The following is a 56,934-nucleotide window of genomic DNA, read 5'->3' on the forward strand; positions in this document are numbered from 1 at the left end:
CCAGCTGTTGGACAGCAGCGCGGTGTGCAGGCCGGCGGCGCGGGCCTTGCGGACGAGCTCGACCATCGCCGGATCCGGGGTGGCGCCGCCGAACATGCGCTTGAGCAGCCCGTTCTCGTCGATGCCCGCGCCGCTGGTGGTGATCAGCTCGGCCGCGAGCAGCCGTTCGAACTCGGGCACCGTGAGCTCGCCGGTCTCCAGGCGGTACACGGGGTTGCCCGGGAGCGCGTCGCGGCCCAGCCAGTCGCGCATGATGCGACCGTAGACGTCGCGGTCGATGGCCTCGGCGTGCAGCCAGGCGCCGACGAACTCGGGCACGGAGACGGTCAGGACGCCGCCCCAGTCGAAGATCAGCGCGTCGACCTCGGGCCGCTTCACGCCGGGGAGGTCATTGCCTGTTGTGTCACCCACGACTCGGAGGGTACCGACCGGTCGGTATGTCGGCAACAGGTGATCCCGCCCTCCGCCTTTCGATGACCCGACATGTGGTCTTTGTGCGGTTCCCGTGCCTGCCGGACCTCGATACGTTCGAGCCCGAAGGGGGTTCTGATGGCAAAGATCGCAACGGTGGCACTGGCCGCCGCGATGACGCTCACCGTCATCCAGACGCCTGCGGCCACGGCCGGAAGCGACGCTCAGGTGGTCCGCACCGACAAGGGCACCGTGCGCGGAACGGTGACCGAGCAGGTGCGGACGTTCGGGAGCATTCCGTTCGCCGCCGCCCCGGTGGGGCAGAACCGGTGGCGCGACCCGCAGCCGGTGACGCCGTGGCAGGGCGTGCGGGACGCGACGACACCCGCGCCCATGTGCGCGCAGGGCGCCGGACTGGGCTCCCCGCCGTCCCAGACCGAGGACTGCCTCTACCTCAACGTCACCACGCCGACCGGCAAGACGCACCAGCCGCGGCCGGTGATGGTGTGGATCCACGGCGGTTCGTTCACCAGCGGTGGCGCGTCGATGTACGACGCGCGGTGGCTGGCGTCGCGCAACGACGCCGTGATCGTCACGGTGAACTACCGGCTGGGCGTGTTCGGGTTCTTCGGCCACCCCGGCCTGCCCGGATCGGGCACGTTCGGGCTCGCCGACCAGCAGGCGGCCCTGCGGTGGGTACAGCGCAACGCGCGCGCCTTCGGCGGCGACGCCCGCAACGTCACGGTGTTCGGCGAGTCGGCGGGCGGGCTGAGCATCTGCGCCCAGCTCGCCTCACCGCGCGCCGCGGGGTTGTTCGCCAAGGCGATCATCCAGTCCGGGCCGTGCGGGGTCGACTCGCCCTCCTCCACCCGGCCCGGCACGTTCGAGCACCTGTGGAAGCCGCGCACCGAGGTGGAACGGCTCGGGGCGGGCACGGCCGGCTGCGCCGATCTCGCGTGCCTGCGGGCACAGCCCGTGGAGAAGCTGCTGACGGTGCACGACACGTTCTCCTCCCCCGCCTACGACACGGCACTGCTGCCGGTGGACCCGGTCGTGGCCCAGCGCACCGGCCGCATGCACCGGGTACCGACGATGGTGGGCACGACACACGACGAGATGACGTTGTTCGCACCACTGGCCTTCCCACAGCCCATCCCCGAGCAGGCGTACGCCGCGACGCTCACGTCCTTGTTCGGCGCGAACGCGGACAAGGTCGCGGCGCGGTACCCGGTCAACGGCAACGGCGACGCCCGTGACGAGATCGCCCGGCTGCTGACCGACAAGTCGTGGTCGTGCACCTCGCAGGTGACACGGAGGGAGCTGGGCAGGCACGCGCGGGTGTCGGGGTACGAGTTCGCCGACCGTGACGTGCCGATGTTCCTTCCCGGCATGCCGCCGTTCCCCGGCGGATACGGCGCGTTCCACGCCTCGGAGCTGCCGCTGCTGTTCGACTTCGGCGTGCCGCTCACAGCGGGGCAGCGGGAGCTGTCGGACTACATGATCACGGCGTGGGGCCGCTTCGCCCGCACCGGGCAGCCGGGATGGCGGGCCGGCGTGCAGTCACTCGCGGCAGGCAAGATCGGCCCCGCCGATTTCTCCCGCGATCACCAGTGCGGGTTCTGGTCGTCCATCCTGTAGCGCATGCCCGGCTACCGCGACCTCGCCCGCGATCGCGAGTTCCGCGCCCTGCTCGTGGCGCACGTGGTGTCGGTGGCCGGAGACCAGTTCGCCAGGGTCGCGCTGACGGTGCACGTCTACGACCGCACCGCCAGCGCCGGCCTCACCGCGATGACCTACGCGCTGACGTTCCTGCCCGACCTGCTCGGCGGGCCCCTGCTCTCGGGGCTCGCCGACCGGTTCGCCCGCAAACGGGTCATGGTCGCCGCCGACCTCATCCGGGCCGCGCTGCTGCTGGTCATGGCCGTGCCGGGACTGCCCCTGTGGGCACTGGCGGCACTGGTGGTGCTCGTGCAGTTCGCCGGGGCACCGCACGGAGCGGCACGGGCGGCGCTGCTGCCGCACATCCTGCCCGACGAGCGCTACCCGATGGGGCAGGCCGTGCTCAGCACCCTCACCCAGGCCGCGCAGGTCGCCGGATTCCTCACCGGCGGCGCGCTGGTCGCCTGGCTCGGACCCGGCCCGGTGCTCGTCGCCGACGCCCTGACCTTCGCCATCTCCGCCCTGCTGGCAGGGACGTACCTGCTCGGCCGGCCCGCACCGGCACGGGCACACGTGCGGGCGTGGCCGACGGACCTCGTCGGCGGCACGAGGCTGGTGTGGGGTGACCGGCGGCTGCGCGCACTGGTCGCGCTCGCCTGCGTCTCGGGCTTCTACATCGTCGGCGAGGCCCTCGCGGTGCCCTACGCCGCGTCGCTGGGCGCCGGGCCGGCCGGGGTCGGCCTGCTCTTCGGCGCCTACGCCGCGGGCGCGGCCGCGGGCATGCTCGTCGTAGCGCACCTCAACGATCGGCTACAGCTGCGGGTGATGCCGTGGCTGGCCATCGCCGCGTGCGCGGTACTTGTCCCGGCCGCACTGCGGCCGGGCCTGGTCGTCAGCGTGGGAATGTTCGCGCTGTCCGGCGCGGCCAGCGCCTACCACCTGGTGGCGAACACGCGGTTCGTGCGCGCCGTACCGGACTCGTCACGAGGACAGGCGTTCGGCCTGGCCGTCACCGCGCTGCGCGTGTCCCAGGGACTGGGGGTGGCACTGGCGGGGCTGGCGGCCGAGACCGTCGCTGCCCATCTGGTCGTCGCCGCCGCCGGAGCACTCGGAGTGCTCGCGGCGTGCGGTGCGGCGACCCTGTGGCGGCTCAGCGACGCCAGTCGGTCGGACGGGTCCAGTCCGTCGGCCGGGTCCAGTCGGTCGGACGAACGGGACGGCCGGCGGCGGAGACACGGTTGATCATGACTGCTCCTATGGGTGTTCGTTGTGCGTGAACTGCGAAGGGTGTGAGGGCAAGAACTGTGAGGACTACTCACGGTGAGGTCCCCCACATGGAGCCACGACTTTGCGTGACCCGGTAGCTACAGTGGTTGGTTCCTGGACGGTGGTGTGGGGGTGGCAGCGTGCCTTGGCTCGACCCGCGCCGGTGGAAGTTATGGTCGCTTCCTCCTGTGGTGCTGGCCTATGTCGCGACGGTGGTTGTTTCGGCGACCCTCGTCACGCTCGCCACCGCATGGCGTACCCCTGCCGAGGCCTTGAACCCGACCTGGTTCCTGCTGCTCGCCGGCGGTGCGGTACTGCACCTGGAAGCGGCACGGGGAATCGAACGGATCCGCGAAATCGGCGCCGAAGGATCACCACACGCCCACATGCAGTCCGTGTGGCTGTTCGCGGGCGTGCTCGTACTACCGATGCCACTGCTCGTGGCGCTGATCGTCGTCAGCTACACGCACTCGTGGTTCCGGGTCTACAAGCGGCGGGCCGTCCTGTTCCGCAAGGTCTTCTCCGCGGCCACTGTCGTCCTGGGCAGTGCCGCGGCGCAACTCGTTCTCGGATGGTTCCCCGACCGCGCCGTCGACGTCGACGGCCCGCTCGGCCTGCTTGCACTGGTTACGGCTGGATTCCTGTACTGGTTCATCAACTACGCGCTGGTCGTCACCGCGATCTACTTCACGAACCGGCAGAACCCCGTCCGCACCGCCCTGGGCAACGCCTCCGACGTGCTCATCGTGCTCGCCTCCGTCGGCCTCGGCTCCGGCGTCGCCATCATCCTCAACTGGCGGCCCTGGCTCACCCCGATGCTGCTGCTCACGGTCCTGGCCCTGCACATGGGCCTGCTGCTGCCCCAGTTCCGCGTCGCCGCCCGCACCGACTCCAAGACCGGCCTGGTCGACGCCACGTTCTGGCACGACGTCGCCGAACGCGAACTGCAACGCGCCCGCCGCCTGACCTCCACTGTCGGCGTCCTGATCATCGACCTCGACCACTTCAAGCTCATCAACGACACCTACGGCCACCTCGCCGGCGACCGCGTGCTGCGCGCCGTCGCCGACGCGCTGAAACACTCCGTGCGCTCCTACGACCTCGTCGGCCGATTCGGCGGCGAGGAGTTCGCCGTCCTGCTGCCCGGCGTCAGCAACGGCGAGGTCCGCGCCGCCGCCGAACGCATCCGCTTCGAGATCGCGAGCCTGCACATCGTCGTGCTCGACCGCCTCGGCGAGAGCCAGGTCGTCGCCGGCCTGACCGCCTCGGTGGGCGCCGCCGTGTACCCCGACACCGCGACCGAGCTCAGCCCCCTGCTGCTCGCCGCCGACGAAGCGCTCTACCAGGCCAAGAGCAACGGCCGCGACCGAGTCGCCACCGCCCAGGTCTTCTAAGCCCCGCCCAGGAACGCCGCGATCCGCGCCGACACCCGCTCCGGGTCCTCCACCCACGGGTAGTGCCCCACACCCTCGTGCACGTACAACGTCACGTCCGGGAACAACTCCGCCAGCTGCACACACCGCCGCACCGGCGAGATCGGGTCCTCCGAGCACGCGTACACCAGCACCGGATGGTCGAAGTCCACCAGCGCCCGCCGCAACACCCCCGGCACGAACGCACCCTCGGCGTTGTAGCCCAGCGCCACCTCGTACTTCCACTGCCCCAGCTCGGCGTTCGCGTGCGCCCGCGCCCGCTCGTCCCACCGCGCGTACAGCAACGGCGACACCGCCACCCGGTTCTCCACCGAGTCGTCCCCCGCCGCGTTGCGCCGAAGCGCCGCCGTCGCCGCCTCGAACCACGGCTGATCCGCCCGCGCCGCCAGGAACACGTCCCAGTCGCTCTGCTCCGGCGACAACCCCACACTGCGCAACGCCGGCGTCAGCAGCACCAGCTTCCCGACACGGTCGGGGAAGTCCGCGGCATACCCCATCGCGATCCCCGCACCGGCGGAATGCCCCAGCACGTCCACCACGTCCAAACCCAGATGCCGGCGCAGCACCTCCACGTCCCGCACCAGCATGTCCCGCCGGTACGTGAACGGATCCGCCGGCTCGTCCGACGCCCCCGTCCCCCGGTTGTCCAGCACCACCAGCCGCCGCGACGCGTCCAGACCGCCCAGCGTCTCCAGGTACTCCGAAGCCCTGCCCGGACCACCCGCCAGGACCACGAGCGGAACCCCCTCACCCATTTCCCGATAGGCGAGTTCGGTGCCGTCGAACGAGGTGAAGCGTGCCATGCTGCACATCATGCCGAAGATCGCCACGGCCGACCTCGTCGACCGGCCGCAGCTGCTCGAGTTCCTCTCCACCCGCCACCACGGCGTCCTCATCACCCGCCGCTCGTCCACCGACGGCGTGCAGGTCTCCCCCGTCGCCTGCGGCGTCGACACCGAGGGCCGCATCGTCATCGCGACCTACCCCCAGCGCGCCAAGGTCCGCAACGCCCGCCGCAACCCCTCCGTCACGATCTGCGTGCTCTCCGACGACTGGAACGACGCCTACGTCCAGATCGACGGCACCGCCGAAGTCCTCGACCTCCCCGACGCACTGGACGACTTCGTCGAGTACTACCGCTGCATCGCAGGCGAACACCCCGACTGGGACGAGTACCGCGCCGCCATGCTCCGCCAGGGCAAGTCCCTCATCCGGATCACCATCGACAGCTGGGGCCCCATCGCCACCGGCGGCTTCCCGCCCGAACTGGACCAGTGACCGCCGCCCAGTGGCGTGACACAGAACGTTGGCGGCGTATCCGCGCTCAGCAGGATCCGTCGCGGCACCTCCCCCACGCCCCCGTACAACCAGTACGAGAGCGTGGGGGAGGCACCACGATACACCCGTCTGACCACGAATACACCGGCAACGTTCTGAGCCGCGCCACTAGGCAGACCACGCCCCGCCCCACCCCGCCGGCTTCTCCAGCAACACGCACGAGCCGCCGCGCGGGCCCTCGATCGACGCGATCAACCCGGTCGGCACGGTCGTGGGCTCCACCAGCACACGACCGTCCAACCCGGACACCCGCGCACACGCCGCCGCGACGTCGTCCACGGCGAAATACGTCTGCCAGCCCTCCGCACGAGACGTCGTCAGACGCCCCGCCACCGCACGCGGCTCACCATGCCGCGCGGACGTGAACAACACGAAGTCCTCAACCCCGGACCTGCTCTCCCAGCCGAGTTCCGAAAGCCAGTACCCGTCCTCGGGTGACCCGGTCATCAACTCCACCCAGCACGGCTCACCATGCCTCGGCGGCGGCGCCCACGGACCGTGCAGCACCCGGCCACCGTCCACAGAGGAACCCGCCCTCAGCTCCCGCGGCTCGTCACCACCGAAGAACACGTGCCAGCCACGTTCTCCCGCAACGACCTGAGCCGCCAGCCGATCACCCACCCAGCCCGAGAACGACCCACCCGGTTCCGCGATCACCGTCCACCCGAGCACACCGGCGAAGAAATCCACCGACAACTCAGGCTCGGCAACACTCAACTCAAGACGACGAAGACCACAAGACGACACGGGCATCCCATCGGGCGGGAATCAGGAGCGGGCACCATCCTCTGCTCCGACCACCTGAGACGACAATGCGCCATTCGGCGGCATGCGCTCCGCACTCACCACGTCACGCAACGGCACCGGCCTGCCCAGGTGGAAACCCTGCCCCACCCGCACCCCGAGCTTGCGCAGAGCGTCCACCTGCGACGGACGCTCCACCCACTCCGCCACCGACGACAACCCCAGCCCGTTCGCGATCTGCACGATCCCTGACACCAGCACCGCGTCCGCGTCGTTGGTCTCGATGCCCTTCACGAACTCACCATCGATCTTGATACCCGTGATCGGCAGATGCTTCAGGTGCACGAACGACCCGAAACCCGAACCGAAGTCGTCCAGCGTGATCCGGCACCCGAAACTGCGCAGCTGCGTCGCCAGCGTCACTGCGGCGTCCAGGTTCGTCACCGCCGCCGTCTCCGTGATCTCCAACCCCAACCGGCCAGGAGCCACCCCCGCCGACCCCAGCTTGTCCAGCACGAAGTTCCCGAAATCCGGGTCCTCCAATGTCCGCCCCGACACGTTCACGTTGAACCGCAACTCCGGATCCGGCTGCGCCACCAACGCGTCGATCGCCGTCGTCAGCACCCACCGGTCCACCTCCAGGATCAGGTTCGACCGCTCCGCCACCGGCAAGAAGTCCGCCGGACCCAGATACGGCTCCTGCCCGTCCTCCAGACGCAGCAACAACTCGTGCCCCAGCGTCCGCCCCGTCGCCAGCTCCACCATCGGCATGCCGTACAACGCCAGACCGCCACCCACCAGCGCCGCCCGCAACCGGTCCAGCACACTGACCCGCTTCACCGTGTCCGCGTAGTGGTTCGGCTCGTACACCGTCACCCGGTCCCGGCCCGCCGCCTTCGACGCGTACAACGCCAGATCCGCGTTCGCCAGCACCAGCTCCCACGAGTCACCCGGCCCGAACTCCGCCAGCCCCGTGCTCACCGTGATCCGCGCCGGCGTCCCGATCCCCGCCAGAGGAAAACCCGCCACCGCGTCCCGCAACCCGTCGGCCACCTCCGACGCGTCCTTCGGCGACGCCCCCGGCAACACCACCGCGAACTCATCACCACCCAGACGAGCGATCAACCTGTCACCCAAACGGGACTGCAACGCACTCGCCAGCATCCGCATCACCCGGTCACCCACCGCATGACCACGCAGATCGTTGACGTCCTTGAAGTTGTCCAGATCCAGCACCAGCAACGCACCAGAACCGTTGTTCGCCAGCTCCTGCTCCAGCGCACGCGTCAACGCCCGGCGATTCGGCAAACCGGTCAACGGATCCTGCTCGGCCATCCGCACGAGCTCGTCATGCACCCGCGACGACTGGGTCACGTCGTGCGCCGTCCCCAACGCCCGCAACGGAGTGCCGTCATCCCCCACGACGACCTCACCGAAGCACTCGAACACCCGCTCCTTGCCGTCCGGCCGCAACATCCGATGCGTGTACGTGAACACCGAACCCGTCTTCAGCGCCGCGTCCAGCGTCTCCTCGATCATCGGCAGATCGTCCGGGTGCACCAGCCGCGAGTACATCTCGAAGTCGAACGCCGTCCCCGCCGCGAACCCGAACATCTCCAGCAACGTGTCCGACCACGTCACCCGGTCCTCGCGGATCGACCACTCCCACGTCCCCATCCGCCCCAGCGCCTGAGCCCGGCGCAACGCGTCCGCCTCCTGCGTCACCGTCAACTCACGATCACGCCACGCCGACACGTCCACGACCTCGTACATCAGGTCGTCACCCAGCCTCGAGCACCGCACCTCGAGCCACTTCGGCCCCGGCACCAGCACTTCCCGCACCGGAGCAGGCACCTCGGGCACCCCCGGCAGCAGCGCCGGCAACGATCGCCCGTACGCCTGCTCGACCGGAACCCCCAGCACAGCGCCCAAGGCGCGGTTGCACCACAACAGGTTCCCGCGCGAATCCGTCACGGCATAGCCGACACCCGCTCGGTCCAGCACCGTGCGGCAGTAGGAGGTCACGCGCGTCATGATCGTCCGATCACCGGACGTAAGCAACCCGCTACGCCGGTCAGTTCGCTGATGTGCGAACGGCTATCTCAGCCGCTCCAAACCCTTCGCCGACTCCACCAGCTCCGCGGCCAGCTTCCTCAGCTCGTCGTTCTCCGCCCCGTCCTGTGCCGCCGTCACCACATCTTCCGCGGCACACCGCAGCTGGAACAACCTGTCCTGCAGATCCGCCAGCTCGGCCGTGCTCAGCACCACCGCGTCCTCCGGCAACCCACCACGCTGCAACGCCGCCCTGCGCTCGTACGCGCGCTGACGACACGGCTGTGCGCAGTACCGCCGCGGCCGGCCGATCCGCCCGCTCCCGGGCAACCGCCTCCCGCACCACGCACAGTGCCTGGGCTCATCCGCCTCCATGGAGCGCTCCATGGCGCGCGACGGTAGCGAATGGTGGTGGGTGGTCTCCAGCGACGCGCCAGAAAGCCCGACCTTCGTAGGGAACCGGACGGTACCCGCAGGGCCGTTCGTGTCGCTTTCGGGTGGGGTTTGATCAACTTCCGTTGTTTTCGCCCGGTCTTCTGCGGGTTTTGATCAGTGGTCTGCGGTGGAACCGGGGGACCGACAGGTCTGACTTCAGGCAACACTGAAACAATAGAGATAAAGAAGAAAGTGTGTCGCCACCCACCGTCCACCCCGAAGCCACCGCCGGAAGGCACACTCCAGCACGTGACACATCCCTACCTCACAGGCCCGCGCCCCCGCGCCTTCGCCCACCGCGGCTGGCACGTCGACGATCTCACCGGCATGGAGAACTCGCTGAGCTCCTTCCGCCGGGCCGTGCAGGAGGGCTACCGCTACATCGAGACCGACGTCCACGCCACCAGCGACGGACAGGTCGTCGTCCACCACGACCACACCCTCGACCGCACCACCGACGCCCAGGGCATCGTCTCCGAACTCCCCTGGACCGAGGTCCAGCACGCCCGCGTCGGCGGCCGCGAACCCATCGCCCGCCTCGCCGACGTCCTCGAAGAACTCCCCGACACGTTCTTCAACATCGACGTCAAGTCCGAGAACGCCGTCGAACCCATCATCAACCTGCTGCGCAAAGCCAAGTCACTGCACCGCGTCTGCCTCGCCAGCTTCTCCGACAACCGCCTCGCCCGCCTGCGCAGGATCGCCGGACCCGAACTGCTCACCTCCATGGGCCCCCGCTCCGCCGGCGCGCTCTGGGCCGCCGGACGCATCCCCCTCGCCGGACTCGCCGTCCGCGGCCAGGTCGCCCAGGTCCCCGTCAGCCAGGGACGCCTGCAGATCGTCGACCGCCGCTTCGTCCAGGCCGCCCACCGCAGGTCGCTCGAGGTCCACGTCTGGACCGTCGACGACGAAGCCGACATGCGCGCCCTGCTCGACCTCGGCGTCGACGGACTCGTCACCGACAGGCCGGACGTCCTGCGCGAAGTTCTCCAGTCGCGCAACAGCTGGTAACAGCTTGGACAGTCGATCATTGGACGTGTCGGCGGACAAGTACAGTCCGCCGACATGAAGGTCAAGGGCGACGACGCCGCCGACGCCAACAACGCCGGGCGCCGCAAGAAAGAACAACGCGGCTGGGTCTGGTACGACGTGGCGAACTCCGTGTTCCCCACGTCCGTGATCACCGTCTTCCTCTCGCTCTACCTCACGAGCATCGCGACCAACGCGGCCAAGGCCGACAGCGCGCTCAACGGGGCCAACCCGTGCGCCAACGACAACGCCTTCGACCGCTGCGACGTCACGATCCTCGGCCTGCAGTTCCCCTCCGGCTCGCTGTGGGGCTACCTGCTCTCCATCGCGACCGTCGTCCAGGTCATCGTGCTGCCCGTCATGGGCGCCATCGCCGACCGGACCCAGAACAAGAAGAAGATGCTCGGCTTCTTCGCCTTCACCGGCTCCGTGGCCACCATCGCGCTCGCGACCGTCGAGGGCACCAACTGGAAGCTCGGCGTCCTCCTCTTCATCATCGCGAACATCTGCTACGGCGCCAGCGTCGTCGTCTACTACGCCTTCCTTCCCGAGATTGCCACACCCGACGAACGCGACGCCGTCTCCAGCCGCGGCTGGGCGTTCGGCTACCTCGGCGGCGGTGTCGCCCTCGCGATCCAGCTCGGCATCACCCTGTCCGCCGACTCCCTCGGCATCTCCTCCGGCGACGCCGCGCGCATCGCGTTCGTCATCTCCGGCATCTGGTGGGCCGCCTTCACGATCATCCCGCTGCGCGCCCTCACCGAGCACCAGCGCCCGCACGGCGGCGAACAGGGCGCCTCGGTCATCTCCGCCGGCTTCAAGGAACTCGGCACGACGTTGAGGCAGGCCAAGGCCTTCCCGCTCACGCTCGCGTTCCTCGGCACCTACCTGATCTACACCGACGGCATCGCCACCGTCGCCAACGTCAGCGCCCAGTACGGCAGCGTCGAGCTCAAGTTCGACCAGCAGACGCTGATCACGGTGATCCTCATCGTGCAGTTCGTGGCGTTCATCGGTGGCGTGCTGCACGGCTTCGTCGCCAAGCGGGTCGGCGCCAAGAAGACGATCCTCGGCTCACTGGTCGTGTGGATCGTCGTGATCACCGCGGCGTTCTTCGTCGAGGCGGGCGACGAGACGTCGTTCTACCTCGTCGCCGCGGGCATCGGCATCGTCCTCGGCGGCACCAACGCCCTGTCGCGCAGCCTGTTCAGCCAGATGGTCCCACCCGGCCGCGAAGCCCAGTACTTCTCGCTCTACGAGGTCGGCGAGCGCTCCACCAGCTGGCTCGGCCCGCTGGTGTTCGCCGGCGTCGGCCAGGCCACCGGCAGCCTGCGGCCCGCCATCCTCGCCCTGATCATCTTCTTCGTCGCAGGCTTCGTCCTGCTGATCTTCGTGCCCGTCCGCCGCGCCATCAAGGCCGTGGGCAACAAAGAACCCGCACTCGTCTAGGTCACCTGCGGCGCCGCTTTCGGGCGGCGCCGCACCGGCAACACCACCGCGAGCACGAGCAGTGCAGCCGGCACGGTCCGCGAGATCACGGCCTCGTCCCACGCGACAGCCAGCAACACCAGCGGAACCAGCTGCAGCAACGCGAACAACGACAACGCCCGCCCGAACACCGCGTCACCCCGCACGAACGCGAAGACGCGCGCTCCCACCGTGATCAGGCCGAGCAACAACAACCCGATCCCGGCCGCAACGCCGCCGACCACCCCGAGCACCACCGCTCCCCCACCCCACCACAGCAACCTGCGTGCAGGCGGGACCGGCGCGTCCCGGTGGAAACCCAGGCACAGACAGGCGAACGTCACCAGTGAAGGCAGCTGGAACACCGTCCACATCAGTGCGGCGGGCCCAGGCTGACCCAGCGCCACCACCGACAGCAACGCCGGCGCCCCCGCCGCCACCTTCGCGAGCGTCCGCCGCCCGCTCAGCAACGCCGGAAAAGCCACGAACGGCGCCAGCTCCAACACACGCCACCAAGCCACACCCGCGGCATACGGCCCACCGAACAGCGTGAAGACCTGCACGACCGCCGACGTCGCGTAGTACAGGCCCAGCAACAACCCGAGCATCCCCAGCGCCCGCACGACCTCGCCGCGCCACACCACCTTCGCCGGCGCACTCGTGAGCGCCGCCCCCGCCGCCAGGTGCGTGCGCACCGCGAGCCCGAGCACCGACCACGTCTCCCCCCACCCCGGCCAGCTGTGCTCCAGGTCGAGGTCGTCGTCCCGCTCGGCCAGGAAGATCCCGACCATCTCCTCCTCGCGGTCCCGCCGGTACCACCGCGGCAACACCTTCAGCAGCGTGCGGTACCGCCGCTCCAGATTCCTCATGCCCGACCCGCCCACGCCTGGACACCCCTCCCCCTCAGCACCGCACTCGCCGCACGCACGTTGGCGCTCAGCCGCGCGACCTCCGCCTGCAACGCCCGCACACCGGAGTCGGTGAGCTTGTAGTAGCGCCGCAGCCTCCCCTGGTGCACCTCTTCGCGGTCGCGCTCGGCGAGACCGTCCGCCACCAGGCGGTCCAGCACGCCGTACAGCGTGCCTACCCGCAGCACCATCCGTCCCTCCGACAGCTGTTCCACCGCCTGCACGATCGCGTAGCCGTGCAACGGCTCCTCCGCCAGCGCGGTGAGCACCAGGAACGTCTGTTCGGACATGATCCGACCACTCATGTCGTTGAATATATCGCGGCGCGAGCTATGTCGGAAAGCGGAGTGGCCAGACGGGTTTGGTTTTAGGCAACACTGAAGTTATCGAGTTGGTCGAGGGAGGTGGTCGACGGCTCGCTCTCGCAGGTGGCAGCCGCAATACGGGCCAGGCCGCTGCCGTCGAGGGCTTGTCGGCGCCGCCGGGGTGGCAGTGGGATTCGGCGGCGCGCCGCCATGCAGCCGCCGCACCAGCGCCCCGTCCGTCAGGAGCCGCCGAGTCACGAATCCGCCCCTCGGCCCACGCACTCCCCTCGGCCAAGCCACCTTGCGATGCGCGGCGCCTTGGCCGAGTCACATCGCTCCCCCGCCTCGACTCCCCCGCGACAACGCGAGGCGGGCCGGCGCCTCTCCCGTCAATGCGTCGTTGCCCCCCACCGCGTCCGCCCCACTCGGCAACAAGCCGAGCCTCAGTCAACACTGAAACTATCGAGTGATCCGAGTCGAGATGATGTTTGGGCCTGCCCCGCAGCGGCTATGTCGTCCCGAAACAGCAGGTCGCACTCGAAACGCCGGCGACAGGAGGGAGGCAGACCGTGGGGATTCCTCATGATCGGGATCCAGGCACTAGGGTGACCCGCCGTGGACGCCCTTCCCGATCCGACAGACGCCCTCTCCGCTGTACCTGTCGCTGGTTCCCGGCGCTCGACGCCGGTGGTCGGGCACCTCAAGTTCTTCTTCGGTCCCATGGACTGCGGCAAGTCGACGCTCGCGCTCCAGATCGACCACAACAACTCGCGCCAGGGTCGGCGCGGGCTGTTGCTGGTGCGGCACGACCGTTCGGGCAAGCCTCAGATCTCCAGCCGCATCGGCATCACCCGCGAGGCCGCGGAGATCAGCGACGACGATCTCCGCCAGATGGTGCGGGCGGAGTGGGCCGAGGGCCGGCGCGTGGACTACCTGATCGTCGACGAGGCGCAGTTCCTGTCGCCCGATCAGGTGGAGCAGCTGGCGGAGCTCGCGGACGACGTCCAGGTCGACGTGTACTGCTTCGGGCTCGCCACGGACTTCCGCGGCGAGATGTTCCCGGGGTCGCAGCGGCTGTTCGAGCTCGCCGACGAGCTGAAGGCGATTCAGGTCGAGGTGCTGTGCTGGTGCGGGGTGCCGGGGCGGTTCAACGCGCGGGTGCGGGCCGGACGAGTGATTCGTGCCGGCGACACGGTTCTGGTCGCCGACACTGCGACGGACACAGAACAGCACCGATCGGGTACAGAGAGCAACGATGTAACCGACGCCACTGAAACTACCGTCCGTTACCAGGTGCTCTGTCGGCGTCACTTTAGGTTGGGCGACCTGGGCCCTGACGTCGCACAAAGTGGTCAGCTTCGGTTGGCCTAGGCGACTACCCACCGGTCCCACTGGGCCATTAGAGTGATGCATGAGCGCAGGAGCTTGATAACGCGTCACGATCCTGTGGCGATCGCATCCATTAGTAGGAAGCCTTCGTTGACGAGTGAACGACGTCACTGTGGGCGACCATGAGAGCGAGCCGGAAACAAACGGAGCAATCCGGGCGTTGCACACGGTGAGCAAGAAGCCTGGGCCCCGGCCCTGAGCCGAGCGAAAGGACACCGCCATGGCCGACCGCGTTTTGCGTGGAAGCCGGCTCGGAGCAGTCAGCTACGAGACCGACCGCAACCACGATCTCGCTCCGCGCCGGGCAGCGCGGTACGCCTGCCCGAAGGGACACGACTTCGAGGTCCCGTTCTCCGACGACGCCGAGTTGCCGCCGACCTGGGAATGCCGTCTCCACGGCACCGAGTCGAAGATCATCGACGGGGTCGAGCCGGAGATCAAGAAGGTCAAGCCGCCGCGTACGCACTGGGACATGCTCCTGGAGCGCCGGTCGATCCCCGAGCTCGAGGAGCTGCTCGACGAGCGCCTCGAAGAGCTTCGCGGACGCCGCACCCGCACGGCCTGATCCACACCAGACGCGTCAAGCCGTCCCGGTCTCCCGCCGGGGCGGCTTTTTGCGCACCTCGCAAGGGCGTCTAGGAGGCCCGTACGGCCCCTGTGATCAATTTCCGGCCCCACCACACGCCCACGGCCGCCAGCACGGCCCAGATCGACAACGCGACGATCGAGCGCGGTGAGCCGAGATCACTCAGGGCGTCGCCCAGCACCGCGGCGAGGATCGTCGAGGGCACCAGCCCGAGCGCCGTGCCGAGTGCGAAGTCCCTGCCGCGCACCGACGTCACGCCCGCGCCGTAGTTCGCGAGGGCGAACGGCAGGATCGGCAACAATCTGATCACGAGCGTCGCCTCGACCCCCCGGCGCTCGAAGACCCGTTCGAGCACCGCCAGCCGTTCCCCGAGCCGGCTCTCGACCGCGTCGCGGCCTAGCTTGCGGGAGATCGTGAACGCGATCATCGCGCCTGCGGTGAACCCCGCGACGGCGAGCGCGCTCCCCCACCCCACGCCGAACAACAGCCCCGCCGCCGTGGCGAGGACCGGTTTCGGGAAGAACACCGCCGTGCCGAGCGCGCACACGGCCACGAACACGACCGGCGCCGCGTGCCCCGCGCGGTCGACCAGGGCGCGGAGCTCCGCGCCGTCGGGCAGGTCCACGAGCTGGGCGGTGATCGCCAGGGCCACGACGAGCAGCACCAACAGGATCAGGCCCGCACGTCGCATCAGACCAACGTACCCGGCAAGCTGGAACGCATGACCGTGCTGCTCCCCTCCGGCGAGACCGTCCCCGCACTCGGCATGGGCACCTGGATGATGGCCGAGGACCCCGGCAGGCGCTCCGCCGAGATCGCCGCGCTGCGGACCGGCCTGGACCTCGGCCTGACCCTGATCGACACGGCCGAGATGTACGGCTCGGGCGCGTCCGAGACGCTCGTGGGCGAAGCCGTCGCGGGCCGGCGCGACGAGGTGTTCCTGGTGTCGAAGGTGCTGCCGTCCCACGCGTCCGCCGCCGCGACCGTGCGCGCGTGCGAGGCGTCGCTGCGCCGTCTCGGCACCGACCGGCTCGACCTGTACCTGCTGCACTGGCGTGGCGCGGTGCCGCTCGCGGAGACCCTGGAGGGGTTCTCGGCGCTGCTGGACACGGGCAAGATCCGGCACTGGGGCGTCAGCAACCTCGACCTGGACGACATGCACGAGCTCACGGCGTTGCCGGGGCGGTGCCAGACCAACCAGATCCTCTACAACCTCACCCGCCGCGGTCCCGAGCACGACCTGCTGCCGTGGCACGCCTCCACCGGCATCCCGGTCATGGCCTACTCCCCCGTCGAGCAGGGCAGGCTGCTGAACTCCACCGCGCTGGCGTCGGTCGCGGCACGGCACGGCGCCACCCCCGCCCAGATCGCGCTCGCCTGGGTGCTGCGACTGCCGCACGTGAACGCGATCCCGAAGGCGGGCTCGCCGGACCACGTCCGGGAGAACGCGCGATCGCTGGAACTTCGGCTGTCCCCTGAGGACCTCGCCGACCTCGACCGCGCCTTCCCTCCTCCTGCTGGGCCTTCGCCGCTCGCCATGCTTTAGTTCCGCGGTTGAGCTGGACCGACATCGAGGGCTGGATCGGCGAGCACGCCCCGGCGCTGCACGCCGCGCTGCTCCCGCCGTCGTCCGCCGGGGACGTCGCGGACGCGGAGGAGTCCATCGGGTACGCGCTGCCGCCAGACCTGTCCGCGTGGTGGCGGCGGTTCGGTGGCATCGGCGTGACGTACTCGCGCTGGCCGCTCATCCCGCCCACGTGGCAGCCGCACGGCCTCGATCGGGCGCTGCGCCTGCGGACGCTGATGATGGCGGCGATCAGCGGCATCGCCTTCGCCACGCTCGGCGAGGAGAAGGACTACGAGGCCGGCGCACTGCGAGAGCCCGCCGGAACGCCCTGTGTGGACCTCTGGCTGCCCGCGTGGCTGCCGGTCGCCGCGGACGGTTCCGGGTACGAGCTGTTCGTGGATCTGCGCGGCGGGCCGCGGCACGGGTGCGTGATGGAGTGGGGGAAGTACAGCGGTGCGGACAGCGATCCGCTGTGGCCCGGCGTGACCGCGATGTTCGCCGAGGCGTCGTGCGCGTTGCGCGGCGAGACCAGGCACCGCATCGTGTTCGAGCACAACGACTTCCACTGGGACTGAGACGCGCGTCCCACTCTCACCCCGGGCTCACGGCCGGTTGGGTAACGTGGTTCCTCGGTCTCATCAACCAGACACAAGGAAGCGAGGTGAGCGACACATGCCAGGCGACAGTAGCCCGCGCAGGTCATCCCACCTCGCACGCTTCAGTTCTGGCGTGTGACGCACACCCCCTGCACACAAGGGGAGTCACACGATGCACGTCTTCGACATGACACTGCGCATTGCCGAGAGCATGGGCCTCGGCGCGTTGATCGGTTTCGAGCGGCAGTACCGCTCTCGCATGGCAGGCCTGCGGACCAACGCCCTCGTGGCCGTGGGCGCCGCGTTGTTCGTCCTGCTGTCCGCACAGGGCTTCGACGGCCAGGGCGACCCCACGCGCGTCGCCGCACAGGTGGTGTCCGGCATCGGGTTCCTCGGCGCGGGCGTGATCCTGCGCGACGGGCTGTCGGTGCGCGGGCTGAACACCGCGGCCACGCTCTGGTGCGCGGCCGCGGTGGGCTCACTCGCCGGTGCCGGCCTGCACGCCGTGGCGGCGGCCGGCACCGTGGCGATCATCGCGGTCAACGTCGGCCTGCGAGAGCTGGGCCGGGCCGTCGACCGCAAGGACGACGAGGGCTAGTGGCGTGGCTCAGAACGGTGCCGGTGTATTCGTGGTCAGTCGGGTGTGTCGTGGTGAGCGCGAATACGCCGCCACCAACGTGTCGGCCAAGTACAACTAGCGCGGCTGGTACGTCAGGCAGTTCGCGTGGTGGTCGCCTTCGCCCTGACCGACTCGCACGCTCTGCGCCGTGCATTCCAGCGAGGCGTTGTGCACGCAGTCGGTGCGGGAACAGGCGCCTACCTGCGCGACGACCTTGTCCAGGCCGCCCTTCGTGCCCAACGGGATGAAGGTGCCGCAGTCCGCAGCGCCGTTGTCGCCGCGCACGGTGATCGCGAACGCGTGGCATCCGTCGTGGTTGTAGGAGCAGTCGTGCACGGTGCAATCGTGGACTGCGGGCATCGCCGGGTTCTCAAGGGTGGTCATGTCCGCTCCTGCCGTGGTGGGAAAGGTTCGGTAATCGCGACGATGCCACCACCGCAGGAGCCCCGCAATTCGAGAGGAATTTAGGCGAGCCTATCCTCAAGAATCATTTCAGGCGTGGTCGAGAACGCGCCGCAGGAACCGCCGGGTGCGTTCTTCCCGCGCGGGTCGGCGATCACCTGACCAGGTGGTCCGTGCTCGACGATCACGCCTCCGTCCAGGAACAACACCTGGTCGGCGACCCGCTCGGCGAACCGGATCTCGTGCGTGACGATGACCGTGGTCCACCCTTCCGAGGCCAGGTCTTTGATCACCGCGAGCACCTCCCCCACCAGTTCCGGATCGAGTGCCGAGGTGGGTTCGTCGAACAGCACGACACGAGGTTTCAAAGCCAGTGCACGGGCAATACCGACGCGTTGTTGCTGGCCGCCGGAAAGCTGGTACCGGTACGAATCGGCTTTGTCCGAGAGGCCCACCTGGTCCAGCAGCGCGCCTGCCTCGTCCACGACCTCGTCCGGTGGGCGTCTCTGGGCGACGACCGGGCCTTCGGTGAGGTTCTGCAGGACCGTGCGGTGCGGGAAGAGGTTGTGCGACTGGAACACCATGCGGCTCTGCGCCCGCAGCCGCGCGCCCGCCGCCCGGCCGGCCTTGCCCGGTGGCAGGGCGGAGAAGTCGACCGACACGTCGTCGATGCGGACCACGCCGTGATCCGGGGGGTCGAGGGCGTTGAGCGAGCGCAGCAGGGTGGTCTTGCCGGAGCCGGAAGGGCCCAGCAGAACGGTCGAGGTGCCGCGCGGGGTGCTGAAGCCGATGCCGCGCAGGACGTCCAGGTCGCCGAAGGACTTGTGCAGCACGGAGACCTCGATGCGGATGTCGTTCATGCGATCACGTACCTGTTCAGCCTGGTCTCCAGAGGAACTCGTTGCTCTCGGCCGCGGCCGGCTGCGACTCGCGGAAGAGTTCGGTCAGCAGCACGACCGACCCCAGTGACGTGTCCTTCAGCAACGACAGCAGCGTGTTGGACAGCGGCGGCACGGCGGTGCGGGCGGCCTGGGGCAGCACGATGCGGCGCAACGTCTGCGCTAGCCGAAGCCGATGATGGACGCCGCGACGTTCAGCGAGAACGCGACGACGGCGGCCGTGAAGGGCGGGAACTTCAGGCCTATCTGCGGCAGTGCAGTAGAAGACGATGAACAGCTGCAACAGCAGCGGGGTGCCGCGGATGACCGAGATGAACGCCCGCGCGAGGCCGGACAGCACCCGGTAGGGCGAGATCCGGGCCAGCGCGACCAGCAACGCGAGCACGAGGCCGATGGCGAACGACAGCGCGGTCAGCGGGACGGTGACCTTGGCCAGGCCCACGAACATCGGCCACGCCGTCGAGCGCAGGACGTCCCCCGTGCTGCGCGGGCCACGGCCCTCGGAAGGGTCCGCTGCGCCGCCGTCCTGCACGGACACGTCGGCCTTGAACTACTTCTGGGAGATGCCGCGCAACGTGCCGTCGGCCTTCAGGGCGTCGATCGCCTGGTTCGCCTGTGACAGCAGCGCGGCGTCGGCCTGGCGCAGGGCCAGCACCTGTTCGCTGCCCGCCTGGCCGGCGTCGCCCGCGATCTCGACGTCCTTCGAGCCGGTGGTGGCGAGGTAGTCGAGGACGGCGATGTCGTCGTTGACGATGGCGTCGGCACGGCCCTGCTGCAGCAGGGCGGCGGCTTGGGCGAAGCCTTCGACGGCCTCGACCCTCGCGCCGGCGTCGCGGGCCACCTTCGCCCAGTTGCTGGTGCTGGACTGGGCGGTGGTCCTGCCGCCGAGGTCCGCGATCGACTTGATGCGGTCGTCGCCGGTGCGGCGGACGATCACGCCGCGCGAGTAGGTGTAGGTGCTCGACAGGCCGTACTTCGCGGCGCGTTCGGGGTTGCGCGACACCTGGTTCGCGACGAGGTCGATCCGCGAGGAGTCGAGGGCGGGGAAGATCGCGTCCCGCTGCGTCTCGACGAACTCCAGCCACCAGCCCGCCTTCGCGGCGATCGCCTTGACGACCTCGACGTCGTAGCCGGTCAGCTCCTGGCTCTGGGGGTCGTGGAACGAGAACGGCGGGTAGGTGCCTTCCGTGCCGACGCGGACCAGCGGCGGTTGCTCTTGTTGCGCGGACGCCGGTGCGGGGACGACGATCACCAGCAGCACCGCGCTCCTGAACACTCGTCGCATCCGGGCAGGGCAGAGCGAACCGGGCGGGCGGTGCTGAAGATCCACTGTGCGGAACGGGGTGTGCGGCATGGCAACGGTGACCACTGCGGACGGACAGCTGGTGTCCTACGTGGACCACGGCGGGGACGGTCCGGCGGTCGTGCTGCTGCACAGCTTCCTGATGGACGCGTCGATGTGGGCGCCGCAGGTCGAAGCGCTCGGTGACCGGTACCGGCTGATCGCGATCGACGAGCGCGGCCACGGTGCCACGCCCGCGACCGCGCCGTTCGACCACTGGGACGTCGCCCGCGACGCGCTCGCGGTGCTCGACGAGCTGAAGATCGGCGGTGCGGCCGTCGCCGGCACCAGTCAGGGCGGGTTCGTGGCGCTGCGGATGGCGTTGCTGGCGCCGGAACGGGTGACGGCGCTCGTGCTGCTCGGCACGTCCGGCGAGACCGAGGACGAGCAGATCTCCGCCGCGTACCAGCAGCTCGCCGAGGTGTGGATCGCACAGGGCCCGGAGACGGTGATCGAGGCCGTCGCGAACATCTGCCTGGGCGACTACGACCCGTCCGAGTGGACGCCGAAGTGGAGCGCGGTCGAGCCCGAACGGCTGCGGCTGATCATGAACGCCCTGGTCGGCCGCGAAGGCGTGCTGGACCGGATCACCGAGATCGACGTGCCCGCGCTGGTGCTGCACGGCACCGCCGACCTCGCCTACCCCGTGGCGAAGGCCGAGGCTCTCGTCGCGGCGCTGCCCAAGGCCGAGCCGCTCGTGCTCGTCGAGGGTGGCGCGCACTTCCTGAGCCTCACGCACGCCGCGGACGTGAACCCGCACGTGGAGCGGTTCCTCCGCGCGAACCTCTGACGGCCCAGGCCTTCGCGGTCAGCTCGATCGGGCCCCGCGCCGGGAGACGGGAGCGGAGCAGTTCGCGGATGGCGTCGCGCTGCTCCGGCGGCAGCTTCGCGGCGTAGGCGGGTGCGGCGCCCGTGCCGCCCAGGAACGGGTCCCAGAAGTCGTCGAAGTCGCGGAACACCGTCGGCACGACGATGCCCGTCACCTCGACGTCGTGCAGGCCGGCGCCGGTCCACAAGGCGCGCAGGGGTTCGGCGCCGCTCACGTCGCTGAAGCGCAGTCCCTCGTCGTGCGCGGCCGCGGCGGGGTCGACGTCCTTCGCGGCGTCCCAGAACAGCCGCATCATCCGCATGCCGCTCGCGTAGTCCCACACGTACGAGCCGACGCACGGGGCCACGCGGGCGAACTCCCCCACCGCCTGGGCGGCGTCGGGCACGAACGTGAGCACGAGCCCGCTGACCACGACGTCGGCGGTGCGTTCGCCCAGATCAGTGGCATCGCCGACGGCGAACCCGGCATCGGGGACGCGGTCCCGGGCGCGGTCCAGGAAGCCCTCGGACGGGTCCACACCGGTGACCGCGGCCGGACGGGTGTGCGCCAGCACGGCCTCGGTCAGCACGCCCGTGCCGCAGCCGACGTCGAGCCACGTCCGGCCGGGCGGCACGTCCAGCCAGCGCAGGAACTCCACCGCGACCAGCCGGCTCCACCGGCCGACGTACCGCTCGTACGCATCACCCAGATCCCACACGTGTCGAAGGTAACCCAGCCCGCACCCCCGCGGGAATAAACGGGGGCTGGTCCGGTTAAGCTAGGTGATACATCAACTAGCGAGGTCGGGTGTGCTGTGAAGATCGCTGTTCTCGGTGCGGGCCACGTCGGTCCCGTCATCGCCCGCCTGGCCCTGACGGCGGGCTACGAGGTGGGCATCGCGGGGTCGGGTGACCCGGCGCGGATCGAGATGATCACCGAGTTCCTCGCCCCCGGCGCCGTCGCGCTGACGGCAGCCGACGCCGTGGCGGACGCGGACCTCGTCGTGCTGGCGATCCCGTGGCACCGCTTCCCCGCGCTCGAACCGGCGATGTTCGCGGGCAAGGTCGTCATCGACTCGATGAACCACTGGCCGCCCGCCGAGGCTCCCCTGGGCACGAGCGAAGACGTCGCGCGGCGGCTGGTGGGCGCCGACGTCGTGAAAACCCTGAACCACGTCGCCTACCAGGACATGGAACCCGCCGGCGGCCGTGCCGTCGGCATCGCCGGTGACTCGCCGGTCGCCGTGCGAGCCGTCGCGGAGTTCCTGGAACGCATCGGGTTCGACCCGGTGCCGGTGGGGTCCCTGGCCGCGGGACGGCTGCTGGAACCCGGCAGCCCGGTGTTCGGCGTCGCGGCCCGCAGGCAGGAACTCGAGAACTTCATCATGGAGCAGTCATGACCACGTTCGGACTCGACACGTTCGGCGACGTCACCCAGGACGCCTCCGGCACCCCGCTCACGCACGCCCAGACCATCCGCAACGTGGTCGAGCAGGGCGTGCTCGCCGACCAGGTCGGCCTCGGCTTCTTCGGCATCGGCGAGCACCACACCCCGGACATGCCGCTGTCGGCCGCCGACGTCGTGCTGGCCTCGATCGCCGCCCGCACCTCGTCGATCCACCTCGGTTCGGCCGTGACGGTGCTCAGCTCGGACGACCCGGTGCGCGTGTACCAGCGCTTCTCGACGCTGAACGCGGTGTCGGACGGCCGCGCGGAGATCATCCTGGGCCGCGGGTCCAGTGTGGACTCGTTCCCGCTGTTCGGGTACGACCTCGCGGACTACGAGGACCTGTTCGAGGAGAAGACGCACCTGTTCGCCGAGTTGCTCAAGGGCGGCCCGATCACGTGGCAGGGCAAGACCCGTGCGTCGCTGCACGAGCAGGACGTCGTGCCGTACACCGAGCCGTTCCCGACGTGGATCGGCGTCGGCGGCAGCCCGCAGTCGGTGGTGCGCGCGGCCTCGTACGGCTTCTCGCTGATGCTCGCGATCATCGGCGGCCACCCCGGCCGGTTCGCGCCGTTCTCGGAGCTCTACAAGCACGCGCTGGAGAAGTTCGGCCGCGACCCGCTGCCGATCGGCATCCACTCCCCCGGTCACGTGGCGCCGACCGACGAGGAGGCGCGCGAGGAGTTCTGGCCGCACTACCTCGACATGATCGGCCGGCTCGGCAAGACGCGTGGGTTCGCCACGCCGACGCCGGAGTCGTACGCGCACGAGGTGGGGCCGCACGGCGCGCTGTTCGTCGGGTCGCCGGAGACGGTCGCGGAGAAGATGGCGCGCACCATGAAGAAGCTCGACGCGAGCCGGTTCGACCTGAAGTACGGGATCGGCGGGCTGTCGCACGAGTCGTTGATGCGCACGATCGAGCTGTACGGGACGAAGGTCGTGCCGATGGTCCAGGACACGCTCGCCTGAGGTGAGCGGGGGCCGTTGCGGCCCCCGCTCCTCGCATCAATTCTTGGAGCTCGCGATCTCGCACTCCTTGGCGTGCTCCAGGCCGAGCGAGATCGACGCGGCGTCGTTGTTCGGGCCGCCCAGCGCGTAGCCGATCATCTCCGCGCCCGGTTCGTTGAGCACCTCGACGTAGCGGACTCCCTTGCCGCGCAGGCACTGCACGACGCGGTTGGCGAAGTCGACGGCCTCGGGGTTGGTGGTGTCCTTCTCCCACGGCGGCAGCGGCGTCTTCGCCTCGCACGTCTGGATCGCCTTGTCGAGCTCCTCCTTGGTGGGCTGAGGACGGCCGCTGCCCTCGGCGGCACGTCCCTTCCTGTCCAGGCCGAGGCTCGCCATGCACTGGTCGTACGGCACCTGGAGGGCTTCGAGGTCCTCCGGAGTCATGTCGAGGCGTTCGCGGGGCCGTTGCTCCTGGGCGGCCGACGTCGGGGCGGCGCTGCTCGGAGGCGTCGAGATCGAGGCGACCTGGGGCTGGGCGGCGGGTTTGGAGCACGCGGCCAGGAGCAGCAGGAGGGCCAGGGTGGTCTTCTTCATCGTGGGTCTTCCTTTCGTCACGCGGCGAGCGCCTGCGTCGGGGTGAGCCGGGCGGCGCGGATGGAGGGGTAGAGGCCGGCGGCGGCGCCCACGACGAACGCGGCGAGCACGCCTGCGGCCAGGACTTCGAGGGGGATGACGAGCGGCCAGCGGTGCAGCGTCGCGTAGCCGGCGACGCCCAGAGCACCCAGCGCGGTGCCTGCCAGCCCGCCCAGGCCGGAGAGCAGGACGGCCTCGGTGAGGAACTGGGCGCGGATGTGGCCGCGGGTGGCGCCGAGCGCCCGGCGCAGGCCGATCTCGCCGCGGCGTTCGAGCACGGAGATCACCATCGTGTTCGCCACGCCGACGCCGCCGACCAGCAGTGCGACGCCCGCGAGGCCGAGGAACAACGCGCTGTAGGAGTTCTGCGTGGCGCGCTTGGCCGCGAGCGCGTCGGACGGGCGGCTCACCTGCACCAGGCCGGGGATCTCTCCGTGGAGCGTGTTGGGCAGGATCGCCCGGACGTCCTCGATGGACTCCTCGCGGGCCTTCACGTAGACGACGGTCGGGTGGCCGTCGAAGCCCAGGTACGTGCGGGCGGCGTCCCAGCCGACGAGCACCGAGCGTTCGATGTCGGGCGCCAGTGGCGTGGGGCAGAGCACGCCCGTCACCGTGAACCACTTCTCCCCCACGAAGATCGCCGGACGGTCGCCCGCGCCGGCGATGCCGAGTCGTTGAGCCGCGACGTTGCCGAGGACCACGTTCGGGAAGTCCGGCCGCGGCAGGAACTCGCCGCTCCGGACGTGGCCGTTCACGATGTCCAGGAGGCCGGGGGTGGCGGCGAGGACGGTGATGTCGGAGCTGTGGCCGGGGTCCAGGAGGTCGTTGCGGCGGACTCTGGTGTGGGTGTTGGCGACCGCGGCGGCGGCCGTGACAGGGCCGATGCGCTGGACCATGGCCACCGAGGACTCGGGCAGCAGGACCGGGTCGTCCTGGCGTGGCGTGGGCTGGGCGCGCAGGAGGTTGGTGCCCAGGGCGGTCAGTTCGTCGAGCAGGGCCTGCTGGCTGGAGGCCGGGATGCCGGTGACCACCACGACGGTGGCGATGCCCAGGGCGATGCCGAGGGCGGACAGGGCCGCGCGGAGCCTGCGGGTGCGCATGCCCAGGGAGCCGAGGGCGAGCAGGTCGACGGGTGACAGGCGGCTCATCCGGCGATGCCGTTCAAGCTCGGGAACGACACGGTGGGCAGGTCTGCGGTGTCCGCGACGATCCGCCCGTCGCGCAGTTCCACCCGGCGTGGCAACGATGCGGCGATGTCGCGGTCGTGCGTGATCAGCGCGATGGTCGTGCCCTGTCCGTTCAGCTCCCGCAGCAGGTCCAGCACCGCGAGCCCGTTGGCGGTGTCGAGCGCCCCGGTCGGCTCGTCGGCCAGCAGCAGGGCCGGGTTGTTCACCACGGCACGCGCGATGGCGACGCGTTGGCGTTCGCCACCGGAGAGCTGCTGCGGCCGGTGGTCGGTCCGGTGCCCGAGGCCGACGCGGTTCAGGGCGTCCACCGCGAGCGGGCGGCGGTCCTTGCGGCGCACGCCGGCGTAGAGGAGGCCGGTGGCCACGTTCTCGGCCGCGGTCAGTCCGTCGGACAGGTGGAACTGCTGGAACACGAACCCGAGCCGGCTGGCGCGCAACGCGGACAGGCGGCGGTCCGGCAGGCGGGACACGTCCTGGCCGTCGATCTCGACGGTGCCGGACGAGGGCAGGTCCAGGGTGCCGACGAGGTGCAGCAGCGTCGACTTGCCGGAGCCGGACGGGCCCACGATCGCGAGCAGCTCACCCGAGGCGACCTGCAACGACACGTCGTCGAGCGCGGTCACGCCGCCGGGGTACCGCTTGGTCACCGAGCGCAGGGCGAGCACCGGGGTCATTGCGCCGTCACCACTTCCAGGCCGTCGACGACGCCGTCGCCGGAGATCTCGACCTCGTCCTGCGAGTACAGGCCGGTCTGGACGGCCTTCAAGCCGCCGGACGGCAGCTGCACGGCGTAGCCGCCCTCCTTCAGCGCCACCAGGGCGGCCAGCGGCACGATCAGCACGCCGGTGCGGCTCTCGGTGGTGACCGTCAGACGGACCGGGGCGGTGTCCAGGTCGGCGACGTCCGCCGGGGTGTCGGGCGTGACCACGACGTCGACCTTCGGGCCACCTCCGTTCTCGGCGGGGGCGGCCACCTGGGTCAGCGAGGTCACCTTGGCGGGGACCGGGCGGGTGTCGGGGCGCACGATCGTGACCGGCAGGCCGGCCTTCAGCACGCCCGCCTCGGTCACCGGCACCTGCAGCGTGACCAGGCGCGTGGTGGGTGTGACCTCGAACAGTGCCTCCGTCGCCGGTTCGCCGAGCTGGGCCTTCACGGTGCCGACGCGCATCGGACGGTCCAGGACGAGCACGCGGCCCGGCGCCAGGGTGCCGGTCTGCTCGACGCCGAGGGCCTTCTGCCACTTCTTGAGCGCCTCGACGACCCGCGGGGTGAACTCGGCCTTGGTGACGTCCTTGGGGCGAGTGCCGACCTGGTAGCCCAGGGCGGCGAGGTTGTCCATCAGCACCGCCACGTCCGATCCCTTGAGACCGGGGGTGTCCAGCGCGCGGAACAGCGGTGTCGCGCCGAAGAACACGACGACGGGCTGGTCGTCGACGCGGTAGAGCTCCTTGCCGAGCTCGGTGGCCTGGCCGGTGGCGGGCAGCTTCGTGACGGTGCCCGCGGCGCCCTTCACGAGCCGGGCGGCGCCGAAACCGAGCTGGGCCTGCAGCGTGCGGGTGTTCGTGAGATCTCCCTTTCGCACGGTCGTGGTCTTCACCGCCGGTGGCGGGGCCGCGGCGGGCTCCGGTGGCCGGGCCCGCACCACCAGCACCACGGCGATGACGACCACGACGAGCACTGCGGCCCCGATGACTGTCCTGCGCATGTCGTGGATCTTCGGAGGCACTTGTGAGGATCCTGTGTCGAACCGGTGATCGCCGTGAGGGCGTCCATATGATCGGCCCGTGAGCGCTCTCATCCTGGTCGCGGAGGACGACGAGAACCAGGCCGAGCTGGTGCGCCGGTACCTGGAGCAGGACCACCACCGGGTGCTCGTCGTCCACGACGGACGGGACGCGCTCGACGTCGTCCGCGCGCACGGTCCCGCTCTCGTGGTGCTGGACCTGATGTTGCCGGGGCTGGGCGGGCTGGACGTGTGCCGGGCGTTGCGGGCGGAGTCGGACGTGCTGGTGCTCATGCTCACGGCACGGTCCACTGAGGACGACCTTCTGCACGGGCTCGGGATCGGCGCGGACGACTACATGACCAAGCCGTTCAGCCCGCGTGAGCTGGTGGCGCGGGTGCGGACGTTGCTGCGGCGCGTGCCCGCTCCGAAACCGGAGCCGGTGCTGCAGGTCGGGCCGATCGTGGTCGACCAGCTGCGGCACGAGGTGAGGGTGCGCGGCGAAGCGGTCGAGTGCACGCCCGGCGAGTTCGGACTGCTGGAGGTGCTCGCGTCCGAAGTGGACAGAGTCTTCAGCCGCGAGCAGCTGCTGCAGCGGATGCACGGCTTCGACAGCTTCCTGACCGCGCGGACGATCGACACGCACGTGAAGAACCTGCGCCGCAAGATCGAGGCCGATCCGCGCACGCCCTCGCACCTCGTGACCGTGTACGGCATCGGCTACAAGCTCACGGCGGGACGCGTTGATGCGCCGTAGCGTCTTCACCCGTCTACTCGTCGTGGTGGTCCTGATCGCGGTGTGCTCGATCGCCGCGACGGCGTGGCTGGCGACGCAGCTGACCCGGGCGTCGATCGCCCGCGAGCAGGGCCGTGAGCTGGCCTCCGACCACAAGATCTACACGACGTTGCTCGCCTACGCCGCCGACCACCGCGACTGGTCCGAAGTGGACGGTTACGTCGAGAACCTGGTGTCCGAGCAGCCCGGCCGGCGCATCGCGCTGGTCACCAAGGACGGCCGCGCGGTCGCCGACCTGGGCGAGCACGGCGGGCAGCTGCCGGACAGGGCCTCGGCCGTGGTGGACCCGCTGGCCGTCGACCCGGTCCTGGTGCCCGGTGCGCCCGCCGACCGGATCGACAAGCGGGTGCTGGGGCCGTTCCGCACTCCGATCGACTTCCGCGACCGCGAGGACCGGACCGGGGCGCTGTTCTGCCTGCGGCTGGTCAAGAAGGAGCAGGCCCGGCTGGACTGCCGGGAGCGGGACCTGCCGTTCGACACCGCGGCCGACTTCTTCGCGTTGCTCGACCTGGAAGACCTGGTCAACGCCTGTCTGGCACGCCGCTCGTTGCCGCCGGTGGACCTCGATCCCGACTTCACCCCGGCGCGCAAGCAGTCCTCGGGCGTGCCGCCACCGGACGAACCGGCCGTCGCCGCGTGCGTGGCCGCGTCGCGGAAGGAGCAGCTCACGCCCTACGTGGCGCCGCCGGTCCTGCTGTACCTGTCGAACCCGACGGGCCCGCCGACCGCCGCGATCTCGTTGTCGGGCAACGGCTGGCGGGTGATGGGGGCCGCGGCGGCGGTGCTGCTGGCGGCGGTCGGGGTGGCGGCGTTCGCGGGGGCGCGGATCACCCGGCCGCTGCGGGCGTTGACGGCTGCGGCGACGCACATGTCCGGTGGGAGCGACATCCCGCCGGTGCCGGTCAGGGGGCAGGATGAGATCGCGGGGCTGACCAGGGCGTTCAACACGATGGCGGCGAACAGGGCGCACCTGGAGCGAGCGCGCAAGGCGATGGTCGGCGACGTCGCGCACGAGCTGCGGACGCCGTTGAGCAACATCCGGGGCTGGCTGGAGGCGGCCGAGGACGGGGTGAGCGACCTCGATCCGGCCCTGGTCGCGTTGCTGCTCAAGGAAGCGCTCGTGCTGCAGCACGTGGTGGACGACCTGCAGGACCTCGCCGTGGCCGACGCGGGCTCGTTGCGCCTGACACTCGAACGGCTCAACGTCGCGAGGGCATTGGAGCAGCTCCAAGCCGCGCACGAGGCGCGGGCGGCTCAGGCCGGCATCACGCTGACGGTGTCCGCGGATCCCGCTCTCACCGTCCGGGCCGACGCCCTGCGGTTGCGGCAGATCCTCGACAACCTCGTCTCGAACGCGCTGCGCCACGTGCCCGCCGGCGGGTCGGTGACGGTCGGGGGCACGGCCGGGGACGGCGAGGTCGTGATCACGGTGACCGACACCGGTCCTGGCATCTCCGAGGACGATCTGCCGCACGTGTTCGACCGGTTCTGGCGGGCGGACAAGTCGCGCAGTCGCAGCACGGGCGGCAGCGGGCTGGGGCTCGCGATCGTCCGCAAGCTCGTCGAGGCGCACGGTGGAACCGTCGATGTGATCAGCGCGACAGGCGCCGGAACCACGTTCCGCGTCCGATTGCCGGAACTCAGCTGATACACCCAGCGTTAGCTCGCTGGAGAGGAAACCGGTGATTGTTCCCATGCCCACGAGCGCGCCCCGTCGCACGGGCTCGTTCGTACTGACCGAAGACGTGACCGTCCGGGTGACCGGGCAGGCGCGCACCGCGGCCGCGATGCTGCGCGAGCACATCTTCCGGCAGACCGGCTACCTGCTGGCGGAGTCGCCCGACGGCATGCTGATGGTGTCGCACGACCCGGCCATGCGCGGGCTCGGCCCCGAGGGGTACGCGCTGCTGGTCAGCAACGACGCCATCATGCTGCGCGCGGGGACCCAGGCCGGGCTGCGGCACGGCGTGCAGACGTTCCGGCAGCTGATGACCCGCGACGCCACGGTCCGCGCGGCCGACGTGCGCGACTCCCCCGCGTTCGCGTGGCGCGGTGTGTCGAGCGCGTTGCTGGCACCGGCCGAGATGCGCAAGGCGATCGACCGGATGGCCGCCTACAAGCTCAACGTCCTGCACGTGTTCCCGGACGGCGATCCCGACGCGCTGCGCGACCTCGTCGAGTACGGGCGCGACCACGGCATCACCGTGGTGCCCGAGCTCGGTCCGGCGACGATCGAGTTGCTGGAGCTGTTCCCGAGCCGCTGGGTGCACATCGGCACCGCCAAGCTGACCACCAGGTTCGCCGGTCTGCTCGAACGCCACGGCAAGCTGCCGGTGCGCTGGCACGACGGGGACGCCGCCGTTCTCGGCCCGCACGGCAAGCTAGCCGAGGGCGACGACGGCCTGCGCGCCATCGCGACCGCGGGCTGGGTCGGCGAACTGCGCACCGCCTCGGCCGTGGCGCCCGCCTGGTAGGTCGTTCACAGTCGTCGCGTGATCGCAGGTCACGCGACGACCGCGGTTCACATGTTTATCTTTGATCAGCGGGTGCCCAGGGGGTGTTGAAGCCGCGCGACCGGCGATGTTGTGTCACAGCAAGCCTTCCGGTCACATCCGTGAACCTGTCCGTTGGCTGTTGCCCGCTGAATCGACGCTGATCACGTGCGATCGTGGATTCCGTGCGGGCCTCTTCGAAGTCGCGGTCAGTCCAGCGGTTCCGGCTGTTGCTCGTGGACGACGACCGCGAGCTGGTGGAGCTGCTCGCCGTGGTGCTGCGCGGTGAGGGATACGACGTCGACACCGCCTTCGACGGGCAGCGAGGCCTGCACCTCGCGCTCACCCGGCCCTACGACGTGGTGGTGATCGACCGCGTCCTGCCGGTCGTCGACGGGCTGGACCTGTTGTCCCGGTTGCGTTCCCGGTCCGTGCGGACGCAGGCCCTGATGCTCACCGCGATGGGGTCGGTGCACGACCGGATCGACGGTCTCGACGCCGGCGCCGACGACTACCTCGCCAAGCCGTTCGACCTGGGCGAGCTGACCGCGCGGCTGCGGGCGCTGTGCCGGCGGGCGGCGGAACTCGCCGCGGTGCTGCGCATCGGTGCCGGCTGCCTGGAGCTCGAACAACACCAGGTCGTGCTGCCCGACGGCGAGAAGGTGCCGCTGACCACCAGGGAGTTCGCGCTGCTGCGGGTGCTCGCCACGCACCCGGAGACGGTGCACACGCGGGCGGCGTTGCGGCGCACGGTGTTCTGCGACGCACCCTCTCAGTCCATTGTGGACACCTACGTGCACTACCTGCGTTCGAAGGTGGGACGTTCGGTCGTGCAGACGGTGCAGGGGATCGGCTACCGGTTGGGGGCGCTGTGAGGTCGTGGGCGGAGGCGGAGCGCGCGGAGGTACGCCGGGCGCGGCTGCGGGTCAGCGTGCTGGTGGGCCTGGCGATAACGCTGATGATCACGTTCGTCGGGGCGATCGCCTACGTCGTCATCGCGCACGCGCAGGAAACGCAGGTGTCGCGCGAACTCCGCTACAACATCCAGTACGGCGTGCCCGGCATCGCGCCCCGGTGCGCGTGGGTGTTCGTGCTGGAGGACGGCGTGCTGCACGAGGGAGATCTCCAGGTGCCGGCCGGGTTCCCGCTGCGGGACGACATCGACGCCGTGCACAGGTCCGGTGTCGCCGTGCCCCGCGACGTCACCGCGAACGGCACGGAGTACCGGGTCCTCACGGCGCCGGGCGCGGACGGCACGACGGTGCAGGCCGTGTTCGACATGCGCTACCAGCTCGCCGACCGCACACACCTGCTGCAGGCACTGGCGATCGCGCTGGCCTGCGGCCTGCTCGCGGCAGCCCTGATCGGCCTCGGCATCAGCCGCCGCACGGTGGGCCCCTTGGCGGAGGCGCTGGCGAGGCAACGCCGCTTCGTCACCGACGCGAGCCACGAACTGCGCACCCCGATAGCCCGCGCCTACCTGCGCGCCCAACTGCTCGCCGCCCACCTGCCCGCCGACCAGCGGACCGACCTGGACGCACTGGCCAGGTCGATCCGCGGCCTCGCCGACGTGGTGGACGACCTGCTGGCCTCCGCGCAACTTCCCCAGCGACTCGACGGCAAACCCGTGGACCTGGCCGACGTGGCCGAAGCCGCCGTCGTGGGCGAGACGGAACGCGCTGCCGAGCGGCGGATCACGGTGTCGCTCGACCACCCCGGACACCCGGTGGTGGTGCAGGGCATCGAGACCGGACTGCGGCGGGCCGTCGACGAGCTGCTGGCCAACGCCGTCCGGCACACGCCGGAGGGTGGGCGGATCTCGGTGGGCGTGCGGAGTGGTGGTGGGGTGGCCGAGCTCGTCGTGGCGGATGACGGCGAGGGGTTCGAGGCCGGGGAGGCGGAGCGGTTGTTCGAGCGGTTCCACCGGGGTGCGGGTGAGGGGCGGTTCGGGCTGGGGCTCGCGCTGGTGCGGGAGATCGTGACCGGGCACGGCGGGACGGTCGAGGCGGTGGGGCGGCCTGGGCTGGGGGCTCGGTTCACGTTGCGGATTCCGGTGGCCGGGCCTGGGGTGCCGGAGGTGCGGGAGCGGATCGCCAGCGCCTGCCCGTGAGGCTGGCGGTGCGGCGGGTCGGCGCGGTGTGGGGGCGGCGGCTGGGCGGTGGCGGCTGGGCCGCCCCCTCACCGTCGCCGCGCCACCACCGCTCCCACCTCAAGCACCGCCCCTCACCACTGCCGGCTGACCACCACCTCCGCCGCCACCCGGACGTCCGCGTCCAGCGGGCGGTCCGGGTCCACCGGTTCGATGGCCGAGGCCAGTGCGTCCAGCAACGCCGCGCACCGGGGCGCGGTCGGGCGGCGGCCGCCCACGTGCACGGCCTGGCGCAGGCCCAGGGCGAGGGAGCCGCACAGCAGGCGCAGCAGCTCCGCGAGGTCGTAGGCGCGCAGCGCCGCCTGGGTGCCGAACGGCACCACGTCCTGGTTGTGCAGGTTGGTCGGCAGGCTCTGCGTGCTGGCCGGCAGGACGCCTCGGCGGATCTCGGCGATGAAGGCGGTTGTGGCCAGTTGGACGCCTTGCAGGCCGTGTTGCTGGCCTGGGCCGGCTGCGAGCATGGGTGGGAGGCCGGTGTTGCGGGCCGGGTCGACGAGCAGGTCGAGCTGGCGTTCGGCCAGGTTGCCCAGTGAGGCCGTGACCATCGCCAGGACGTCGGCGGCGAAGGCGGCGGGCTGGCCGAAGAAGTTGCCGCCGTGGGCTATGAGGTCGTCGTCGGGGAAGAACAGCGGGTTGTCACTGACGCCGGCCAGGTCCGCGGCTACGACGCTGTCGGCGTAGCGCAGGGCGTCCTCGGAGGCGCCGAGGAGTTGGGGTGCGCAGCGGATGCTGTACGGCTCCTGCAGTGCGCGCAGGCCGCTGGGGGTGGTGCCGTCGAGCATGGAGCGCATCCACCCCGCCACGGTCACGCCCCCCGGGTGGCCGAAGGCGGAGATCAGGCGTGGGTCGGTGAAGCCGGGGTCGGCGCCGACGACATCCACCAGCAGGCACGTCAGGTCGGCCAGAGCTAGGTGCGAGGAACGCACGGACGACAGGGCGAGGGCCAGGGCTGCCGTCGTGACGGAGGTGCCGTTGACCAGGGCCAGTGCGTCGCGGCCGTCCAGTTGCAACGGGGTGAGTCCGGCTGCGGCCAGGGCGTCGGCTGCGGGCCGGCGGACGCCGTCGAGGTAGGCGTGTCCTCGGCCGCGCAACGCCTGGGCGGCGTAGGCGAGCGGGATGAGGTCCCCGCTGGCGCCGACGGAGCCGTAACGCGGGATGGCCGGGACGAACGTCGTCGCGAACATCGCGGACAGGCCCGCCACGACGTGGGCGGACACGCCGGAGAGGCCCTGTGCCAGGGACCAGGTGCGCACCAGGAGTGCGGCTCTGGCGATGTCCAGGGGCAGGTCGGGGCCTTGGCCCGCGCCGAGGTGTGCGAGGGTGTTGTCGCACTGGTCGGCTTCGGTGGACCTGCCCGCGAAGCCCACCAGGGCGCCGAACCCGGTCTTGGCGCCGTACACCGGGCGCTCGTCGTCGGCCAGGACCGTGCGCAGGTAGGCGCGGCCTCGTTCGACTCGGTCGAGCACGTCGGAGCCGACGAGCACGGGTAGCGGCCCGGAAGCGCGCTGAAGATGCGGAACGGTCAGGGGTGAACCCAGGTCCACGGACGTGTCTGAGGCGGTCGCGGTCACCGCACGGACGGTAGGCAGCCGATCTCAGAAAGTTCTGAGATCGCGTGGGTAGCTTCCCCGTCCATGGCTCACGACTACCTGATCATCGGCGCGGGACCGGCCGGTTTGCAGCTCGCCGCACTGCTCGAGCGGGACGGTCGCGACTACGCCGTCCTGGAGCGCGGCAGCGGGGCCGGCACGTTCTTCACCCGCTACCCGCGGCACCGCAAGCTCATCTCGATCAACAAGGTCCACACCGGGTTCACCGATCCCGAGCAGCGGATGCGGATGGACTGGAACTCCCTGCTGCTCGACGACCCCGAGCTCCTCTTCACCCGCTACACGCCGAGGTACTTCCCGGACGCCGACGACATCGTCCGCTACTTCCAGGACTGCGCGGCGGGTTTGAAGGTCCACTACGACATCGATGTCACGAGCATCTCTCGCGACGGCGACGGGTTCGCGGCCACCGACCACGGTGGACGGACGTGGCACGCGAAGAACCTCGTGATGGCCACCGGGGTCTCCCAGCTCCACGTGCCGCCGATCCCCGGCATCGAGCACACCGAGCGCTACGACACCTTCGACACGGACCCGGAGTCGTTCACCGGCCAGCGGGTGCTCGTGATCGGCAAGGGCAACTCGGGCTTCGAGACCGCCGACGCGCTGGTCGAGCACGCCGCGGTCATCCACGTCGCAGGGCCGCACTCGGTGAAGCTCGCCTGGCAGACGCACTACGTCGGGCACCTGCGGGCGGTGAACAACAACTTCCTCGACACCTACCAGCTCAAGTCCGAGAACGCGGTCATCGACGGCACCGTCGAACGCATCGAGCAGCGGCCCGAGGGCGGCTTCCGGATCCAGTTCCGCTACGCGCGCACGGCCGAGAAGGTCCGCGAGCTGGAGTACGACCGCATCATCGCGTGCACCGGGTTCCAGTTCGACGCCTCGATCTTCGCCGAGAACTGCCGCCCGGCGCTGGTCATCAAGGACCGCTTCCCGCAGCAGACCTCGGCGTTCGAGTCGACGAACGTCCCCGGCCTGTACTTCGCCGGCACGATCACCCAGTCGCGGGACTTCAAGAAGTCCACCAGCGGGTTCATCCACGGCTTCCGCTACGGCGCCCGCGCGCTGCACCGCGTCCTGAGCAACCGCAACCACGGCACCCCGTGGCCGGGCACCGATCTGGAGCTCTCACCCGAGGCGATCAGCGAGGCCGTCATCGCCAGGGTGAACAGGTCGTCGTGCCTGTGGCAGCAGTTCGCGGTCATGGGCGACGTCGTGAGCGTCGACGACGCCACCGCGCGGTACTCCGAGGAGGTGCCGGTCGCGTTCGTGGCGGACGGCGGCCTCGGCCCGGCCGAGCACCGGTTCGTCGCGACGCTGGAGTACGGGCCCGACCACGACACCGTCGACCCGTTCGACATCACCGTCCCCCGCGTCGCCGAGAACGACCCCGTCAACGCGGCCGGCGCGAGCTACCTGCACCCGGTGGTCCGCCACTACCGGCACGGCGTGCTCGCCGCGACGCACCAGCTGGCCGAGAACCTGGAGAACCACTGGGACCTGCCGGAGGTGCACCAGCAGCCGCTCGTGCTGTTCGTGAAGGAATGCCTTGCCGGCGCGTGACACCGGGCCGTTCCCGCGGGCGGTGCTCGACGTGCTCGCCGCCGCCGCGGACAGGCCGGTGTTCGAGCACGGCACCCGCGTGGTGACCGGCGCGGAGTTGCTCGGCATGGTCGCGCGGATCGCGAACGGCTTGCGCGCCAGGGGTCTCGGTCCCGGTGACGGTGTGGCCCTGCTGCTCGGCGTGACCGTGGAGGCGTTCGCCACGATCCTGGCGGCCCACGCGGTGGGCGCGCGGGTGGCCGGGGTCCGTCCGGGACTGACGGACGCGCAGGTCGAGCACCTGCTGAGCCTGGACATCAAGCTCGTGCTCCGGGACGCCGACCTCGCGGACCTGCTCGCCTCCTCCCCCGGACCCCTGCGGTGCGACGGCCGTCCCGGTGACATCGCCCGGCTCATCCACACCAGCGGCAGCACGGGCGCTCCGAAGGCCTGCGCCCAGACCTACGCCTCCATGACCGACGCCTGGACCGCCCGTCCCGACGCCTGGCCTCCCGCGATCCGGGAGCTGGCGACACGGCTCGGCCGGTACCTCGTGTTCGGATCCCTGTCGAGCCAGGTGATGTTCGAGTACGCGGTCCTCACCCTCACGGCCGGTGGCACGGTCGTCGTCGCGGACAACCCGGCCGACGCGATCACCCGCCTCAAAGCCACCGCACGCGTGATCACCGTGCCAGGCCTGGCGAAACTCGTCGCCTCCCAGAAACGCGAGCCCGCCGACCTGTCGACCCTGCGAGCGCTGCTTGTGTCCGGCTCTCCCCTGACCCCCGACCGGCACCGCGAGGCCCTGGACACCCTGGGACCGGTGCTGTTCCACGGTTACGGGCAGACCGAGACCGGCATGATCTCGATGGCCACGCCGGACGATCCGCCTGGCACGGTGGGGAAACCGCCGGTGGACGTGGAGATCCGCGACGGCGAGCTCTTCGTCCGCACGCCGGGACAGGCCTGCGGGTACTGGGGCAACCCGGAGGAGTCCGCCGAGGTCTTCGTGGACGGCTGGGTCCGCACCCGCGACCTCGGCCGGTTCGACGCGCTCGGCTACCTGCGCCTGACCGGCCGGGCCCGCGACGTCGTGATCGTCAACGCGAACCTGCACTACATCGGCCCGATCGAGCAGGTCGTCGCCGAGCACCCGGACGTCGCCGAGGCCTACGTCGTCGCGGTGCCGGACGACGAGACCGGCGAGGCCGTGCACGCGTTCGTCGTGCCGAAAGCCGATCGCGTTCCCGGGCTCGACGAGCTCCGCGAGCTCGTGACCGGACGGCTGGGCGCGGCCTGCGCTCCCGTGCGGGTCACCGCGATCTCCGAACCACCCGTCGCTCCCAGCGGCAAACCCGACAAGCGTCAGCTGACTGCGTGAAGGAGAACGTCGTGTCCAGCGAGGTAACGACCGAATGTCTCGTGATCGGCGCCGGTCCGGCGGGACTGCAGGCTTCCTACCTGCTCAAACAGGCAGGACGCGACCACCTGGTGCTGGAGTCCGGCCAGGCCGCGGGAACGTTCTTCACCCGCTTCCCCCGGCACCGGCAGCTGATCTCCATCAACAAGATCTACACCGGCTGGGACGACCCCGAGCTGAACCTGCGCGTCGACTGGAACTCGTTGCTGTCCGACGATCCCGCGCTGCTGTTCACCGGCTACACGCCCAGGTACTTCCCGAACGCCGACGACATGGTCCGCTACCTCGGCGACTTCGCCGGCAAGTTCGACCTGCCGGTCCGCTACGACACCCAGGTCATCGAAGTGACCCGGCCGGACGACTTCGTGGTGCGCGACCAGCACGGCGGCACCTACCGCGCGAAGCGGATCATCGTGGCGACGGGCGTCTCGCAGCCGTACGTGCCGGACATCGACGGCGTCGAGCACGCCGAGCACTACTACGACGTCTCCGTCGACCCGCAGGACTTCACGAACAAGAAGGTGCTGATCATCGGGCGCGGCAACTCGGCGTTCGAGACCGCCGACGCCCTCGTCGAGACCGCCTCGGTCATCCACGTCGCCGGGCCCGGCTCGCTGAAGCTGGCGTGGCAGACGCACTTCGTCGGCCACCTGCGGGCCGTGAACAACAACTTCCTCGACACCTACCAGCTCAAGTCGCAGAACGCCGTGCTGGACGGGCACATCGCGGGCATCCGCCGCCACGGAGACGACTACCTGGTGAAGGTCAGCTTCCAGCGGGTCGACGAGGTGATCAAGGAGATCCGCTACGACCGGGTGATCCTCGCGACCGGCTTCCGGTTCGACGCCTCGATCTTCGCACCGGAGTGCCGGCCGCAGCTCACGATCAAGTCGCGCTTCCCCGACCAGACGGCGGCGTGGGAGTCGGTGAACGTCCCGGACATGTTCTTCGCGGGCACGATCACGCAGATGCGCGACTTCAAGAAGTCGACCAGCGGGTTCATCCACGGCTTCCGCTACGGCGTGCGCGCACTGCACCGGATCGCGGAACAGCGCTACCACGGCGTGGACTGGCCCAGCCGCCCCGTCGACCCCACGCCCGAGGCAGTCACCGAGGCGGTCATCGAGCGGGTCAACCGGACCTCCGCGCTGTGGCAGCTGTTCTCGTTCCTCGCCGACGCCGTGCTGACCGGCGAGGACGGCTCGGTGCGCTACGTCGAGGAGGTACCGGTCGCGCACCTGCACGAGGCCGTGGCGCGCGGCGAGTTCGGCGACGTCGCGTCGTACCTGACGGTGACGCTGGAGTACGGCGCCGACCACGACAAGGTCAACCCGTTCGACATCACCGCCGGCCGCACCTCCCAGGACGACACCAGCGGGCTCGACGGCCGCTACCTGCACCCGGTGGTGCGGCGGTTCCGCGGCGGCGTGCTCGTGGACGAGCACCACATCACCGAGAACCTCGAGAACGAGTGGGACAGCGAGGCCGTGCACAAGGCGCCGCTGCGGGAGTACCTCCGGTGAACCCGGTGCTCGCGGAACTGCACGACAAGGCACGCGCGGTGCTCGACCCCGTCCACTACGACTTCTTCGCGGGCGGGGTCGGGGACGAGGTCGTGCTCGCGGACAACGAGGCCGCGTTCCGGCGCCTCGCCCTGCTGCCGAGAGTGCTGCGGGGCAACGGGATCAGCCAGGACCTCCCGGTGTTGATCTCACCAACCGCGTTCCACAGGCTCGCCCACCCCGACGGTGAACTCGCGACCGCGCGGGCGGCGGGCGGAACGACGCTGGTGTCGAGCATGGCCTCGACCGTGCCGATCGCCGAGGTCGTGGCGGCCGCGACCGGGCCGGTGTGGTTCCAGCTCTACGTCCAGCCCGACATGGACGTCACGGAAGCGCTGGTGCGGCGCGCGGAACGGGCGGGGTGCGCGGCGTTGGTGGTGACGGTCGACTCCCCTGTCTTCGGCCGTCACCGGCGAGACATCGCGCACGGGTTCCACGACCTGCCCGCCGGGCTGGCCGCGGAGAACATGCGCGACCTGGCCGGGGTGGCTCTGCGGAACATCGAGATGTCGCCGGCGGTGTCGTGGGAGCACCTCGACCGGCTCCGGGACGTGACGACGCTTCCGTTGTGGGTCAAGGGAGTGCTGCATCCGCAGGACGCGGTGCTCGCGGTCGGGCACGGCGTGGCGGGCGTCGTCGTGTCCAACCACGGCGGACGCCAGCTCGACCTCGTGCCGGCGTCGCTCGACGCGTTGCCCGCCGTGGTCGACGCGGTGGCCGGGCGGGTGCCGGTCGTGCTCGACGGCGGTGTCCGAAGTGGAGGGGACATCGCGCTGGCACTGGCGCTGGGAGCGTCGGCCGTCGGCATCGGCAGGCCCGTGCTGTGGGGACTGGCCGCGGACGGCGAGCAGGGCGTGCGGCGGGTGCTCGACGTGCTCCGCGACGAGTACCGGCACGTCCTGGCGATGTGCGGCGGCGAACTGACCAGGGACATGGTGGTGGCCCGGTGCTGAACTGGTTGCCCGGACGCGTGGTCGCGTTGCGCGCCAAGGTGTTCGAGAAGGTCAACGGCGACAACGCCATCACGTTCCCGAACGACCAGGTCGGCCCCGACCGCTTCCAGGAGCTCTACGGCCACCCCGCCGCGAACGGCCGCAGCAAGGGCGCCGGGCTGTCGGACCTGTTCTGGTACTGGCTCTCCCCCGGTCCCGAGGTGCACCAGGAGCACCTGGAGGCCGGGCCGCGCTACGACGACGTGGCCCGAGCGACCCGCACCTTCCTCGCGGGATCGAGCGAGACGCTCTCGGCGGCCGCGACCCGTTGCACGGCCAAGGTGCTGGACGAGGTGATCACCGGCCGCGTCACCGCGGTGCGGCTGCGCGAGCTGATGATGCCGGTGTGGGCCGAGTACTTCTACGAGCTGGTGTTCGGCGAACCGTGCCCGCGCCACGCGCGTGACCTGATCGTCGTGCACGCCACCGATGTCGTGACCTCGTTGAAGTGCACCGGTTTGCGTCACCCCGCCCGCCGCGCCCGCCTCACCCGCTACCTGCGGATCCGGCTCGTGGACGTCCGGCACCCGCTGCCCGCGACGCTGTCGGAGACCGAGCAGGTGCACTACCTGCAGGGCACCTACTTCAACACCGCCGTCGTGCAGATGGCCGAGGCGATGACGCACCTGCTGCTCGCACTGGCCCAGCACCCCGAAGCGGCCCGGCGCGTCGACGACGACCGGTACTTCGCCCACGTCCTCGACGAGACCTTCCGGCTCTACCCGTTGTTCGGCATCGCCCACCGCATCACGACCGCGGACATCGAACTGGACGACCACACGTTCTTCCCCGCGGGTTCGGTGCTGTGCTTCAACTACCCCGCCTACCACGCCACCGGGTACGACGACCCCGACGTGTTCGACCCCAGCCGTTGGGAGAGAACCGCTGCGCGCAACGAACACCACATCCCGTTCGGCATCGCCGCCAACCGGCCGTGCCCGGCGTGGCGCCTCTCCCCCATCGCGATGCGCGCGTCCGCACGGGAGGTGCTGCGCCGCGTCACGCCGTACTCCTCCGTCACGCACACCCGCTCGCTGCCCAGCCGCGGGCCGTGCCTGCTCGTCCGCGACGGACCGGTGCCGCGCTTCAGGCTCGCTCTGATGCGCGTGCGTGACCGCTGGGAGGACGTCTGGCGCAGCGTCGTCCAGCTCGTGCTCGGCACCGCGATGGTGCTGCACGCCCACCGGCTCCGGCCGGCCGGGCGCTACTTCGACACGCACGACACGCAGGGTTGCCCGGTCCGGCACTGACCCCAGGAGATCCCCGGTGAACCAGATCCACTTCGCGTTGCAGGTCTTCGCCGCGCTGGCGGTCGTGCTCGCCGCGACCACCGTCTGCGGACGGCTCGCCATGCTCGTCAAGCAACCCAGGGTCGTCGGCGAGATGGTCGCCGGCGTCCTGCTCGGCCCCGCGCTGCTCGGTGCCGTCGCCCCCGGCGTGCAGGCCCAGCTCTTCCCCGCCGACGTCAAGAGCACCCTGTACGTCCTCAGCACGATCGGCCTGACGTTCTACATGTTCCTCGTCGGGTCCTCTTTGGACCACGGACTCACGACGGGTGCGAACGCGCGCAAGGCGTCCGTGCTCGCCATCTCCGGCATCGTGCCGACGTTCCTGCTCGGCGCGGGCGCGGCCCTGCTCTTCTTCGACTCGCTGAGCCCCGAGGGCTCCAGCCTGTGGGTGTTCATGCTGTTCGTCGGCGGCGCCCTGTCGATCACCGCGTTCCCGATGCTCGCGCGGATCCTGCAGGAACGCGGCATCGCCAACACCCCCATCGGCGGCCTCACCCTGGTCGCCGCCGCGATCGACGACGCGGTGGCGTGGGCGTTCCTCGCACTGATCATCGCCGTGGGCGCGTCCGGCAGCCCGTCCGGCGCACTGCGCACCGTCCTCGGCGCGGCTCTCTTCGCGGTGCTGATGCTCACGCTCGGCCGCAAGTGGCTGGCCAAGCTCGGGGAACGCGCCGAACGCGACGGCAAGCTCAGCCGCGACATGGTGGCGGTGATCCTGCTGATCGTGCTGATCGCCGGCTGGTACACCGACTACATCGGCGTCTTCTCCGTGTTCGGCGGCTTCATCACCGGCCTCGCGATGCCCAAGTCGCCGGTCGTGCGCCAGGAGCTGGAGACCAAGCTCTCCGATCTCAACTCCATCCTGCTGCTGCCGGTGTTCTTCGCGTTCAGCGGTCTCAACACGCGGCTCGACGGCTTCGGCTCGGGCGGCGCGCTGTGGTTCCCGCTCGCGGTGATCATGCTGGCCGCGTTCGCCGGCAAGTACCTCGGCTGCGGGCTCGTGGTGCGCGCGCAGGGTTACTCGTGGCGCTACGCCTCCGCGGTCGGCGGCCTGATGAACGCCCGCGGGCTGATGATCCTCATCTTCATCAACATCGGTCTCGCCTACGACCTGGTGACACCGGAGATGTTCGCGATCCTGGTCGCCGTCGCGATCGTCACCACCGCCGCGGCGATGCCGATCTACCGCGCGTCGCTGCCCGACCACCTGGAGGCCGGGGCCGACGTCAGGACCCCGTCACCAGTTCGCTGAGCTGCTGGACGACGGCGGCCGGGGCCGGCATGTCCGCGATCTCGGCCGCCACCTTCACGGCGACCTCCCGTGCCGACGGGTCGTCGAGCAGATGGCCCGCCGCGCCCGTGATGGCGTCCGCGGTGACCTCCTCGCCGACGAGCTTCGCACCCGCACCGGTCTCGGCGAGCACGTCGGCGTTGACGAACTGGTCGGCGCCCTGCGGCAACACCAGTTGCGGCAGACCGGCCGCGAGCGCGCCGAGAACCGTGCCCGACCCGCCGTGGTGCACCACGAGGTCGGCCTGCCGAAGCACCTCCGCCTGCGGCACGAACCCCGCGACGCGCACGTTCGCCGGAACGTCGCCCAGGAGCGCGGGATCGCCGGGACCGACCGCCACCAGGACGGTGACCGGGAGGCGGGCGAGGCCGTCGATCGCGCGCCGCAGCACGTCCGTCGCACCGGACGACATCGTGCCGAGCGTCAGGTACACCAGCGGTGTCGCCTCGATCTTCGGGAGCGGCACGTCCAGGTCGAACGCCGTCGGCCGCTGCCGCAGCACCGTCGGCAGCGCCGCGACGACCGGATCGCGCACGGTGTCCGGCCACAGGTCGATCGCGACGTCACCCATCATCAGGTCGGCGGGCGCGGCGCCGTCCCACATCCACGCCATCTCCCCCACCGCCATCTCCTGGATAGCGGGCGGCATGGACCGGCCGATCACGTGCGACACGAACGGGATCCCGGCGTCACGAGCCGCCTTCGCAGCACCGGCGTCGCTCTGCTCGTAGACGACCAGATCAGGCTTGATCCGCGGCAGGAGTCCCCCGAGATCTCTGACCGTCGCCCGCGGCAGCACGTCCGCGAACATCGTGATCAGCAGCCGCGGCACCTCCGCGTCGCCGTGCCGCCTGCGGGCCTCCGCCTCGGCCTCCTCGATCGAGATGCCCGACGCGTGCGCCTCGAAACCCAGCTCACGCGCCTTCTCCACGAAGCTCGGACCGATCGCGAACACGACCTCGTGGCCTGCGTGTTGTGCCGCTCGAGCGAGCGGCACCAGCGGAAACAGGTGCCCGTAGGCGGGCCGGCACGAGAAGAGGATGCGCACCTCGTCCAGGCTAGCGATCTTCATCGCTGGGTGTCGGCGGCTGTCCAACTTGGCTTGATTTTAGTCAACACTGAAGCTATAGAGCTTTAAAAATTACTTAGCCGACGTCCACCGTGAAGGCCGCCCGGTGCAGCTTGCCGCCGTGGGAGAACTCCAGGAACAGCCGGTACTCGCCGCGGTCGGCGAACACCGCCTGGAAGCTCAGCTCGCCGTTGTTCAGCGGGATTCCCGCCAGTTCGACGGGATGCAGGTGCGTGGCCGACAGCAACATGGTGTGGAACCCGGTCATGTGGCCGTTGGCACCGAGGTGGGGTTCCAGCGAGCTGACCGGCGTGCCGTCCGGGGCACGGATCGAGAGCCGCAGCGTCTGCTGGGTCATCGCCTTGGGCCGGGCCGGTTCGTCCACGCGCACCACGCTGTAGCCGTCGGTCGTCACCGCACCGGCCTCGGGCGCGGGAACCGGCGCCGGTGTCGTGTCGCCGGGGACGCTGAACGGCACGCCGAGCACGACCGGGTGGCGCGGGTCCGCCGTGTCGAGCGGCACGAACTCCGCGAACATCCGGTAGGCGCCGCCGTCGGGCAGGGAGAGCGTGGTGCGCCAGGTGTCGCCGTCCAGCACGGGGTGCAGGTGCTCGAAGACGAACATGTCCTCGCGGACGGAGAAGAAGTGCATCTGCTTGGTCTGGTTGTCCAGGAACCGGGTGACGGGCTTGCCCGCGCCGTCGAGGATCCGGAACGCCACCGGCACGGCGGTGCCGCGGGTCTCGGGCACCACCACGCGTTCGAAGCGGTAGCCGCTCTCCACATCGGACAGACCGTCGCTGTGCGCGGCGGGGACCACGGCGCCCATGTTCTGGTGCTGCATCGGCGGTGCGGACCGGGCGAACACCATGATGCCGCCGCCTGCCACCACGGCGACGGCGAGCAGGGCGAACATCCAGTCGACCAGGCTGAGCTTGCGCATGACAACTCCTAGTGCGGTGATCACGAACCTTTACCTGGTACTTCGCCGGTCAGACGGGTGCATCGCGGTGCCGTCTCCGCGTCCCGAGTACTGGACACGTACGGGGGCGTGGGGGCGGTGCCGCGAGGCGCCCTGCTGAGCGCCGGAAGACCCGGTGAAGGTTCGTGGTCACCGCACTGGCGGCGCGGGTGGACGGCCACGGCCGCCCACCCGCGTCAGGGTCAGAACTGAAGGCTCCACGCGTCGATGTAGCCGACGTCGGAGCTGGCGACGTCCTGCACCTTGAGCTGCCAGGAGCCGGCGGCGTCCTCGGCGCCGGCGTTCACCTCGTAGGTGGTCAGCACGTTGTCACCGGAGTCGTTGCCGGAACCCTTGAGGCGGAACGAGGTCCCGTCCGGCGCGACGAGGTCGATCACCAGGTCGCCCCGGTACGGGTGCTTGATGTCGACGTTGACCTTCAGCGCGGCCGGCGCCTTGCCGGGCACACCGGAGACCGTCACGGACGACGTCACCGCCGCTCCCCGGTCCGGGATCTGCACGTCGGTGGTGTTCTCGAACTTGCCACCGGCGGGCGGCGGTTCGACGGCGCCGAGGTTGGGCCTGACGACGACCAGGCCCTGCTCGATGCCGTTCACCAGGACGATGCCGCTGGCGAAGTACGGGTAGTTGCTCCACGCCCCGTTGAACTTCGCCTCGTTCGCCGCCGGGTAGATGTCGAAGAACCCGGCCTCCGTCAGCTGCGCCGAAGCGACGTTGCTGACGTCGAGGATGCGCAACCCGGCCTGGTAGTTGGCCTGGTAGGAGTACTTGCCCTTGATGTACTGGTTGTGGTCGATCGCCGTGGCCGGCGAGTTGTAGACCCCGGTGTGCACCGGATTCGCGAGGCTCGCGAGGTCCCAGATGTAGGTCTTGGTGCGCTTGTCGGTGCCGCGCGACTCGTCCAGCTCGTCGTCGAGCAGGAAGTACCGCTGGTCCTCGGTCAGCCAGCCCTGGTGCGAGTACTGCGCGCCGGAGTAGGCCTTGCGCGAGATCTGGACCGGCTTGGTCTTGTCGGTCACGTCGACGATCGTCAGCGTGTCCTCGTTGGAGTTGAAGCAGATCTCCCGGCCCCGGTAGGTCGCGTCCGGTCCGCGGTAGACCACGCACTGGTTGTCGTGCGTGTAGCCGTCCTGCGCGACGCAGCCCGCGTTCTTCGGCGACTTCGGCGTGCGGATGTCGACCATGTGCGGGCCGCCGCTGCACGTGTTGGAGCCGATCGCGTACGCGTACCCGGTCTCCTCGTTGATGGCGATGTTGTGCGCCGGGCCGAACTCCTTGTACAGGACGTCGGCGGTGAACGTCTGCGGCGTGGTGACCGTCCGCAGGCGGGTCAGGTCGAACACCTGCATGCCGTGGCCGGTGATGAAGTCGGCGACGATGAAGGCGTGGTCCTTGTAGACCTTCATGTCGCGCCACGAGCTGCTGCCGCCGTTGGACGGCAGGTTACCCAGGAACTTCGGCGCCGTGGGCGTGCTGACGTCGACGAACGCGGTGCCGTTGGTGCGGCCGACGATCGCGTACTCCTTGCCGGAGGACGGGTCGGTCCAGCCCCAGATGTCGTTGCCGTTGCCACCGCCCATCGAGGACAGGGGGAGCACGCTGAGCAGGTCGACGTTCTTGCAGGGGTAGATGTCGGCCTTGCCGTTGACACACGGAACGCCGGCGGCCTGGCCGGAGACGGCGTGCCGGTCGGCGGGCAGGTGGTCGGCCAGGAACGTCCTGGCGGCGGCCTGGCCTTCGGCGGTGTTGGGATCGTGGGCGGAGGCGCCCGTCATCGAGAGGGCGACCGCGGAGACCGTCAAGACGGCCAGCGCCCCCATGCGCAGGGATTTCATGTAGTGGACTCCTTTGCACCGGGAAGCAGGGGGTTCCCGGTCGTCAACAGACGGTAGAAGCGGCGGGCACTCCCCGTGAACCGTCGTTCGTCTGGTCCGGGTGGAACGTGGATCAGATCGATACGCTCGGACCATGGACAGCAGCCGCCAGATCCGCGTGCGCCAGGCGTTCGACGACTTCTTCGCGCCGGGCGAGCCGAAGTCGGGGAGCTGGGTGCTGGACCTGTTCCAGCGGACGGCGGAGACGGTGCCCGCCTACCGGAAGCTCCTGCGGGACAACGGGATCGAGCCCGCGGCGATCCGGACGTTCGAGGACTTCCAGCGGCTGCCGCTGCTCGACAAGGCCGGCTACCACGAGCGGCACCCGCTGCCGGAGCTGTGCCGCGACGGGAAGCTCGAGAACTGCGACATGATCGCCGTGTCGTCGGGGTCGAGCGGCAGGCCCACGATCTGGCCGCGCGGCGTCGAGGACGAGCTGCACGTGGCGCGCCGGTTCGAGCAGGTGCTGGTGGACGGGTTCCACGCCGACGAGCGCAGGACGCTGGCCGTGGTGTGCTTCCCGCTCGGCACGTGGGTCGGTGGCCTGTTCACGCAGGCGTGCGTCCGGCACCTCGCGGCCAAGGGCTGCCCGATCACGGTGGTGGCGCCGGGGAACAACAAGGCCGAGATCCTGCGGGTGCTGCCCGAACTGGCGCCGCACTTCGACCAGGTCGTGCTGCTGGGCTACCCGCCGTTCGTGAAGGACGTCGTCGACACCGGGCTCGCGGAGGGCGTCGACTGGCCCGCGTACCGGATCAAGCTCGTGCTGGCCGGTGAGGTGTTCAGCGAGCAGTGGCGCGACCTGGTGTCGCGGCGGGCCGGCATCGCGGACCCCGTCACCGACGTCGCCTCTCTCTACGGCACAGCGGATTCCGGCGTGCTGGGCAACGAGACGGCGTTGTCGGCGAGCATCCGCGGGTTCCTCGCCGGCCACCCGGAGAAGGCGCGGGAGGTCTTCGGCGACTCGCGGCTGCCGACGCTCGTGCAGTACGACCCGGCGAGCCGCTTCTTCGAGGTGCACGACGGCACGCTGGTGTTCACCGCGGACGGCGGGATCCCGCTGATCCGCTACCGGATCGCCGACGAGGGCGGGGTTCTCGGCCACGCGGAACTGCTGGAGTACTGCTCCCGCAACGGCTTCACTCCCCCGGCAGGACCGGAGCTGCCGTTCGTGTTCCTGTTCGGGCGGTCGCTGTTCACCGTGTCGTTCTTCGGTGCGAACGTCTACCCGGAGAACGTGACCGTCGGTTTGGAACAGCCCGGCATCAGCGACGTGGTGACGGGGAGGTTCGTGATCGAGTCGGTCGAGGACGAAGATCGCGACCGGGTGTTGCGGATCACCGTCGAGACCGCGCCGGGCGCCGCGGCGGACGCGGCCGTGATCGCGGAGGCGGTCCGCGCCCAGCTGCTGCGGCTCAACAGCGAGTTCGCGCACTACGTCCCGGCCGAACGGCAGTTGCCCGAAGTCGTGCTGCGGCCGCACGGCGATCCGGAGTACTTCCCGGCGGGCGTGAAACACAGGTACACCCGACGATCCTGAAAAGCGCTATTGCACCACGGAGCAATAGCTTTTCTCCGCTTCCCCTCTCTGCTTAAAGTGGCGCCCGGCGGAATTAATTTTGGGTTAGGGAGGAATCCTTTGAGGTTCGTTCGGCGTATTTTGCTGGCGTTGATGCCACTCGCCATGCTCTTCACCGTCGCTCTCGCGGCGCCGAGCGCGCAGGCGGAGGCTCCGGTCGCCGAGGCCGCCGCTGTGGGCGCGGCGTTCGACTCCGAGACCGGCCAGGCGCTCGCGGCCTGGGACTGCAACACCGGCAACATCTGCTTCTGGGACGACTTCGGCGGCAAGGGCCGCCGCTGCATGTGGGACGTCGCCGACTCGGACTGGACCTCGGGCACCTACAAGTGCTCCTGGGCCACGGACCGGGAGGTCAAGTCCGTCTACAACCGCGGCACGTCCTCCGCCAAGGGCGTCAGGTTCTACCGCAACACCGGCTACAACGGCTCGATCGGCTGCACGAAGCAAGGCCAGAAGGGTGACCTCGCCGGCACCTACCAGGTCCGCTCGCACCAGTGGGTCAGCACCAGCTGCGGCTAATCCGGAGCGATAGCACAGAACCGGACGCGGGACACTGGTCCCGCGTCCGGTTTTCGTTGCGCAATTCGGCGGAGTGACACGCCCAGTATCGTTGTGCGCGGTGACCTGGACTGGGGAGGTTGCTGTGTTGCGCATCCATTTTTCCACTGGTGATCTGGAGCGTACGCAGGTAGCGGAAAGGGTGGATCCACTCTGGGAAATGGTGTTCAGCCGGCTTCGGCTGACCGAACTGGACAGCGGGTTGATGTTGCAGCCGTGGCTGCGTCACGTCCGCCGCAACGGGGACCGGCAGGTGATCACGTCCGGCGTGCGCATGCTGTCCGTGCTCGCGCCGCTCGGTCCGTACTTCCCGGACTTCCTGACACCCCCGGAGGGTGCGCAGGGCCTGGGTAGCGCGCTCGCGGCGATCCGGTCCACACCCCGCCATCGGCTGCGAGAGGAGTTCCAGCGGCTGGAGGAGGTGCGGCCGGTTCCGGAGTGGACGCGTCCGCTGGCGGCGGGCGACGGCGAGTCCCTGATGGGCCTCACCGAGGCGCTCACCCGGTACCACCGCGAGGTGATCGAGCCGTACGCCGATCTGATCGACGAGGCGGTCGAGACCGATCGGGTGCACCGCAACGGCCTCGCGTGCGACGTCGAGGGGTTGCTGCGGGGCATGTGGCCGCTGATGAACTGGAGGGCACCGGTGCTGGAGGTCCAGTACGCGCACGACCGCGACCTGTACCTCAACGGGCGCGGGCTGCGGCTGGTGCCGTCGTACTTCTGCCGCCGCACGCCGGTCGCGTTCGCTGATCCGGGGCTGCCGCCGACCGTGGTGTACCCGTTGCACCACGACTGGACCTGGCAGCGGCAGCTCGCGAGCGGACGGCGTGAGCAGGGTGCACTGGCGGCCTTGCTCGGCACGACCAGATCGGCGGTGCTGGCGGCCGTCGGTGCGGGGGCCACGACGACCGAGCTGGCGGAACGGCTCGGCGCGTCGCCGTCGTCGGTCAGCCGGCACACGACGGTGCTGCGGGAGGCGGGGCTGCTGACGACGGAGAGGCAGGGGTTGTCCGTGCTGCACCAGCGAACGCTGCTGGGGTCGGCACTGCTCGGCAAGAACTGAGTTCGACGCACGCGAGACCGGAGCGCCGGAGAGGTGGTTGCGGTCATGGGCGTGCGTTCCAGACTCCTGCGGGAGAGTGGAACGCACGCCCGTCGTGTGCAGTGGCTCAGTCCTGGGCGGCCAGTGCCCGTCGTGCTCGCTGCCGCGACCACAACGCCACCGCGCACGAGACGAGCGCCAAGCCCGTGAGCAGGACGTGGATCGCGCCGCCGAACCTGGTCGCGAACGTCACGTCCGTGCGCAACGGCACGGTGTCCACCATCAGGTCGTCGGTGAACATGCCGGTCGACCGCACGACGCTGCCGTCCGGCCGCACGACCGCGCTCACGCCGCTGATCGCCGCCACCACGACCGCGCGGCCGTGTTCGATCGCGCGCAGCCGGGCCATCCCGAGCTGCTGGTAGGTCATCTCGCCACGGCCGTACCAGGCGTTGTTCGTCGGCACCACCAGGAGCTGCGCGCCATCGGCGGCGCTCTCCCGCAGGACGTAGTCGTAGGCGACCTCGTAACAGATGCCGACGCCCACGCGCGTGCCCGCGATGTCCAGCACGCCCGGTTCGGTGCCCGCGTCGAGATCGGGCTGGTCCGCGAACGGCGTGAAGATCCGGGCCAGTGGGCGCAGCGGGATGTGCTCGGCGAACGGGACGAGCTCCTGCTTGGCGTACGACTCCCCCGCGCCGGTCTCCGGGTCCCACGTGATGACGGAGTTCTGCCCGTCGCGCAGCGCGCTCACCAGGGTCGGCACGCCGAGGTCGGCGATGGCGGCGTCGAGCACCGGGTCGCGGTCGCGGGTCCTGGTCGCGCTCTCCGGCCACACCACGAGGTCCGGCTTCGGCAGCGCGCCGCCGCGGACCAGCGCGGCCAGTTCGGCGGTCTTGCGCAGGTGGTTCTCGCGCAGGGTGGTGCCCTCGGTGAGCAGGCCGAGGCCGAGGTCGGGGGCGTTGCCCTGCACGACCGCGACGGTCCGCTGTCCGGTCTGCGCCTCGATCGAGATCAACGGGCTCACGGCGAGCGCGGCGACGACCGGCACCAGCGCCCAGGCGCGTGTCCACCTCGGGAACCAGGCGGCCAGGCCGAACCCGGTGAACACCACGGCGAACGTCACGAGCGGCGCGCCCCCGAGCACGGCGAGCCGCGCGAACGGCCCGTCGACCTGGCCGAACGCGACGCGGCCCCACGGGAAGCCGTTGAACGGGATCAGCCCGCGCAGGGTCTCCTGCAGCACGAACAGCAGCGCCGCCCAGACCGGAGCCGCCGGCAGCCGGGCGACCAGCGGGAAGAGCGCGCAGACACCGCAGATGAACAACGCCATCAACGCGCTGAGCACCAGCCACGGCCAGGGCCCGAAGTCGTCGCCCAGGAAGTGCTGGATCCACCACAGGTGCGGGAGGAAGAACGCGAACCCGAACGCGAAGCCGAGACCGGCGCTGCGACGGGCACCCGCGCCCTTCAACACCAGCCAGAACACCACGAAGGCGGGAACGGCGAGCCACCAGAGCGTGCGCGGCGGGAAGCTCAGGGCCAGCGCGCCGCCGGCCACCGCCGCCGCGCCGTAGCGGGCGAGGTCAGGCTTGCGCAACGGACACCCTCGCCCGGCGCAGGACGAGGTACGCGCCGCCGACGAGGGCGACCCCGACGACGTAGGCCGCGACGAGCTCCGGCACCCGGCCCGCGAAGTTGCCCGCGAGCGGCGGCACCAGCAGCGCGAACACCCCGGCGAGCACCGCGACCCTGGTCCGCCACGTCCCCACCGGCAGGCACGCGGCCAGCGGCAGCACGGCCCACAGCAGGTACCACGGCTGGATCACCGGCCCCAGCACCACGATCACACTCATCATCATTCCCAGCGACGTCACCTCGGAGATCCGTCCGCGCAGCTGGCGGCCCAACAGCACCGCCACTCCGCACAGGATCAGCACGAGCCCCGCGATCCGTGCCGAGGAGATCATCGCCTGCCCGGCCTGCGGGCCGAACACCGCACCCGCCAGATAGCCCGGCCAGTTCGTCGGCGCCATCCAGCTGTTGACCTTCGACACCCGGAGTTGCGCGCATAGGCCGCGCTCGGCGCACCGAGGAAGCCGATACTGCGGTGTCCCAGGCCGACAAGGTGCTCCACACACCGCGCTCCGGCCGCCTCGAAGTCCAGATCGACGCAGGTGAGCCCGCCCGCCGCCGGATGTCCGATGAGGACGGCCGGGCGGCCGAGCTCGCGCACCACGGACACGCGCTCGTCGTCCAGGTCCACGCCCATCATCAGGAACCCGTCGGCCACGGCCCCGCCGGCCACGCGACGCAGCCCGTCCGCACCCTGGTCCGCCGTCACCAGCAGCACGTCCATGCCCTGCCGACGCGCGGCGGACACGACGGCCGTGACGAAGCGCATGACCGCCGGCAGTCGCGCGCCCTCCCGCAGCGGCAGCACCAGCGCCAGCACGTTGGTCCGGCTGTGCGCCGCTGCCCCGCCCCCCGCCCGCCGGTGGCGGTAGCCCAGCGACTGGATGCTTTCCCGCACCCGCGCGCAGGTCTCGGCCGAAACCGGACGCCTTCCGGTCAGCACGTACGAAACCGTGCTGGGCGCGACGCGCGCATGTTTCGCCACGTCCACGATGGTGATCACGGCGACACCTCCGAAGGGAGAATCGAAGCCGACAGGGGGAATCGAAGCGCTTCGAATGCGATACGCGAACGTGACACGAACTCAACGCGAACGTCAAGAGAAACCAGCGCCTTCGACGGATTCGTCGAAGGCCTCGTCGAGGTTCGACTGTCGTTCGACGACATGTCACAGCTCGCCGGTCGCGGGGATCTTTCCCGTCGAGCCGTTCAGACTTCGATCATCGCGACATGTTCGGCAAACCCGCCCGCACAGGCGACACGCCGAGTTCGCCGAGAAGGAGCCACCGGCCCTGATCGTCCGGGAAGAGATGCCGACACTCCTCCTGGACGTCTGGTCAGCGCACCGAGTCGGTGATCAACGCGGCGGCCAGCAGCTGCACGCCGCGCCCGGTCGTCGGGTCGCATCCGGTGACACTGGCGATTCGCTGCAGGCGGTAGTCGAGCGTGCCGCGGTGGATGAAGAGGTTCTTCGCGGCCTTGTTGCGGTTGTAGTCGGCGTCGATCAGGGCCGTGAGCGTCTCCCACAGCACCGGTTGGGCCCGCAGCGGGCACAGGGCGTGACGGTTCGGTCGCGCAAACGACGCCAGTGCGGCCGGTAATACGCTGTTCAGTCGATTGCATTAGCCGTACTGCATCGGTCGAGCCGCTCCGAGCAAGTGACAATGCGTCATCGGACCGGTGACACCGGACCCATGCTCCGGAGTGCATCACCCAGCTCCGCCCGCCGCCGTACGCCGAGTTTGCGATAGGTGTTGGTGAGGTGTTTCTCAACGGCCCTTGAAGTGACTTCGAGCATCTCGGCGATTTCCTGGTTCGACCGGCCGCTCACCGCCAGCATCGCCACCTTCTGCTCAGACCGAGTCAGTTTTCCACCTGTGCTCGCGGGTGCGCTGACACCGAGAGCGGCGCGAGCGCGGTGCGCTATCTGCTGGTCGCTGATTTCCTCGGCGAGTTCGAGGCAGGAACGCCAGGAGTCCGGGAGGTTCGTGAATTCGGCCTGTTGCCGCAACGCGTACAGGAGTTCCAGCCGGTGCGCAGAGGTCCGGAGCACCTCGACCGCGCGCCCCGTCAGCTCCAGGCCGCGGGCGCCCCCGACGACCCGTCCGAGCACGCGCAGGGTCCTGCCGACACCGGAAGCCGCTCCCCACTCCTCCGCGATCAGCCGCTCCTCCTCGGCGAGCGCGATCGCGTCACCCGTGGCGCCGAGCGTGAGCTTCACGAGCGCGAGTGCCGAGCGCCACGGGAACAGCACGGGGTTGCGCCAGCCGCACCTGTCCAGGTGCGCGCCGCAGTCGGTCAATGTCAGCGCCGCCGCGGCGTGCTCGCCACGCACGACGGCCGCCTGTCCGCGCAGCAACCCGGTCACCGTGGCCAGGCATTGGTTCGCGGGCTCCCCCTTCACTGAGGCGAGCATCTGGTCGATGAGGTCCCGATCACCGAGTTGCAGTGCGACAGCGCCGGCCAGGACAGCAGCGGACGCGCCGACCGCGCTCGAGTTCCACGCGCCGAGGTCGAACGCGTCGGACGCGGCGCGGGTCGCCTCGGCAACCCGGCCGGTGAGGAGGTGGACCAGCGACTGCTCGGTGCGGATCGTCGCCTGTTCGACGACGTCACCCCGTTGTTGTGCGGCGGTCAGCGCCCGGTCGAGCCAGCCGTCGACCACGCCCGGCGAGTCAGCCACGGCGAGTGCGGTCACCAGCAATGGCGCCGTGCTGGCCGAGTGCGCCGATGACGCCGGCGCCCGCGCCAGCAGCTGTTCGGCCAGTGCCGCCACTCGGCGCGCGGGCACGCGCGCGGTCAGGGTAGCCGCGTTGACCAGCACCGACAACAGCTCGCGTTCCGCCCCGCTGTCGGTTCGCCCGGCTGCCCGCAGTTCGTCGAGCCGCGCTCCGGTGGTGGCGAGCTCCCACGGCTCGGTCCTGCCGATGAAGCGCAGCCTGGCCTCCAGTCGCAACGCGAGGTCGCGGTCGACTCCGCAGTGCCGCTCCGGCGGCCCGAACTCCTCGACGACCCCGCGCAGGATGGACACCACAGCCTCCGGCGCGTCCCCCATGACCGCGGGCGTGAGCCTGATCAACGCGGCCGCCCGCTCACGGGGGCCGGGCAGCAGCGCGACCGCGTACGAGAGGGTGCGCACCGCCGCGTTCACGTCCAGCAGGCGTTCCGCGCTCGCCAGGTCGACGAGCACGGTCGCCCGGTCCAGACCGTCGACGGACGTGTCGAGCAGAGCACGCCGCAGGTAGCCCACCGCCGCCTCGGGTGCGCCGCGGCGCAGTGCGACGTGCGCGGCGTCCCGCAACGCCTCCACCGCCCACGGCCCCTGCGGCGTCGAGGTGGCCAGCAGCTGTCCGGCCACCGACTCCGAGGATTTGCCCAGCTCGTACAACAGACGGACGGCCCGTAGGTTGAGCTGTTCCCGTTCGGCCGCCGTCATCAGGTCATCGACTGCTTCGCGCACACAGGAATGGACAAACCCGGTGCCGCGGAAGAGCCCCAGCCTGGTCAACCCGCGCACGATCTCCGCCGTCGTCTGCTCGTCCAGGCCTGCGAGCGCACCCACCGCGTCCAGCTCAGCGGACTCGCCCAGCACCGCGGCCGCCTTGAGCAGCCGCCGGACCGGGTCCGGTTGCGCCCGCATGCAGGCGACGACCCGCTCTCGCGCCTGGGCAGGACGCACTGTGCGCACGAGGTCCGCGTTCGCCGCGGTCGGGGCCTCGCCACCCACCGCCCACGCCAGCGCGAGCGCGGTGACCAGCAGCGGGTTGCCGCCGGTCGCCTCGTGGCAGGCCAGCGCGAACTCCTCGTCGCACTCACGTCCCAGCTTGGCGCGCACGAGCATGGCGGTCCCGGCCGGACCCAACGGCCGCAGCCGCAGCCGTCGCGTCGCTGCCGAGAGAATCGACGCCGCCGCGGGACGCTCGGCCAGCGAGTCTCCCTCGCGCACCGACACGAGCACCACCATCCGCAGGTGCCGGATGCGCCCGGCCAGCACCTCCAGCAGTTCCAGTGAGGGCTCGTCCACCCACTGCAGGTCGTCCACCAGCACGAAGAGCGGTTTGATCGCGCTGAGGTCGCGCCAGAGGCTGAGCAGGCCGAGCTGGACGGACCGCGCGGCGTCGTCGTTGCCGTCATCGCCGGCACCGCCGCCGAACACGGGGCGAGCGAGCACCGCCGACCCCAACGACACTTCATCTGGTGCGCCGGTCAGTGCCGGTTCGAGGAACTGCCGGACCACCCCGTAGGCGTGATCGCGTTCCATCAAGGTCGCGGACGCGTGCCGCACGGAGAACGACGCGGCGCCGGGATGCCGGGACAGCGCGCGGAGCAACGCGGTCTTGCCGTTGCCCAGCGGGCCGGCCACTACGACGATGCTGCCGATGCCGCCACGGGCCTGCTCGAGTGCCTGGCCCACCATGTTCGTCTCGTCATCGCGTTCGAGCAGCACTCCGGTCGCGCATCCCTTCGTCATGCCGTGGGCTCCCAGCCGAGCCCGCGGGCCCGGTTGATCAGCGGGGTCGATCGGGACAGGACGGCGATCTCCGCCGCCTCTCTGATCATCGGCACGGCGGAGGAAGGATTGAGGACCTGGGCGAGTTCGAGCAGTGCGTTCGCACGCATCAGCCGGAACGGTGAACCGGTCAGCAGGCGGACGGCCTCCCGCAGGTGATCCTCGCCGCCGATCACCGCCGCGCAGCTCAGGTGGGCGCGGGCGGTGGTGCTGGGCGCGCCCCAGCGCTGGGCGAGTTCGAGGTCCCGCGCGCATGTCCTGGCCGCGCCCTCGTGGTCGCCGGTCGCGGCCAGTGCCGCCGCGGATATGGACCGCCACGGCAGCGCGGCGGGGTTCACCCACTGCCGGGAGAGCATCCAGCGGCCGCACTCGTCGGCCCGCGCCGCGGCCTCGGCGGGATCGCCGGTCACGAGGGCGAGCACGGCGCGGGCAAAGTTGAAGAACGTCCGTGCGTAGCCGAAGCCGATCCGTTCGTCCGGCTGGCTCGCGGACAACTCGATCGCGCGGTCGAGCCGGCCGCACTCGATGTTCACCAGCATGTCCGCCGCGACCATGATCGGGCGCGCGTCCGGATGCAGGTTCGCCAGCGGGTACACGGACTGCGCCTGCTCCAGGTCCGCCGCGGCGTCGTCCAGATCGCCCGCCATCGCGCGTACTTTCGCCCGCATCATCAGCGCCTGCGGCACGACCGACGTCAACCGCCTCCTGCGAGCCTCGGCGATCACGAGGTCCAACCCCGCGACGGCCCCGGCGACGTCGTCGGCCGCGGCCAGGGTGAGACAGGCGAACAGACGGGAGGTGAGCAGCTTTGCCGGTGCCGTCAGCGCGATGGTCGCCGTTGCCCTGGCGTGCTCGGCGTCGACGCCCTGACAGGCGTACAACCACGCGGCGATGCCTGCCCTGTCCGGGTTCGCGCACGCGGTGGGCAGCTCCGCGGCGTCGAGAACGCCCAGTTCCGGCGTCTCGACCGGGGCGTCGTCGGCGATCCAGTACAACGACGTGACGGCGTCGCGATCGCCACCGGCGGACCGCACCGCGCTGAGCGTGCGCCGCAGCAGGGCGGCGTCACCGCGTCCCCACAGCTGGTCCGCTGCCGCCAGCCGCACGTCCGCGCACTCCGGTGACTGCGGTTCCAGCAGCATCCTGGCGAGCCTGCGGTCCGCGGCGACCGGTGCGACCGCCCACTCCGCGACGGCGAGCTCCAGCACGAGCTCCGCCCGCACGACCGGCGTGACCGGTTCGGCCAGCGCACGGCGCAGGAACCCGATGGCCTCGGCGGCACGGTTGCCGTCCACCTCCTCCCGCGCCACCGCTCGTAGTAGCGGCACCACCCACGCCTCA

General features: G+C 70.3%; 55 protein-coding genes (2 of these 55 only partly in view). 28 read left to right on the plus strand and 27 right to left on the minus strand.

Annotated features, from left to right (window positions below):
- A protein-coding gene (locus SK571_RS37130; protein ID WP_319988792.1) for an HAD family hydrolase crosses the window boundary here: on the minus strand, positions 1-411 show its 5' portion. It extends 261 nt beyond the left edge of the window; 411 of the gene's 672 nt are visible here — the first part of the coding sequence; its start codon is at positions 409-411; the stop codon falls past the left edge of the window.
- A 138-nt stretch (positions 412-549) separates the two neighbouring features.
- Here SK571_RS37130 and SK571_RS37135 point away from each other — a divergent pair, with 138 nt between their 5' ends.
- The 3 genes from SK571_RS37135 (at position 550) to SK571_RS37145 (ending at position 4,730) form a co-directional block, all read left to right on the plus strand.
- The gene (locus SK571_RS37135; protein WP_319988793.1) at positions 550-2,049 is read left to right on the plus strand and encodes a carboxylesterase/lipase family protein; all 1,500 of its coding nucleotides are present in this window, start codon (positions 550-552) and stop codon (positions 2,047-2,049) included.
- A 3-nt stretch (positions 2,050-2,052) separates the two neighbouring features.
- A complete protein-coding gene (locus SK571_RS37140) occupies positions 2,053-3,312 on the plus strand; it encodes an MFS transporter (RefSeq protein ID WP_319988794.1) in 1,260 nt (419 codons plus the stop codon).
- A gap of 215 nt (positions 3,313-3,527) precedes the next feature.
- The gene (locus SK571_RS37145) at positions 3,528-4,730 is read left to right on the plus strand and encodes a GGDEF domain-containing protein (protein ID WP_319988795.1); all 1,203 of its coding nucleotides are present in this window, start codon (positions 3,528-3,530) and stop codon (positions 4,728-4,730) included.
- On the opposite strand, the gene SK571_RS37150 is transcribed toward SK571_RS37145, so the two are convergent.
- A complete protein-coding gene (locus SK571_RS37150; protein WP_319988796.1) occupies positions 4,727-5,572 on the minus strand; it encodes an alpha/beta fold hydrolase in 846 nt (281 codons plus the stop codon). The two genes, SK571_RS37145 and SK571_RS37150, sit on opposite strands and share 4 nt — an antisense overlap.
- Positions 5,573-5,582: 10 nt before the next feature.
- On the opposite strand from SK571_RS37150, the gene SK571_RS37155 reads away from it, so the two are divergent.
- Positions 5,583-6,047, plus strand: a complete 465-nt coding sequence (locus SK571_RS37155) for a PPOX class F420-dependent oxidoreductase (RefSeq protein ID WP_319988853.1) — start codon at positions 5,583-5,585, stop codon at positions 6,045-6,047.
- Between the two features lie 168 nt (positions 6,048-6,215).
- Here the strand turns inward: SK571_RS37155 and SK571_RS37160 are convergent, their stop codons facing one another.
- The 3 genes from SK571_RS37160 to SK571_RS37170 all read right to left on the minus strand — a co-directional run bounded on the left by SK571_RS37160 (position 6,216) and on the right by SK571_RS37170 (position 9,290).
- The gene (locus SK571_RS37160) at positions 6,216-6,860 is read right to left on the minus strand and encodes a VOC family protein (protein ID WP_319988797.1); all 645 of its coding nucleotides are present in this window, start codon (positions 6,858-6,860) and stop codon (positions 6,216-6,218) included.
- A 15-nt stretch (positions 6,861-6,875) separates the two neighbouring features.
- Positions 6,876-8,876, minus strand: coding sequence for a putative bifunctional diguanylate cyclase/phosphodiesterase (locus SK571_RS37165; RefSeq protein WP_319988798.1), 2,001 nt, complete (start codon positions 8,874-8,876; stop codon positions 6,876-6,878).
- Between the two features lie 72 nt (positions 8,877-8,948).
- Complete coding sequence (locus SK571_RS37170; protein ID WP_030466128.1) at positions 8,949-9,290, minus strand: hypothetical protein; 342 nt, start codon at positions 9,288-9,290, stop codon at positions 8,949-8,951.
- A gap of 297 nt (positions 9,291-9,587) precedes the next feature.
- Between SK571_RS37170 and SK571_RS37175 the strand changes: the two genes are divergently transcribed.
- Both SK571_RS37175 and SK571_RS37180 read left to right on the plus strand, forming a co-directional pair.
- Positions 9,588-10,349, plus strand: coding sequence for a glycerophosphodiester phosphodiesterase (locus tag SK571_RS37175; protein ID WP_319988799.1), 762 nt, complete (start codon positions 9,588-9,590; stop codon positions 10,347-10,349).
- Positions 10,350-10,403: 54 nt separating this feature from the next.
- Positions 10,404-11,816 (plus strand): MFS transporter, encoded by a 1,413-nt coding sequence (locus SK571_RS37180; RefSeq protein WP_319988800.1) that lies wholly within the window; start codon positions 10,404-10,406, stop codon positions 11,814-11,816.
- Here the strand turns inward: SK571_RS37180 and SK571_RS37185 are convergent.
- Positions 11,813-12,703 carry a hypothetical protein gene (locus tag SK571_RS37185; protein ID WP_319988801.1) on the minus strand — a complete coding sequence of 297 codons (891 nt, stop codon included), beginning with the start codon at positions 12,701-12,703 and terminating at the stop codon, positions 11,813-11,815. The two genes, SK571_RS37180 and SK571_RS37185, sit on opposite strands and share 4 nt — an antisense overlap.
- Complete coding sequence (locus SK571_RS37190) at positions 12,700-13,047, minus strand: PadR family transcriptional regulator (RefSeq protein WP_319988802.1); 348 nt, start codon at positions 13,045-13,047, stop codon at positions 12,700-12,702. The genes SK571_RS37185 and SK571_RS37190 overlap by 4 nt, the downstream gene beginning before the upstream one ends.
- A gap of 615 nt (positions 13,048-13,662) precedes the next feature.
- On the opposite strand from SK571_RS37190, the gene SK571_RS37195 reads away from it, so the two are divergent.
- Both SK571_RS37195 and SK571_RS37200 read left to right on the plus strand, forming a co-directional pair.
- On the plus strand, positions 13,663-14,418 hold the full coding sequence (locus SK571_RS37195; protein WP_319988803.1) for a thymidine kinase: 756 nt from the start codon (positions 13,663-13,665) through the stop codon (positions 14,416-14,418).
- A 238-nt stretch (positions 14,419-14,656) separates the two neighbouring features.
- Entirely contained in the window at positions 14,657-15,001 is a 345-nt protein-coding gene (locus tag SK571_RS37200) for an RNA polymerase-binding protein RbpA (protein ID WP_030475310.1), read from the plus strand.
- Positions 15,002-15,071: 70 nt separating this feature from the next.
- On the opposite strand, the gene SK571_RS37205 is transcribed toward SK571_RS37200, so the two are convergent.
- Positions 15,072-15,713 (minus strand): TVP38/TMEM64 family protein, encoded by a 642-nt coding sequence (locus SK571_RS37205; RefSeq protein ID WP_319988804.1) that lies wholly within the window; start codon positions 15,711-15,713, stop codon positions 15,072-15,074.
- A 30-nt stretch (positions 15,714-15,743) separates the two neighbouring features.
- Between SK571_RS37205 and SK571_RS37210 the strand changes: the two genes are divergently transcribed.
- The 3 genes from SK571_RS37210 to SK571_RS37220 all read left to right on the plus strand — a co-directional run bounded on the left by SK571_RS37210 (position 15,744) and on the right by SK571_RS37220 (position 17,783).
- Positions 15,744-16,568 (plus strand): aldo/keto reductase, encoded by an 825-nt coding sequence (locus SK571_RS37210; protein ID WP_319988805.1) that lies wholly within the window; start codon positions 15,744-15,746, stop codon positions 16,566-16,568.
- An 8-nt stretch (positions 16,569-16,576) separates the two neighbouring features.
- Positions 16,577-17,164, plus strand: a complete 588-nt coding sequence (locus tag SK571_RS37215) for an SMI1/KNR4 family protein (RefSeq protein ID WP_319988806.1) — start codon at positions 16,577-16,579, stop codon at positions 17,162-17,164.
- A 193-nt stretch (positions 17,165-17,357) separates the two neighbouring features.
- A complete protein-coding gene (locus tag SK571_RS37220; protein ID WP_236224046.1) occupies positions 17,358-17,783 on the plus strand; it encodes an MgtC/SapB family protein in 426 nt (141 codons plus the stop codon).
- Between the two features lie 96 nt (positions 17,784-17,879).
- On the opposite strand, the gene SK571_RS37225 is transcribed toward SK571_RS37220, so the two are convergent.
- From SK571_RS37225 to SK571_RS37240, 4 genes are all read right to left on the minus strand, one after another.
- Entirely contained in the window at positions 17,880-18,188 is a 309-nt protein-coding gene (locus SK571_RS37225) for a DUF1540 domain-containing protein (RefSeq protein ID WP_319988807.1), read from the minus strand.
- A gap of 80 nt (positions 18,189-18,268) precedes the next feature.
- Positions 18,269-19,066 carry an amino acid ABC transporter ATP-binding protein gene (locus tag SK571_RS37230; protein WP_319988808.1) on the minus strand — a complete coding sequence of 266 codons (798 nt, stop codon included), beginning with the start codon at positions 19,064-19,066 and terminating at the stop codon, positions 18,269-18,271.
- A gap of 16 nt (positions 19,067-19,082) precedes the next feature.
- A complete protein-coding gene (locus SK571_RS37235) occupies positions 19,083-19,643 on the minus strand; it encodes an ABC transporter permease subunit (protein WP_319988809.1) in 561 nt (186 codons plus the stop codon).
- Positions 19,644-19,655: 12 nt separating this feature from the next.
- Positions 19,656-20,390 (minus strand): transporter substrate-binding domain-containing protein, encoded by a 735-nt coding sequence (locus tag SK571_RS37240; RefSeq protein ID WP_319988810.1) that lies wholly within the window; start codon positions 20,388-20,390, stop codon positions 19,656-19,658.
- A 67-nt stretch (positions 20,391-20,457) separates the two neighbouring features.
- Between SK571_RS37240 and SK571_RS37245 the strand changes: the two genes are divergently transcribed.
- Positions 20,458-21,237 carry an alpha/beta fold hydrolase gene (locus SK571_RS37245; RefSeq protein WP_319988811.1) on the plus strand — a complete coding sequence of 260 codons (780 nt, stop codon included), beginning with the start codon at positions 20,458-20,460 and terminating at the stop codon, positions 21,235-21,237.
- Here SK571_RS37245 and SK571_RS37250 read toward each other — a convergent pair.
- Positions 21,179-21,973: a class I SAM-dependent methyltransferase gene (locus SK571_RS37250; RefSeq protein WP_319988812.1), complete on the minus strand. Its 795-nt coding sequence runs from the start codon at positions 21,971-21,973 to the stop codon at positions 21,179-21,181. The genes SK571_RS37245 and SK571_RS37250 overlap by 59 nt on opposite strands.
- Positions 21,974-22,069: 96 nt before the next feature.
- On the opposite strand from SK571_RS37250, the gene SK571_RS37255 reads away from it, so the two are divergent.
- Both SK571_RS37255 and SK571_RS37260 read left to right on the plus strand, forming a co-directional pair.
- Complete coding sequence (locus SK571_RS37255; RefSeq protein WP_319988813.1) at positions 22,070-22,654, plus strand: NADPH-dependent F420 reductase; 585 nt, start codon at positions 22,070-22,072, stop codon at positions 22,652-22,654.
- On the plus strand, positions 22,651-23,670 hold the full coding sequence (locus tag SK571_RS37260) for an LLM class flavin-dependent oxidoreductase (RefSeq protein ID WP_319988814.1): 1,020 nt from the start codon (positions 22,651-22,653) through the stop codon (positions 23,668-23,670). The genes SK571_RS37255 and SK571_RS37260 overlap by 4 nt, the downstream gene beginning before the upstream one ends.
- A gap of 36 nt (positions 23,671-23,706) precedes the next feature.
- Here the strand turns inward: SK571_RS37260 and SK571_RS37265 are convergent, their stop codons facing one another.
- From SK571_RS37265 to SK571_RS37280, 4 genes are read right to left on the minus strand one after another with little or no spacing between them, the layout of a single operon-like run.
- On the minus strand, positions 23,707-24,243 hold the full coding sequence (locus SK571_RS37265) for a hypothetical protein (RefSeq protein ID WP_319988815.1): 537 nt from the start codon (positions 24,241-24,243) through the stop codon (positions 23,707-23,709).
- 17 nt (positions 24,244-24,260) lie between these two features.
- Positions 24,261-25,430 carry an ABC transporter permease gene (locus SK571_RS37270; RefSeq protein ID WP_319988816.1) on the minus strand — a complete coding sequence of 390 codons (1,170 nt, stop codon included), beginning with the start codon at positions 25,428-25,430 and terminating at the stop codon, positions 24,261-24,263.
- Positions 25,427-26,143 carry an ABC transporter ATP-binding protein gene (locus SK571_RS37275; protein ID WP_319988817.1) on the minus strand — a complete coding sequence of 239 codons (717 nt, stop codon included), beginning with the start codon at positions 26,141-26,143 and terminating at the stop codon, positions 25,427-25,429. Before SK571_RS37275 ends, SK571_RS37270 begins: the two co-directional genes overlap by 4 nt.
- A complete protein-coding gene (locus SK571_RS37280; protein ID WP_319988818.1) occupies positions 26,140-27,174 on the minus strand; it encodes a peptidoglycan-binding protein in 1,035 nt (344 codons plus the stop codon). Before SK571_RS37280 ends, SK571_RS37275 begins: the two co-directional genes overlap by 4 nt.
- A gap of 79 nt (positions 27,175-27,253) precedes the next feature.
- Here SK571_RS37280 and SK571_RS37285 point away from each other — a divergent pair, with 79 nt between their 5' ends.
- From SK571_RS37285 to SK571_RS37305, 5 genes are all read left to right on the plus strand, one after another.
- Positions 27,254-27,949 carry a response regulator transcription factor gene (locus tag SK571_RS37285; protein WP_319988819.1) on the plus strand — a complete coding sequence of 232 codons (696 nt, stop codon included), beginning with the start codon at positions 27,254-27,256 and terminating at the stop codon, positions 27,947-27,949.
- Entirely contained in the window at positions 27,939-29,636 is a 1,698-nt protein-coding gene (locus tag SK571_RS37290) for a HAMP domain-containing sensor histidine kinase (protein WP_319988820.1), read from the plus strand. Before SK571_RS37285 ends, SK571_RS37290 begins: the two co-directional genes overlap by 11 nt.
- Positions 29,637-29,670: 34 nt before the next feature.
- Positions 29,671-30,462, plus strand: coding sequence for a glycoside hydrolase family 20 zincin-like fold domain-containing protein (locus tag SK571_RS37295; RefSeq protein WP_319988821.1), 792 nt, complete (start codon positions 29,671-29,673; stop codon positions 30,460-30,462).
- 203 nt (positions 30,463-30,665) lie between these two features.
- Positions 30,666-31,355 carry a response regulator transcription factor gene (locus SK571_RS37300; RefSeq protein ID WP_319988822.1) on the plus strand — a complete coding sequence of 230 codons (690 nt, stop codon included), beginning with the start codon at positions 30,666-30,668 and terminating at the stop codon, positions 31,353-31,355.
- Complete coding sequence (locus tag SK571_RS37305) at positions 31,352-32,590, plus strand: sensor histidine kinase (protein WP_319988823.1); 1,239 nt, start codon at positions 31,352-31,354, stop codon at positions 32,588-32,590. Before SK571_RS37300 ends, SK571_RS37305 begins: the two co-directional genes overlap by 4 nt.
- 113 nt (positions 32,591-32,703) lie before the next feature.
- On the opposite strand, the gene SK571_RS37310 is transcribed toward SK571_RS37305, so the two are convergent.
- The gene (locus SK571_RS37310) at positions 32,704-34,200 is read right to left on the minus strand and encodes an aromatic amino acid ammonia-lyase (RefSeq protein ID WP_319988824.1); all 1,497 of its coding nucleotides are present in this window, start codon (positions 34,198-34,200) and stop codon (positions 32,704-32,706) included.
- Positions 34,201-34,263: 63 nt separating this feature from the next.
- On the opposite strand from SK571_RS37310, the gene SK571_RS37315 reads away from it, so the two are divergent.
- Genes SK571_RS37315 through SK571_RS37340 form a run of 6 tightly spaced genes read left to right on the plus strand, consistent with a single transcriptional unit; the run spans position 34,264 to position 42,302 of the window.
- A complete protein-coding gene (locus SK571_RS37315) occupies positions 34,264-35,808 on the plus strand; it encodes an NAD(P)-binding domain-containing protein (RefSeq protein ID WP_319988825.1) in 1,545 nt (514 codons plus the stop codon).
- Positions 35,795-37,168, plus strand: a complete 1,374-nt coding sequence (locus SK571_RS37320; protein WP_319988826.1) for a class I adenylate-forming enzyme family protein — start codon at positions 35,795-35,797, stop codon at positions 37,166-37,168. The genes SK571_RS37315 and SK571_RS37320 overlap by 14 nt, the downstream gene beginning before the upstream one ends.
- 11 nt (positions 37,169-37,179) lie before the next feature.
- The gene (locus tag SK571_RS37325) at positions 37,180-38,730 is read left to right on the plus strand and encodes an NAD(P)-binding domain-containing protein (RefSeq protein ID WP_319988827.1); all 1,551 of its coding nucleotides are present in this window, start codon (positions 37,180-37,182) and stop codon (positions 38,728-38,730) included.
- Positions 38,727-39,722 carry an alpha-hydroxy acid oxidase gene (locus SK571_RS37330; protein ID WP_319988828.1) on the plus strand — a complete coding sequence of 332 codons (996 nt, stop codon included), beginning with the start codon at positions 38,727-38,729 and terminating at the stop codon, positions 39,720-39,722. Before SK571_RS37325 ends, SK571_RS37330 begins: the two co-directional genes overlap by 4 nt.
- Positions 39,716-41,011: a cytochrome P450 gene (locus SK571_RS37335; RefSeq protein WP_319988829.1), complete on the plus strand. Its 1,296-nt coding sequence runs from the start codon at positions 39,716-39,718 to the stop codon at positions 41,009-41,011. Before SK571_RS37330 ends, SK571_RS37335 begins: the two co-directional genes overlap by 7 nt.
- A gap of 16 nt (positions 41,012-41,027) precedes the next feature.
- Positions 41,028-42,302 (plus strand): cation:proton antiporter domain-containing protein, encoded by a 1,275-nt coding sequence (locus SK571_RS37340; RefSeq protein WP_319988830.1) that lies wholly within the window; start codon positions 41,028-41,030, stop codon positions 42,300-42,302.
- On the opposite strand, the gene SK571_RS37345 is transcribed toward SK571_RS37340, so the two are convergent.
- The 3 genes from SK571_RS37345 to SK571_RS37355 form a co-directional block, all read right to left on the minus strand.
- Positions 42,277-43,389, minus strand: a complete 1,113-nt coding sequence (locus tag SK571_RS37345; RefSeq protein WP_319988831.1) for a glycosyltransferase — start codon at positions 43,387-43,389, stop codon at positions 42,277-42,279. The genes SK571_RS37340 and SK571_RS37345 overlap by 26 nt on opposite strands.
- Positions 43,390-43,486: 97 nt before the next feature.
- Positions 43,487-44,353: a hypothetical protein gene (locus SK571_RS37350; RefSeq protein WP_319988832.1), complete on the minus strand. Its 867-nt coding sequence runs from the start codon at positions 44,351-44,353 to the stop codon at positions 43,487-43,489.
- A gap of 221 nt (positions 44,354-44,574) precedes the next feature.
- Positions 44,575-46,227, minus strand: coding sequence for a choice-of-anchor B family protein (locus SK571_RS37355; RefSeq protein WP_319988833.1), 1,653 nt, complete (start codon positions 46,225-46,227; stop codon positions 44,575-44,577).
- A gap of 133 nt (positions 46,228-46,360) precedes the next feature.
- On the opposite strand from SK571_RS37355, the gene SK571_RS37360 reads away from it, so the two are divergent.
- The 3 genes from SK571_RS37360 (at position 46,361) to SK571_RS37370 (ending at position 49,469) form a co-directional block, all read left to right on the plus strand.
- A complete protein-coding gene (locus tag SK571_RS37360; RefSeq protein WP_319988834.1) occupies positions 46,361-47,806 on the plus strand; it encodes a phenylacetate--CoA ligase family protein in 1,446 nt (481 codons plus the stop codon).
- Between the two features lie 132 nt (positions 47,807-47,938).
- A complete protein-coding gene (locus SK571_RS37365; protein WP_319988835.1) occupies positions 47,939-48,364 on the plus strand; it encodes a peptidase inhibitor family I36 protein in 426 nt (141 codons plus the stop codon).
- Between the two features lie 199 nt (positions 48,365-48,563).
- Positions 48,564-49,469 (plus strand): ArsR/SmtB family transcription factor, encoded by a 906-nt coding sequence (locus tag SK571_RS37370; RefSeq protein WP_319988836.1) that lies wholly within the window; start codon positions 48,564-48,566, stop codon positions 49,467-49,469.
- A 106-nt stretch (positions 49,470-49,575) separates the two neighbouring features.
- Here the strand turns inward: SK571_RS37370 and lnt are convergent, their stop codons facing one another.
- From lnt to SK571_RS37400, 6 genes are all read right to left on the minus strand, one after another.
- The gene (lnt, locus tag SK571_RS37375; RefSeq protein WP_319988837.1) at positions 49,576-51,048 is read right to left on the minus strand and encodes an apolipoprotein N-acyltransferase; all 1,473 of its coding nucleotides are present in this window, start codon (positions 51,046-51,048) and stop codon (positions 49,576-49,578) included.
- Positions 51,035-51,484, minus strand: coding sequence for a polyprenol phosphomannose-dependent alpha 1,6 mannosyltransferase MptB (mptB, locus tag SK571_RS37380; RefSeq protein ID WP_319988838.1), 450 nt, complete (start codon positions 51,482-51,484; stop codon positions 51,035-51,037). The genes lnt and mptB overlap by 14 nt, the downstream gene beginning before the upstream one ends.
- On the minus strand, positions 51,415-52,086 hold the full coding sequence (locus SK571_RS37385; protein ID WP_319988839.1) for a LacI family DNA-binding transcriptional regulator: 672 nt from the start codon (positions 52,084-52,086) through the stop codon (positions 51,415-51,417). Before SK571_RS37385 ends, mptB begins: the two co-directional genes overlap by 70 nt.
- Before the next feature lie 334 nt (positions 52,087-52,420).
- A complete protein-coding gene (locus tag SK571_RS37390; RefSeq protein ID WP_319988840.1) occupies positions 52,421-52,615 on the minus strand; it encodes a helix-turn-helix domain-containing protein in 195 nt (64 codons plus the stop codon).
- Between the two features lie 137 nt (positions 52,616-52,752).
- On the minus strand, positions 52,753-55,554 hold the full coding sequence (locus tag SK571_RS37395; RefSeq protein ID WP_319988841.1) for an ATP-binding protein: 2,802 nt from the start codon (positions 55,552-55,554) through the stop codon (positions 52,753-52,755).
- On the minus strand, positions 55,551-56,934 hold the 3' portion of the coding sequence (locus SK571_RS37400; RefSeq protein WP_319988842.1) for an ATP-binding protein. The gene runs 1,031 nt beyond the window's last position; 1,384 of the gene's 2,415 nt are visible here — the last part of the coding sequence; its start codon lies off the right edge, out of view; its stop codon occupies positions 55,551-55,553. The genes SK571_RS37395 and SK571_RS37400 overlap by 4 nt, the downstream gene beginning before the upstream one ends.

Origin of the sequence: Lentzea kristufekii, from assembly GCF_033949925.1 — a bacterium.
GTDB lineage: Bacteria > Actinomycetota > Actinomycetes > Mycobacteriales > Pseudonocardiaceae > Lentzea > Lentzea kristufekii.

Bases quoted from the DNA above. Each gene is read 5' to 3' on its own strand.
- SK571_RS37260 (WP_319988814.1), top strand. From the start codon at position 22,651: ATGACCACGTTCGGACTCGACACGTTCGGCGACGTCACCCAGGACGCC.
- SK571_RS37395 (WP_319988841.1), bottom strand. From the start codon at position 55,554: ATGACGAAGGGATGCGCGACCGGAGTGCTGCTCGAACGCGATGACGAG.
- SK571_RS37200 (WP_030475310.1), top strand. From the start codon at position 14,657: ATGGCCGACCGCGTTTTGCGTGGAAGCCGGCTCGGAGCAGTCAGCTAC.
- SK571_RS37135 (WP_319988793.1), top strand. From the start codon at position 550: ATGGCAAAGATCGCAACGGTGGCACTGGCCGCCGCGATGACGCTCACC.
- SK571_RS37265 (WP_319988815.1), bottom strand. From the start codon at position 24,243: ATGAAGAAGACCACCCTGGCCCTCCTGCTGCTCCTGGCCGCGTGCTCC.
- SK571_RS37290 (WP_319988820.1), top strand. From the start codon at position 27,939: ATGCGCCGTAGCGTCTTCACCCGTCTACTCGTCGTGGTGGTCCTGATC.
- mptB (WP_319988838.1), bottom strand. From the start codon at position 51,484: ATGGCGCCGACGAACTGGCCGGGCTATCTGGCGGGTGCGGTGTTCGGC.
- SK571_RS37185 (WP_319988801.1), bottom strand. From the start codon at position 12,703: ATGAGGAATCTGGAGCGGCGGTACCGCACGCTGCTGAAGGTGTTGCCG.
- SK571_RS37190 (WP_319988802.1), bottom strand. From the start codon at position 13,047: ATGAGTGGTCGGATCATGTCCGAACAGACGTTCCTGGTGCTCACCGCG.
- SK571_RS37240 (WP_319988810.1), bottom strand. From the start codon at position 20,390: ATGCGACGAGTGTTCAGGAGCGCGGTGCTGCTGGTGATCGTCGTCCCC.
- SK571_RS37360 (WP_319988834.1), top strand. From the start codon at position 46,361: ATGGACAGCAGCCGCCAGATCCGCGTGCGCCAGGCGTTCGACGACTTC.
- SK571_RS37280 (WP_319988818.1), bottom strand. From the start codon at position 27,174: ATGCGCAGGACAGTCATCGGGGCCGCAGTGCTCGTCGTGGTCGTCATC.
- SK571_RS37355 (WP_319988833.1), bottom strand. From the start codon at position 46,227: ATGAAATCCCTGCGCATGGGGGCGCTGGCCGTCTTGACGGTCTCCGCG.
- SK571_RS37210 (WP_319988805.1), top strand. From the start codon at position 15,744: ATGACCGTGCTGCTCCCCTCCGGCGAGACCGTCCCCGCACTCGGCATG.
- SK571_RS37220 (WP_236224046.1), top strand. From the start codon at position 17,358: ATGCACGTCTTCGACATGACACTGCGCATTGCCGAGAGCATGGGCCTC.
- SK571_RS37170 (WP_030466128.1), bottom strand. From the start codon at position 9,290: ATGGAGCGCTCCATGGAGGCGGATGAGCCCAGGCACTGTGCGTGGTGC.
- SK571_RS37150 (WP_319988796.1), bottom strand. From the start codon at position 5,572: ATGGCACGCTTCACCTCGTTCGACGGCACCGAACTCGCCTATCGGGAA.
- SK571_RS37370 (WP_319988836.1), top strand. From the start codon at position 48,564: ATGGTGTTCAGCCGGCTTCGGCTGACCGAACTGGACAGCGGGTTGATG.
- SK571_RS37140 (WP_319988794.1), top strand. From the start codon at position 2,053: ATGCCCGGCTACCGCGACCTCGCCCGCGATCGCGAGTTCCGCGCCCTG.
- SK571_RS37350 (WP_319988832.1), bottom strand. From the start codon at position 44,353: ATGCGCAAGCTCAGCCTGGTCGACTGGATGTTCGCCCTGCTCGCCGTC.
- SK571_RS37155 (WP_319988853.1), top strand. From the start codon at position 5,583: ATGCCGAAGATCGCCACGGCCGACCTCGTCGACCGGCCGCAGCTGCTC.
- SK571_RS37245 (WP_319988811.1), top strand. From the start codon at position 20,458: ATGGCAACGGTGACCACTGCGGACGGACAGCTGGTGTCCTACGTGGAC.
- SK571_RS37270 (WP_319988816.1), bottom strand. From the start codon at position 25,430: ATGAGCCGCCTGTCACCCGTCGACCTGCTCGCCCTCGGCTCCCTGGGC.
- SK571_RS37180 (WP_319988800.1), top strand. From the start codon at position 10,404: ATGAAGGTCAAGGGCGACGACGCCGCCGACGCCAACAACGCCGGGCGC.
- SK571_RS37205 (WP_319988804.1), bottom strand. From the start codon at position 15,713: ATGCGACGTGCGGGCCTGATCCTGTTGGTGCTGCTCGTCGTGGCCCTG.
- SK571_RS37275 (WP_319988817.1), bottom strand. From the start codon at position 26,143: ATGACCCCGGTGCTCGCCCTGCGCTCGGTGACCAAGCGGTACCCCGGC.
- SK571_RS37225 (WP_319988807.1), bottom strand. From the start codon at position 18,188: ATGACCACCCTTGAGAACCCGGCGATGCCCGCAGTCCACGATTGCACC.
- SK571_RS37315 (WP_319988825.1), top strand. From the start codon at position 34,264: ATGGCTCACGACTACCTGATCATCGGCGCGGGACCGGCCGGTTTGCAG.
- SK571_RS37365 (WP_319988835.1), top strand. From the start codon at position 47,939: ATGCCACTCGCCATGCTCTTCACCGTCGCTCTCGCGGCGCCGAGCGCG.
- SK571_RS37230 (WP_319988808.1), bottom strand. From the start codon at position 19,066: ATGAACGACATCCGCATCGAGGTCTCCGTGCTGCACAAGTCCTTCGGC.
- SK571_RS37160 (WP_319988797.1), bottom strand. From the start codon at position 6,860: ATGCCCGTGTCGTCTTGTGGTCTTCGTCGTCTTGAGTTGAGTGTTGCC.